General features: G+C 49.8%; 29 protein-coding genes, 1 pseudogene and 1 riboswitch. Of the genes and pseudogenes, 28 read left to right on the top strand and 2 right to left on the bottom strand.

All coding sequences use genetic code 11. The annotated features are described in order from the left end of the window. The 25 genes and pseudogenes from BLT02_RS17590 to BLT02_RS14300 all read left to right on the top strand — a co-directional run. Positions 1–230 (top strand): annotated as a pseudogene (locus BLT02_RS17590) (RNA-guided endonuclease TnpB family protein); the annotation flags it as partial. Positions 231–603: 373 nt separating this feature from the next. Beyond that, the gene (locus BLT02_RS14415; protein WP_242869831.1) at positions 604–1,206 is read left to right on the top strand and encodes an HD domain-containing protein; all 603 of its coding nucleotides are present in this window, start codon (positions 604–606) and stop codon (positions 1,204–1,206) included. Positions 1,207–1,424: 218 nt separating this feature from the next. Further along, complete coding sequence (locus tag BLT02_RS14410) at positions 1,425–4,019, top strand: LuxR family transcriptional regulator (protein ID WP_092997040.1); 2,595 nt, start codon at positions 1,425–1,427, stop codon at positions 4,017–4,019. A 583-nt stretch (positions 4,020–4,602) separates the two neighbouring features. Further along, entirely contained in the window at positions 4,603–4,884 is a 282-nt protein-coding gene (locus tag BLT02_RS14405; RefSeq protein ID WP_092997038.1) for a DNA repair protein, read from the top strand. A 217-nt stretch (positions 4,885–5,101) separates the two neighbouring features. Continuing rightward, on the top strand, positions 5,102–6,178 hold the full coding sequence (gene lepB, locus BLT02_RS17960) for a signal peptidase I (protein ID WP_242869830.1): 1,077 nt from the start codon (positions 5,102–5,104) through the stop codon (positions 6,176–6,178). Positions 6,179–6,317: 139 nt separating this feature from the next. Further along, positions 6,318–12,692, top strand: coding sequence for a SpaA isopeptide-forming pilin-related protein (locus BLT02_RS14395; RefSeq protein WP_092997036.1), 6,375 nt, complete (start codon positions 6,318–6,320; stop codon positions 12,690–12,692). Between the two features lie 250 nt (positions 12,693–12,942). Continuing rightward, positions 12,943–14,607 carry a SpaA isopeptide-forming pilin-related protein gene (locus BLT02_RS14390; protein ID WP_092997034.1) on the top strand — a complete coding sequence of 555 codons (1,665 nt, stop codon included), beginning with the start codon at positions 12,943–12,945 and terminating at the stop codon, positions 14,605–14,607. A 342-nt stretch (positions 14,608–14,949) separates the two neighbouring features. Beyond that, positions 14,950–15,885, top strand: coding sequence for a class C sortase (locus BLT02_RS14385; protein ID WP_092997030.1), 936 nt, complete (start codon positions 14,950–14,952; stop codon positions 15,883–15,885). Positions 15,886–16,571: 686 nt separating this feature from the next. Further along, entirely contained in the window at positions 16,572–17,510 is a 939-nt protein-coding gene (locus BLT02_RS14380) for a class C sortase (protein WP_092997027.1), read from the top strand. A gap of 204 nt (positions 17,511–17,714) precedes the next feature. Then, positions 17,715–19,001, top strand: a complete 1,287-nt coding sequence (locus BLT02_RS14375) for a hypothetical protein (protein ID WP_092997024.1) — start codon at positions 17,715–17,717, stop codon at positions 18,999–19,001. A gap of 18 nt (positions 19,002–19,019) precedes the next feature. Further along, entirely contained in the window at positions 19,020–19,658 is a 639-nt protein-coding gene (locus BLT02_RS14370; protein ID WP_092997021.1) for a hypothetical protein, read from the top strand. Beyond that, positions 19,658–20,551 (top strand): hypothetical protein, encoded by an 894-nt coding sequence (locus BLT02_RS14365; protein WP_092997018.1) that lies wholly within the window; start codon positions 19,658–19,660, stop codon positions 20,549–20,551. Before BLT02_RS14370 ends, BLT02_RS14365 begins: the two co-directional genes overlap by 1 nt. A 17-nt stretch (positions 20,552–20,568) precedes the next feature. Then, positions 20,569–21,456 (top strand): hypothetical protein, encoded by an 888-nt coding sequence (locus BLT02_RS14360; RefSeq protein ID WP_092997015.1) that lies wholly within the window; start codon positions 20,569–20,571, stop codon positions 21,454–21,456. Continuing rightward, positions 21,453–23,012 (top strand): hypothetical protein, encoded by a 1,560-nt coding sequence (locus BLT02_RS17320; RefSeq protein ID WP_175453862.1) that lies wholly within the window; start codon positions 21,453–21,455, stop codon positions 23,010–23,012. The genes BLT02_RS14360 and BLT02_RS17320 overlap by 4 nt, the downstream gene beginning before the upstream one ends. A gap of 119 nt (positions 23,013–23,131) precedes the next feature. Beyond that, the gene (locus tag BLT02_RS14350; protein ID WP_092997012.1) at positions 23,132–24,031 is read left to right on the top strand and encodes a signal peptidase I; all 900 of its coding nucleotides are present in this window, start codon (positions 23,132–23,134) and stop codon (positions 24,029–24,031) included. Between the two features lie 443 nt (positions 24,032–24,474). Next, on the top strand, positions 24,475–25,362 hold the full coding sequence (locus tag BLT02_RS14345; RefSeq protein ID WP_092997009.1) for a methionyl aminopeptidase: 888 nt from the start codon (positions 24,475–24,477) through the stop codon (positions 25,360–25,362). Positions 25,363–25,601: 239 nt separating this feature from the next. Next, entirely contained in the window at positions 25,602–27,692 is a 2,091-nt protein-coding gene (gene metG, locus BLT02_RS14340; RefSeq protein ID WP_092997006.1) for a methionine--tRNA ligase, read from the top strand. After that, positions 27,692–27,916 carry a hypothetical protein gene (locus BLT02_RS14335; RefSeq protein ID WP_092997003.1) on the top strand — a complete coding sequence of 75 codons (225 nt, stop codon included), beginning with the start codon at positions 27,692–27,694 and terminating at the stop codon, positions 27,914–27,916. The genes metG and BLT02_RS14335 overlap by 1 nt, the downstream gene beginning before the upstream one ends. After that, entirely contained in the window at positions 27,913–28,539 is a 627-nt protein-coding gene (locus BLT02_RS17585; RefSeq protein ID WP_092997000.1) for an antitoxin, read from the top strand. The genes BLT02_RS14335 and BLT02_RS17585 overlap by 4 nt, the downstream gene beginning before the upstream one ends. Further along, positions 28,539–29,243, top strand: a complete 705-nt coding sequence (locus BLT02_RS14325) for a YesL family protein (protein WP_092996997.1) — start codon at positions 28,539–28,541, stop codon at positions 29,241–29,243. The genes BLT02_RS17585 and BLT02_RS14325 overlap by 1 nt, the downstream gene beginning before the upstream one ends. 211 nt (positions 29,244–29,454) lie before the next feature. Beyond that, on the top strand, positions 29,455–30,168 hold the full coding sequence (locus BLT02_RS14320; protein WP_092996994.1) for a hypothetical protein: 714 nt from the start codon (positions 29,455–29,457) through the stop codon (positions 30,166–30,168). Positions 30,169–30,380: 212 nt separating this feature from the next. Further along, on the top strand, positions 30,381–31,094 hold the full coding sequence (locus tag BLT02_RS14315; protein WP_092996992.1) for a hypothetical protein: 714 nt from the start codon (positions 30,381–30,383) through the stop codon (positions 31,092–31,094). Between the two features lie 449 nt (positions 31,095–31,543). Further along, entirely contained in the window at positions 31,544–32,653 is a 1,110-nt protein-coding gene (gene ugpC, locus BLT02_RS14310) for an ABC transporter ATP-binding protein (RefSeq protein ID WP_092996989.1), read from the top strand. A 427-nt stretch (positions 32,654–33,080) separates the two neighbouring features. Then, complete coding sequence (locus BLT02_RS14305) at positions 33,081–34,184, top strand: PucR family transcriptional regulator (RefSeq protein ID WP_092996986.1); 1,104 nt, start codon at positions 33,081–33,083, stop codon at positions 34,182–34,184. 427 nt (positions 34,185–34,611) lie between these two features. Beyond that, complete coding sequence (locus BLT02_RS14300) at positions 34,612–36,372, top strand: L,D-transpeptidase (RefSeq protein ID WP_092996984.1); 1,761 nt, start codon at positions 34,612–34,614, stop codon at positions 36,370–36,372. A gap of 3 nt (positions 36,373–36,375) precedes the next feature. Here BLT02_RS14300 and BLT02_RS14295 read toward each other — a convergent pair whose 3' ends face one another. After that, the gene (locus BLT02_RS14295; RefSeq protein ID WP_092996981.1) at positions 36,376–37,512 is read right to left on the bottom strand and encodes a DUF4317 domain-containing protein; all 1,137 of its coding nucleotides are present in this window, start codon (positions 37,510–37,512) and stop codon (positions 36,376–36,378) included. Positions 37,513–38,011: 499 nt separating this feature from the next. Beyond that, a riboswitch (TPP riboswitch) is annotated at positions 38,012–38,120 on the top strand. 166 nt (positions 38,121–38,286) lie between these two features. On the opposite strand from BLT02_RS14295, the gene tenA reads away from it, so the two are divergent. Genes tenA through BLT02_RS14280 form a run of 3 tightly spaced genes read left to right on the top strand, consistent with a single transcriptional unit; the run spans position 38,287 to position 40,616 of the window. Further along, complete coding sequence (gene tenA, locus BLT02_RS14290) at positions 38,287–38,961, top strand: thiaminase II (protein ID WP_092996978.1); 675 nt, start codon at positions 38,287–38,289, stop codon at positions 38,959–38,961. A gap of 6 nt (positions 38,962–38,967) precedes the next feature. Beyond that, a complete protein-coding gene (locus BLT02_RS14285; RefSeq protein WP_092996976.1) occupies positions 38,968–39,807 on the top strand; it encodes an ABC transporter ATP-binding protein in 840 nt (279 codons plus the stop codon). 50 nt (positions 39,808–39,857) lie between these two features. Further along, positions 39,858–40,616, top strand: a complete 759-nt coding sequence (locus tag BLT02_RS14280; RefSeq protein ID WP_092996973.1) for an ABC transporter permease — start codon at positions 39,858–39,860, stop codon at positions 40,614–40,616. A gap of 207 nt (positions 40,617–40,823) precedes the next feature. Here the strand turns inward: BLT02_RS14280 and tnpA are convergent. After that, positions 40,824–41,041 (bottom strand): IS200/IS605 family transposase (gene tnpA, locus BLT02_RS14275; protein WP_139187653.1); only part of this gene is annotated, 218 nt, incomplete at its 5' end.

The raw sequence follows: 41,041 nt of genomic DNA, 5'->3' as shown, positions 1-41,041 counted from the left end.
TTCTGACCGAAGAAAGCTATACGAGCGGTACGAGCTTCATCGATAATGAAGAGCCTGTCAGGGAGTACTACAACAGGGCAAGACGCGTCTGCCGCGGGATGTTTATATCGGAAAACGGGACAAAGATAAACGCTGACCTGAATGGAGCCTATCAGATCATGAAAAAAGTATTCCCAGTACAATGGGATAGAGGGTGCGCGTTACACCCGGCTGTGGTAAATGTGGTGTGATCTCCATTGAACAGTGAAGGATACATATTATATTAAAATATTTGTATATAGTTTAATGATTTATATGTATTTCATGACGTTACACGCGATAATATGATTAAGAGTTACTTTTCAGACCGGCGCGAAATTCGAGGCGTTTTTCGCGTGTTTTTCGCGAAAAACCCGAGTTTTACGACGAAAATCCCATCGCGCAGCGATTTGGAATGGGATTTTCGCACGTTACTATACACGCCCTCGATAGGGCGTGTATAGTAACGATTAAGAACCTTGCTTGGAGTACTTCTTTGTAAATACTTGAAATCATTCCTCAAAAGATTTAGGATTTGTGACATGTAATTGTCTGGGAAGCAGTCCGGAAAAGAGACGGCAGAGAATGGTTCAAGTATTGGACAAGGAAGGAGACGCGAATATGCTCACTCTGGAAAGGGCAAAGGAAATCAATGCGCAGATGGTCACGGAGGAACACCTGATCCGCCACAGCACAAATGTCATGGCAGCTATGGGGGCTATGGCCAGGCATTTCGGTGAGGATGAGGAACACTGGAAAGCAATAGGCTATCTCCATGATTATGATTATGAGAAATATCCTGAGGAACATCTGCAGCACACAGAACAGCCGCTGCTGGAAGCGGGACTCACGCAAGAGGAAGTGCGGGCGATCCTCAGCCACGGCTATTTGATTTTGAATGATATTGAGCCGAAGACAAATATGGAAAAGAGCCTGTTCGCGGTTGATGAGCTGACCGGAATCATTGAGGCGGCAGCAAGGATGCGCCCCCATGGTATCACTGATCTGAACACAAAGAGTTTTATGAAAAAGTTCAAAGACAAGCGTTTCGCTGCCAAGTGCGACCGCGAACTGATCAAAAAAGGCTGTGAAATGCTCGGCATGGAGGTTAAAGAGGTCGCTGAGATCTGCATCGAGGGCATGAGACCTTATGCGGAGGAAATCGGTCTGCTGGGAACGGAAAGCTGACTGCATGAAGGGATCCTATAAAGGGATCTTATAAAGAGACCTTATAAAGAGACTATGTAAAGAGACCACATGCACAGGAACTTTTGCAGGTACCCTTTGTGTAAGTTTTGCCCGGTTGCCCTTTACCCGGACTATGCGTTGCCCTTTCGGGCAATATCTTTCAACAGAACACATGGTATACTGTCGTTATATGAACGATATTGCGATGGAGGAATACAATGGGACGGGCACATGTGATCGGCAGAACGGAGAAGGTAAAACAGCTGCGGGATCTTCTGAAAGAAACACAGATTGTTTATATTTCCTCCTTTTTTTATAGTGGAAAAACAATGCTGCTGAATCAGCTGGCCCAGAGCCAGAACGGACCGGTGCTGTTTTTTTCAGCCGGACAGGATGACTGGCCGGCTTTTGTGCGTGCGGCGAAGGAACATCCCGACGCGCTGCTGATCGTGGATGATCTGCAGTATCTGAGCCTTTCGGAGAAGCAGGGAAGGAGCGCGGCCGCGATCACAGAGAAGCAGAGTGGATCTGCCGGGAATGTGGTGGACAGTAAGGATATGAATACTGCAGCCGGGGCCGCGGAGGAGCGGAGCGGATGTGCCTGGAATATGCGGGACAGGCAGGATGCCGATAACTGTTTTTTTCCAGAAAATCGGAGTAGAGCCGGAGGGCAAACGCAGAGAAGATCGGATACGGATACAATTACACTGCGGGCGTTTCTGGCGACTCTTCCAAGAAAGCAGCGGATCGTGATGGCCGGCAGGGGGAAGAGTCCGATGGAGCTGCGGGCCCTGATTATGACAGGCGCGGCAGAGATCCTTGATAAGGATTTCGTAATGTTTACAGAGGAAGAGACGGAGCAGCTGTTTCTGGAATATGGAGTGGAACTGATACCTCAGGACATCGCCTGGCTGGTGGAGGTGACATGGGGCACTCCCTTTGTACTACAGGCAATAGCCAGAAAAAAGGAGAAGTGTCCGGAGCGCTCTGTGCAGGCGATCGTACCGGAGGTTTTTGACAATATTGAAAAACTTCTGATCAGTGACATATTGCCGGCTTTTTCCGAAGAAGAGAAAGAGTTGTTGTTCAAGCTGTCTCCTTTTGACAGCTTTGAGGATGAAATGGCGCGCGATGTGACCGGGCTTTTCAATGCTCCTGGCCTGATCCGCGGTATCAACGAGAGGTCTTATCTGATCTTTCAGCAGAGCAGGGACGGATATAGATTTGTCCCAATCGTGCAGAGAGCTCTGTTCAAAGAGATGAAAAATCTGTATCCCGGAGAGTTTATCGACGGACTGTATGAGCGCGCTGCCCGGTATTATGAGCAGAACGGCCTGATTTCCAGGGCGATTTATTTCTATAAAGAACTGAAGAATATCCAAAAGATCCGGGAACTTCTGCTCGAGGACACGTATATGCGCCCTGCCGATGGAGATTCCGTGGAGCTGCGGGAGGCCTATGCGATGCTCCCGGAGGAAATGATCAAGGCTTCGCCGGAATTGATGAAGGGGATGTGCATGATCGAGTCCCTGCTGGGACGGCCTGAAGAAAGCGAACGGTGGTATAGGGAGATCTCGCAGTTTATAAAAAACACACCGTCCGAAGATCCTCGCCGGCAGGCCGCGTGGGAGGCAGCAGCCTACCTGGATATTGCTCTGCCGCACAGAGGAACTGAAAATATCCTGAGATGCCTTAACAATTATGCCGGTCTCTGCGACTCCGGACAGTATAGAAACAGGGACAGAGGTTTTAATACGGCGGGAAACAGTGTTTCCTTCCTGAACGGCGGCAAAGATTTCAGCCACTGGGTCCCGTTGGGACAGAAGATTACCGGCATTGTCGGACCGCCCCTGGAAAAGGCGCTGGGCAGCGTCGGGAAAGGTGTCTGCGATATTCTGACCGGGGAATGTGATCTGGAGAGCAGTTTGAATGGGGATTACAGAGATCCGTTGGAAAAAGTGACAGCGGGCCTGTCCCGTGTCCCGGGGGATCTGGAAGTGAGATGTGCGGGAATCGGTATCCAGAGCAGGATCCTGATGGCGGAAGGGGAAGCTGACGAGGGAATCCGCCTGATGAACAGCCTCATGGAAGACCTGCCTCTGAACGCTCCTGTCAGACTCAGGGAAAACCTGCGGGTCCACCGGATGACTCTCCAACTGATGAAGGGAGAAACGCGGGAGCCTCTGAACTGGCTGGAGATGGAAGCCCCTGACGAGACCCGTGACCTGATCGTCCTGGACAGATATAAACAGCTCCTGAAGCTCAGACTTTACATTATTACTGCTCAGTGGGAAAAGACGAGACTTCTGACCATAAAATTCGCAAACTACTGTAATCAGTATAACCGGCCCTATATGCGGATCAAGCTTCATCTTCTTCAGGCGATCATCGACCGCCGGACTGGAACAGGCAGTTGGAAACAGGAAATGGAAACTGCTGTTTCCATGGCGAGACGCTTCAGCCTGGTGCGGGTGATCGCGGATGAAGGAATCGGCGTACTGGATATGCTCAGGGAGATGGAACTTCCCGACGCTCCGTGGGAGAAAAGCGTCCTGCGTCTGACTCGTCTGCATGCCGCTAATTACCCGACCTATATGCGGTCTGCTGTTTCCAGGCCCGCATTTACCGGGCGGGAACAGGAAGTCTATGCTCTTCTTGTGGCGGGCTACAAAAACGCCCAGATCGCTTCCATTCTGGCCCTGTCCGAGCGCACAGTGAAGCATTATGCCACTAAAGTATATCAGAAGCTGGGCGTGCGGACCCGCGCGGAGGCGATCAGCCGCGCGGCTGAACTGGGGGATGTAAGCAGGTGAAACTGCCTTCCCGCGAAAGGAGGCAGACCTGCCTCAGCTCCTGGATAAAAATTGCCCGGTTATTGCCCTTTCGTACAATAGCTTTACCGATAATTACTGGTAAAATGACAATCGCAGAGACCCCAGAATTGACCTGTTTCTTTTGTATGAGTTTAAGCAATTGTACATTGATTGGCGCGGAACGAAGAGACAAGGCCTGACGTTAGACATAAAACCGTATTCTATCAGCTGATTTGACATTTTGTCTGGCGGCTGATATGGTTTCTCATTTTGCTGATTTTGCAAGGTCAAAGAAAACGGAGAAAATAACGGTGTTCATACCAAGGGTCGTAAAACACGATTGGACGCAGGCACAATTTACACCAAGTCAGTCAAAGACTCCTGCTGCGTGTAAATTGTGCTTCTTTTTATGAACTTATAAGCTTTGAAAAATACCGGTTTTATGAAAAGGGTTTGTGAATAATCAGTTTCATGAACCTGGCGGATTTATGAAACGATCAGACAGACGTTTTGGGCAAGTGTATAATGCGGCTTTACGGCCGGTCCGGACAGGCACAGGCCGGGGAAACGGGAGAGATAGCAGATGACAGAAAAAGAATTACATAAGCTGAAACGAGGAGAACTGCTGGAGATGATGCTCGCCCAGAGCCGTGAGATCGATACCCTGCGCGCAAAAGTCCGTGAACTGGAAGAAAAGCTTGCCGACAGAGAGATCCGCATTCAGGAGTCCGGGTCGATCGCGGAAGCGGCGCTCAGGCTGAACGGTATATTTGAAGCTGCCCAGGCCGCAGCCGACCAGTATCTGGAAAATGTCAAAAACCAATCTCAGGATAATGATAAAAACCAGCCTCAGGAGCGTATTTAAAACCAGTCTCAGGAGATTATTTATAATCAGTCCCGGGATAATGTCAAAACCAGTCCCTGGGATAATGTCAAAACCAGTCCCTGGGATAATGTTAAAACCAGTCCCGGGAGACTGCTTAAAAAGCAGACCGGGATCCCGGAGAATGTTGAAATATCAGAAGACATAATAGTTGAGATCACAGAAGACATAATAGACATAATTTTCGAGGAAGATCGATTTGGCAGATAAAAATTGGAAAATGGGAGAGGGGCAGATGCCTGCGGAGAACATCGCGGACAAAACCCTTTCCGATACCGCGCAGGAGTCCCCAGGCGATATTATTGAAGACTTGCTGCCGGAATCCGCAGGTGATCATGCCGATAATAAGGAAGATGCCCTGCCGGAATCTGCAGGCAGTCATGTCGATAATAAGGAAGATATGCTGTCGGAATCCGCAGGTGATCATGTCGACAATAAGGAAGACGCCCTGCAGAGCGCCGCGGATAATGATGCGGAAGCCGCGCCAGTGAAACCCGCAGGAAAAAAGAAAAAGAATACGCCCTGGAAAGCTGCGCGAAAAAAGATCAGGAGATCCCTGTCAAAAGGCGCAGACAGAAAAAACAAGAATGTCCCGCCTAAAGCAGCGGGCGAAAAGAGCGGGGATATCCTGCAGAAAGCCGCAGGGGGAAAGGATGGGGATGTCCTGCTGAAAAACGCAGGGGATAACGCAGGGCCCTCCCCGGAAATGGAGCTTCCTTCCAGCGAGCTGCTGGAAAATGAACTGAAAAAGGAAAAATACCGCAACCGCTTTTTCACGACCATGCGCAGCACGGTGTTTGGACTGATCACGGTCGCGGCCATGGCGGTCCTGGTGGCGATTCTGTTCCTGCCCGTCCTGCATATCTACGGGCAGTCCATGAACGGAACCCTGGACAACGGGGATATCGTCCTCTCCCTCAAGAACAGCTCGATGGGCACGGGAGAGGTCATCGCTTTTTACTACAACAACAACATACTGGTCAAGCGCGTGATCGCCAACAGCGGCGAATGGGTCGACATCGACCAGGACGGAAACGTCTATGTCAACCAGAAGCGTATCGAGGAGCCCTACCTTCATGAGCCCAAGGCCTATGGCGAGACCGATATCGAGCTCCCCTACCAGGTGCCGGAGGGCAAGGTTTTTGTGATGGGGGACAACCGTGAGGTCTCTATCGACTCGCGCAACACCGCCGTCGGCTGTGTTGATCAGGAACAGGTCGTCGGACACATCGTCTTCAGGGTGTGGCCATTTAGCAAGATCGGATTCGTCAATTAAGCATCGTCGGTACGGTCCGGTCAGACAGAAACTGACAAACCGGAAACTGACAAAAGATACAACGGAGCACTGCTTCTATCAAAGCAGGTACGGAATATCGTTTTTAGACATTCAAAACCGTGTCTATAGGAGAAATAACATGGATTTTATCATCCGCCTGGCAGAGGAATTTTTCAAAAAGCATAAACGTCTGGCCCGCTACCGCAGGATCTTCGCTTTCCTCGCGGCGGTCGTGGTTTTCGCGACCACCTATGAGCTCATCCTGCCCGCAATTACCATGGACAGGCAGCGCGCGGTCCAATCCCCCGGCGTCGAAGTGGGCGTCGCGAAGGATCAGCGTAAAGGCATTGACTTCATGGAAGACGATTCTCTTGCCGTAGACACGGCTGGAGAGGACTCCTTCGATGCGGGATTCCCGGAGGACGGGGGCTATTACGAGGACAATGCTGATTCTGCGGGAGACGGCTATGTGGAGGACTATTCCTCTGAAGAGACCGGCTCTGCGGATGACTGGATTCAGCCCGAGGATCCTGCCACAGGAGATACCTGGAATAATGCAAGTGAAATCGTGCCCGGTGTGGAGAACACAGGGGACGATTATTCGGGTCCTGATGGTTCCGGCACCTGGACGGATGAAAATGAAATCGGCACCGACGCTGCGGATAATACCGGGGCTTCCGGAGATGAGATCGCTGACGGAAGTTCTTCGGAAGCGGGTGAAGGCGTAACCGGAACAGACACCTCCGGCACGGAGAACGGCGAAGCCGATCCTGAAGTGCCCGATGCCGCGGACGGAACAGGTCTTGACGGAACAGGTTTTGACGGAACAGGTCTTGAAGAGGGTGAAGACGGGGAGAATGGACTGGAGGATTCCGGTTCAGCTCCTGATGCGGACGGACAGGACCCGGAGACTGTGGACGGAGAAGGTCTCGAAGGCACCCCGGATGCATCTGTTGATTCTACTGATTCTACTGAGAAAAACTCCGGGGATGCTCTCGGCAATAATACACAGAATGCCTCCGCAGGTATTTCTGCCTCCGGAGATAAGTCCGGCAAAGGGAGCACCGCTTCTGCCGGCACCGCAGAAAACAGCGGTGAAGCTGTCATTGAAGGCAGCACCGCGGAGACAGCAGTAGAATTCGCCGCCGGCGGAGCAGCTGTCGGAGCAACAGACCTGACCGCCCTCGGCGCGACCGGCGACCAGGCTGCCGCCGCAGTCACTTATCCCGCCACCATCATTTATGAAGGAAAGGACTACACCATTACCGCGACCTTCGATGAGAAGGCGAAACTCCCGGCGGAAGTGACCCTCTCTGCCGTGGAGATCCTCCCGAACAAGGTGTACAAGGACGAGAACGGGAACCCTCTCTACGCGGATTACGAGGAATACTACGAGAAGACCCTCGAAGCTCTTGAAAAAGAAAGCCGCCTGGAAAACGATCAGGCCGTCAAGAGCGCCCGCTTCTTCGACATCACCTTCCTGGACAAGGACGGTAATACTGTCGAGCCCGCGGCTTCCGTGAGCATCGCCGTCAAATATAAGGATGCCCTTTCCGCAGCCGACACTGCCGACACCATGGCTGTCCACTTTGAGGATACGGTCAAAGCGGATAATACGGAAAAAGCAGAGAAAAAGGACAACGATCCGGTTGAAATCGCCATCCCGGAAATCGCAGTCCCCGAGATCCTCGACACAAAGACCGAAGTCAAAAAGAAAGCGATCCAGGAGATCTCCTTCGAAGCGGAGAACTTCTCGGTTTATGGCGTCATCGGGACTGAGGTGATCGAAAAAACAGTTCTTGCTTCTGACGGGCACAACTATAAGATCACTGTGACATACGGACCTGAAGCCGACATTCCTCAGGGAGCTGAACTGGAGGTAAAGGAGATCTCCGGTGAATCCGAAGAGTTCAAAAAGTATGTTACTGGTACAGAAGAAGTTCTGGCCGAAGACGAGAAGGTCTCTTTTGCAAGGTTCTTTGACATCAGTATTGTAAGTGGGGGTGACAGGATCCAGCCGAAAGAACCTGTGAACGTCAGGATTGAACTGGCGGACGAATTGACCAAAGACGTCAAAGCCGTGCATTTTGAGCATCAGAAAGATGCAGGGAATGAAACAGAGAACACCGGCAAGGCTGTTTTTCTGGATTCGAAGTTGGTAGCTGCGGAAGAACTGAAGAACGCGGTCAGCTTTGACGCAGATGGATTCTCTGTTTACGGCGTGGTCGAGACGATCACGACCTCGTTACTCACTGCAGATGGAAAGACATTAAAGGTTACTGTCAATTATGACGAGAGCGCGCAGATCCCTAAAGGCGCAACCCTTGAGGTGAAAGAGATCCAGGAAGGTGATGAGGACTGGTTCGAACGTTCCGTGCGCCTTGCTGATGTGCTGAGCAAGAATTACGGCAATGTAACTTTGAGCGATGCCCGTTTCCTTAACATCAGTATTCTGGTTGAAGGGAAAGAGTTCGAGCCCAAAGCTCCTGTTCAGGTCAGGATTGAATATGTTGAACCGCTTTGCACAGAAGACACCGTAGACTATGGGTATCATGCAATTACAGGGGAAAAAGTCGTTCCGAAGGAAAAAGAGAATAGATTTGTTGCAATACATTATACTGATGATGGGGCTGACCTGATCGATTCGGAAAATACCTCTGGAAAAGAGGGCTTTACTGAGACTATATACGATGTTGACGGGTTCTCAGAATATGACCTCGTATACATGTATGATTATGACAGCTATGAAGCTGGTGAAAAAAATTATAATCCGTCAGCAGGAATTCATACTGCAGCAGATATAGTCAATGCAACAAAGGCTGTCAGAGCAAAAACAGGTGGGGGTGTTTTAAGAAATGCCGGCGATATACCTGCGCACAGCAAATCTTTGATAGATAATAAGGATGGAACCTATACAATAGGTTTAAATGTCACAGGTGATGCCGATACCGAGAACAACGTTGCTTCAAATGCAAATGTAATCATCATTTATGATACATCGACATCGATGGAGGCTCCTGGGTTAACTCCTTATGGAACATGGGATGATCAGCGTAATAACTATGTTCCCATGCAATATGGCGGGCGGGGCATAGACTCAAGCGGCAGCAATGCGACCTCCTATTCAGACGGTGTTTATTTCCAGTTATACAGAAGTAATGGGACCAACAGTTACACTGCTCTGACAGACGACACCTATACCGGTACCGTTTATCGCCGTACAGGCAACAGCCCCCGGTATACCTACACGAAGTATACCGATCAGCGTTACAGCTATAGCATAGACCGCGCGGACGCAAGTGAAAAAGTAGTATATGATTTTACAAATGCGCTGTTCAGCTATCAGAATCCCGAAAATCCGGATACACCGGAAAAAGAATCTGAGAATATTCAGGCGGCTTTTATTACATTTGATACGTCTGCTAATAATGGCAACAACAACCCCCCTTTAGGTCGTTGGACTTCAAACAAGAATGATATTTTGAATAGGGTTGACAGTTCGGGGACAAGCCATAAACTGAATTACCACAATTATACAAACTGGACCTCTGCATTAGACGCTGCTGAAGATTTGGTTGACAGTGCAGATGATGATCCCACTTATGTTGTGTTCATCACGGACGGACGTCCACAGACTCAGAATGAATCTGCAGCACGTCCGAACTACAATACATCCAAAGTTATAGCCCAACGAATTCAAAATAAGTGCCATGAAAAGGGCGGAGCGTTATACGGTGTTTTCGCTTTTGCGAATGATGATGACTGGCTGTCGGCTTTGATGTATTACGCATACAACAGCCTGGATCCGGCTAACGCAGGAACAAGCTTTGAAACCGAAGGTTATTACAAGGCAAGTGATACTACCGCATTAACTCAGGCCATCAATGAAATTTTCCAGAAAATCGTCAATACTTTGGGCGTTACTGCTGTTTCAATAAGTGATGGTACTACCAGTGCTGTTCAAACAACTTCCGGCGATGTTGCTAATTTGCTTGTTGTTGAGGATTCCTATCAGTATTGGCTCACTTTACCTGTAACGGCTGGAACTGGAAATACCTATTCATTTATCATGCCGGACAAGATATCCGGAGAGAATGTAACGTATACGGCTGCTGAGTCCGATGGTACTGTCACGATTACCTGGCCTGGAGGAAGTGCTTCCTATCCGGGGAAGGTAGAAGCAGGAAACAAGCTTACTCTGGAGTGGACAAGTGCGACAGACTTTTATAGGTTTGCGCCTCCTCCAGCAACCCACAATACGACTACTTCGACCATTGACGGACAAGAAGTGACGAGTAGTGCAGTGGACTGGGATTTGAACAGCCTTGGTACTCTGCTTGATGGTGTCACCTATACAGTAACCTTTGACTGCTATCCGAGCCAGTTTACGCTTGATACGATTGCGGATCTAAAAAATGCGGAAGATCCCGATGCCGCATACAATGCTCTTGATGAGAACATTCGTAAGTATCTAATCAAAGATGAGAATGAAGCAAATGAGTATATCCTTAGTACAAATACGGAAGCCAGCCTGACTTACACAGACACCCGGACAGGAAATGATTCTCAGACAAAACCCTATGATAATCCCGACCCGGTCAAAACCAGCGCCGTGGAAGAGATGGCGATCGCAAAAGAATGGGAGAATCAGCTGGATGATCGAAGCAGAGAACCAATCGAGCTGGAAGTTACCAGGGATGCTGAAAACCACTATGAGATTGAACTTAATGACGGCAATGAATGGAACAACAAAGCCTTCATATCGATCGGCATTATGACAACACACAATGATATCGTATCCATTAAGGCACCCGGGCATGATTTCTCCTTCGCTGAACCGACTGATCTGGCATATTATTGGGAGCTTGACGTTCCTACAGTCCATCCAATGAAGATTGATGGTGTGGATACTATGCTTGTGGAGGTGACTGGAGAGGCTATTCCGGATGCAATGAAGTCTTTGGATTCACCGGCAAAGTATATCTCCGGTGATGAAACTTACTATAAAATGAATTATCTGGGAACAGATAAGTACTATAAGGTAGATGACGCGCTTGCTTCTCTTACAGCAACAAACGAGCGCCGAAGTTCATTGAATGTCACAAAAGCAGTTGAAGGAAATAACACACCGGAAGATGCTCTGTTTGATTTCACGATTAAGGTAGATGATAAAAATGACGAAGATGTGTGGTTTTCTATTCTGGATGAGAGTGGCAACTATGTGATAAACACGGATGATCTCCAGTATATCAGAGGGACAAATGTGCTGCCGGAAATTAAGAACGATCAACCCACAGGTTTTTATTACGCTCCAAACAAAACAACAATCTTTTTCAAACTGAAAAAAAGCTGGAACCTGAGGTTTATGAACCTCCCGAAAGGTACATCCTACGAAGTGGAGGAATCCTCTACAATGCCGGAGGAATGCTTCAGCTTTGTAAACGTTTCAGGAGAAAGAGAATATTATGAATATAAAGCAGTCGAGGAAGGAGGAGAACAAGGAGAAGAAGGTTCTGATGCGGGTGAGCAGGGAACAGTTATTACACACACAGAAGATACAGGAACTGTGGACGGACGTAAGATCAGCGGAACAATTGCCGAAACGAACTCTGTGTATACTATGACCTATACAAACCGCTACGATGCCGTTAATGTTTCGGTAACGAAAAACGTTTCAGGTTATGATGATGGGTCAACGTTTGAGATTCTTGCTGCGGTAACGAAAAACGGAACGGCTGTTGCAAAACTGCCTTCTCAGTCAGATCCTCACATATTGGCTGTAGATGGACATCCGGATCAACTGAAAATATCCCTGAAAAAGGACGAAACAGCTTCGATAAGACTCCCTGCCGGCGTGACTTTGAGTATTGACGAAACGGTAAACAATAATTATACAGTCACTTATAGTTACAAGCTGACAACAAGCGGTGAGGTACAGACAGGCAATACTATCTCAAGTGTATCTGACGGCAATGCCATGACGGTGACCAACACAAGAAAGGCGGCAGATATAAATCTCAAAAAGGTTGCCAAAGGAGGTACGGAACCTCTGACAGGTGCCATCTTTAAGCTTTATCGTAAAAATAGCGAAGGGGTTTATGCTTCTGATGAGCAGATCGACGCTACGAAAGAAGAAGCGACCCTTACACTGACGGATGGAACTCTGAAAATTGAGGGCCTCCCCTCAGGTGATTATAAGCTCACAGAAATAAAACCTCCGAATGGCTATATTATTCAGACCAGAGATATTTACTTCACGGTTAATGCTGATGGAACCGGAGATGTCATAACAACGACAACTGGCCAGACGGCATTTGACTCAGATACTATTGGAGCCCGCACCGAAGGTACAAACAAAGATACACTGGTTATTCCAAATACCCCGGGAGAAACGCTCCCGTACACCGGCGGCTCCGGAACATTCATTTATACATTAAGCGGAATCACCCTTCTTATGGCAGCCGCTTTGATGTACATCTTCAGGATGAGGCGACGGGAAAGGAGGGTAAGATAAAAGCCTCTGATCTCGACGAATAACAGACGCCGAATCTGAAGATGTGATAGACGCATAAACGGGATTTGAGGCTGTACAGATGAACGCACTGTCGAGAGAGCCACAGAAAGTACAGCCAAAAGACCAACAAAACACTGTTTTCGGACAGACGTATGAATTGACGTTCATAATTCAACGGAAACACTGCCCTTTGGGGGCGGAAAATACAGGACATTGCTCCTGAAGGGACTAAAAAGAAAGGAAAACGATCATGAAAAAAATGAAAAAGTTTCTTGCCCTGCTGATCGCCTTGGCCATGGTGCTGAGTATGGGAATGACGGTGTTTGCTAATGGAGAAACGGGTGGCGAATCTGACAGTTTCAAAATCACTATGAATGGTGCGATTAAAGATGCGAAGTATGAGGCATATAAAGTATTTAATGTGACATACGATGCTGCTGATCCCAGTAAGGTAAACTATTCTCTTATTCCCGACCATGAAGTTACAATAATTGGAGACTTCAACACTGTTTTTAAGATAGTTGAAGCGGGAACGCTGTCAGGAGGAACATGGTCAGGATCAAATACCGTATATGTTGAGAGAGCCAGCGCGTCTGTGACAGATGCAGCTATTATTAAATGGCTTAAAGATCATGAAGAAGACATAAAACTCGTCTGTGAAAAAGTTGATGAGAAAACCGGTGATGGCTCAGATTCTATTACGTTAAATGTACGTTCTGCAGGTTACTATTTCATTTCTTCATCACTTGGTGAAAAAACAGGTGTCACTGTGGACACTGCTCATCCGAATGCAACTGTAAACAGTAAAATTGAAGATGGACCTTCTACAGATGACGATGCAAAGAAAATTGTAATCGATGGAAAAAAAGTTGATGTCGCAGACCTTGAGCCTGGTACGGATGTACCCTTCCAAGTTGAGTTTTATGCTACTAATTATGCGGTCGATGACGAAGGGGAGCAGACTATCATATATAACTACGTTGTAGAAGACGCCCCGAGTGGATTTGATATTGATGTTAGTACTGTAGCAGTTGCACTCGATCAGGATCAGACACTTTCCGCCACTATAACAAAGAATGTTACCAACGGTAAATTGACCGTTACAATTCCATGGGGAAGTAAAACAACCACTGGTGAAGGAAATGATGCAGTAACGACCGTTACTCCTGCAACCTATAAGAATCCAACAAAAGTCACGGTTACCTATACAGCAAAACTGACAGCAGTTACCAAGGCAACTAACAAAGCTACGATCAAGTATAACGACGATACCAATGTTGACGACGATGAAACTGAAGTTTATAACCACATTGTTGAGGTTGAAAAGGTAGATGCCGATAGCACGACGAAAAAACTTCCTGGCGCACAGTTTGCAGTAAAGAATGAAGATGGTAAGTATTATAAGCTCACTGAGACTACGAGTGGCAGCGGAGCTCAGACCGGAGAAGGAACTGAACCCGGAGAAGGAACCGAACCCGGAGAAGGAACCGAACCCGGAGAAGGAACTGAGGCCGGCGAAGGCGGAAGTGCAGAGACTAAATATGCTGTAACATGGGTTGATTCTCTTGATGACGCAACAACCTATTGGACCAGCACGGATGGAACTAATGAGGGCACAGAGTATCAGCAGATCCAGTTCAAGGGCCTTGAACCTGGAACATATACACTGGTTGAGGTTACAGCTCCTAAGGGATATAATCTTGCTGATAATGAAGATTTTACTATCAAAGCTCAGACCGAGAAAGTTACAGACACAAGTAAGCTGACAATTTCAGTGACAGCTAAGGACAGAGTTGGTTCTGTCCTTCCTTCCACCGGCGGTATAGGCACAACAATCTTCTACATTATTGGTGGAATCCTTGTAGTCGGTGCAGGCGTTGTCCTCATTACCCGCCGCCGTATGGATGTACAGTAATCAGAAGCTCAGCAATTATTATTCTCATCTATAATGGCTTTTTTGTAGCTTTTATATCTGACATACAGAGTCAATATATCTGACTATGAGCAGCAAAGCTATCCATGCAAAAGGGAGCCTTGGCCAGAGGCCGGGGCTCCCGTGTGGATAAACAGAAAATACCCTCTAGTGATAAGTGTCTACATTGTGGTGGCTGTAGTTGTCATATGGAATGCCTCCTTTCGATACGTACATTATGGTGTATATATAAAACCAATACACCCTGAATATCAATTGTGATAATAGTACATTTTTACTTTTAATGAATTTGGAAAATATTCCGTCAGACGGACAAATATATAAATGCATTCAATTTTTAGCTGGTTAAAAAGAAATATCGTCAATGTGATCCTGACCATGATCCTCCTGACAGGTGTGGGGCTGATTGCGTACCCTACTGTCAGCGACTGGTACAATTCCTATAACCAGTCTGTTATCATGATAGAGTACGCAGAGGCGATTGCTTCTATGGATCCGGAAGTGGTACGACAGGAATGGGAGAGAGCAGAGAGATACAATAAGGAAATCGTACAGCGATATGGAAATAACTGGGCTCCTGATGAGAAATGGATCGCAGCCTACATGCAGGAGTTGAGTCTGGATGAAAAAGGCGTCATGGGCTATATCCAGATTCCCAAGTTTGACCTCAAGATCCCCGTTTACCACACGACCAATGAAAAAGTCCTCCAGAAGGGCATCGGCCATATGTCTGGGACGAGCCTGCCGATCGGGGGTGAGGGGACACATGCTGTTCTTTCCGGTCACCGCGGACTGCCTACAGCCAGGCTGTTTACAGACCTTGATCAGCTGGTCGTAGGGGACAAGTTCCAGCTCAATATTCTGGACAAAACGCTGGCGTATGAAGTGGATCAGATCCGCATCGTTGAACCGGACGACTTTTCCGATCTGATTATTCAGGAAGATAAGGATCTGTGCACTCTTTTTACCTGCACGCCCTACGGCATCAACACCCATCGCCTGCTGGTGCGCGGCCACAGGATTAAAACAGCCAATGGAAGCGTCAATGTCCCCTCTGATGCCATGCAGTATGAACCAGTGCTGATCGCCCCCTTCTTTGCCTCCCCTGTCCTGCTCCTGGGCCTGATCTGGCTGATGGTCACGACCTCCAACAGGAGGAGATTGCGCCGCAGCAGGGAGAAAGCTCTCAGTGAGGTGATGAAAGGAACCGGAACAGTAGTGTCCGGACCAAAGGGCAAAGGGAAAAACAAGAAGAAGTGAAGCCGGCTTTACTGATGATCGTTAGATCCAGCTGAGTGGGTGTTGGATTCAAGCATAGTGTCAAAAGGGCTCTCTGCTTTATTAGACGGGCATTATTTATGGGAACTACTTGAAATCATACCTCAAAAGACTTAGGATTTGAGGTATGTGATTGCCTGGTAAGCAGCCCCAGGCAGGTAACGATCCGGCTTGGATGAGAAATGAATGGTTTATAAAGCAAGCCTGTAACCCCTATATTATTAATAAAGAAGATACTTTTCCCGGTCGGACATCGGCTATAGTCTGTCGCTTAAGAGTCACTTAAGAATAGAAACAGGCCGGGTTCAAAATAGAATCTGTAAGCTGGTTAAATGTTGTTAACAAACTCCGGCTTTCCGGAAGCAAATCCTCAGGAGGGCCGCAATGGCTTATTTCATCGTGAAAAAAATAGAGCCGACAATTTACATAAAATCATTGACGGAATTAATGACGCTGGATATGCTTTAATTATGTTGATATAATAACATAACAAGGCTGTCTGAACTGTTTGTACATCCTGGGGCATTTGTTGGATTTTAAAGGAGCCGGATGATACAGACGGGAGAATGTGTACTGGGTTCCTGAACGGGGTTCTCCATAGGAACAGACGAGCACAGGCGGCCTGTTCGATATATCTATCATATTTTTGGCAATATCACAGGAAAAGAATGAGAAAAAAATTTGGCAATTTAATCCTGGTCCTGATAATGCTGATCGGTGTCGGCCTGCTGGTCTATCCCACCTTCAGTGACTGGTGGAACTCTTTTCACCAGACACGCGCCATCGCCGGATATACGGCTGCGGTCGCGAACATGGACAGAGAGGAATTTGACCGCATGTGGGCGGAAGCAGAGGCGTTCAACACGTATCTCAGCCAGAAGTCCGGACGGTTTAATCTTTCGGAGCAGGAATTAGAGACATATAATAGTATACTGGATGTCACGGGAACGGGGATCATGGGATATATCGATATTCCGAGCATTAAAATCTCACTTCCTGTGTATCACGGAACAGATGAAGCGATCCTGCAGATCGCGATCGGGCACATCATAGGTACTTCCTTCCCAATAGGCGGCGAGGGAAGCCACTGTGCGGTATCCGGTCACCGCGGGCTTCCGTCCGCCAAGCTTTTCACGGATATTGACAAGCTCCAGGCGGGTGACAAATTTCTGCTGCAGGTCCTTGACCGTACGCTTACTTATGAGGTAGACCAGATCAGAATCGTCCTGCCGCAGGAACTGCAGGATCTGGAAATCGATCCTTATTCGGATTATTGCACGCTGATCACCTGCACGCCCTACGGTGTCAACACCCACCGGCTGCTCGTCCGCGGGCACCGTGTTGACAATGACAACACGGATGCGACACGTGTCACTGCTGACGCCATGCGGTTTGAGCCGGTCATCGTAGCACCCCTGGTCGCGGCTCCGATCCTCTTTATCCTGTTGATCTATGTTCTGATCTCCACCAGCAGATGGAACAAACGCCGCACGGCAAAGAGATCAAAAGCGGATATCCGCAGGTCGATAGGAAAGATCGCATCAAAGGACAGTCGTAAGAACGATAGTAAGAACGATAGTAAGAACGATACAGAAGATACAGAGTGAGATCCTGGCGGCGGTTTTTATACCGGTACAGGGTGTGGACATTAAAATGGATCCGGCTGGATTAGGCACAGGATCGATGAAAAATACAGACAGAAACTTTAAACCCGGTTATAATTACTATATTTAATGTTATTTCTCTAATAAAATTACTATAATAATTATACGGAAAACAAAAACGCAGTCGACAGAGGAGGGATTATATCCATGAAGGAAAGAAACAGCGTCCGGCGGGGCCGGACTGCAGGCGGCAGATGGCGGCCTGCAGCATTCATACTGGCGGCAGTGTTCATGGTCTTCTCCCTGTCGTTGTTCGGGGAAAAGGTCTTCGCGTCATCGATTGACCTGGACCGTGACTGCAGCCTCACCATCAGCGCGGGCAGCATGATGCTCGAGGAACTTCCGGATGCAAATGTGGAGATTGACCTGTACCGCGTCGCGGATGCAATTCCAGTCCAGGGATTTGATACCTATGACTGGCAGGTGAATGAGCCTTTTGCTTACCGGGGCATCACGATCGACAAGAATATTGATAATGCCGGCTGGAGAGAACTGGCCAATAAGGCAGCAAATATCGTGCTCGGAGAAGCTCCCGAGGGCAAGACAGAGTGGGATCCTTCGGACAGTATAAATGCTATTCCGGATGAGATTAAGAAGATGGGACAGCTCCCGGACACAAAGATCGAACCTCTTGAGCCCGGTCTCTACCTGATCCTTGCCCACGGATCGGACATCGCAGAATACGCTACGACAGATACCAGCGCGGCTCCCGCTGCAGGTTCGACCGGCAGCACTGCGGAGACTGCGGCGGCTGTCGGGGGCACGGCTACGATCGCCCACTCCAGACATTATCTCTTCAAGTTTTCTCCGGAGCTGATTTCCATTCCCGCCAGGACAATGGACAGTACACAGCCGTCCAATACGGCGGACAGAGAAGGCTGGTATTATGACGCAGCTGCCATGCTGAAGCCTTCACAGTCCCCCAGACTGGGAAATCTCAAGATTGAGAAAGACCTTCTGGATTACGCGCAGCGTGAGAAGACCACGGATGGAAAGACCAGGCTGATCAAGGATCCGGCAACAGTCGTCTTCGATGTTTCGGTCTATTCCAGTGAAGAGGAATATGATCCCGCAAAGCCGGGAGAAAACCGGATCTATCACAATAATGTTTCAGTCGTCTTTGACGCTTATGGCAAAAAGTCAGTCCTGATCGAGAACCTTCCCGCCTACAGCTATGCGGTAGTCAAAGAGGTCTATGCGGGACAGGCCTATACAATAGATGATACGGTCAGGACAGAGACGATCCTGGCCAATGAGACCGTAACCATACCGTTCGAAGATGAATATGATGATACCCATGGCGGCGGCGGCAGCGTCACCAACAAGTTTACTTACAAAGCCGGACAGTCGAAATGGGGCTGGGAGCAGATGACCGACAGCAGTCAGAACGGCACTGTGATCCAGTCGGACGCCACAACTAATAAGGAAGATTAACCGGGAGGGCAGTGACATATGGATAAACATATGGAAAAAAAGAGAAAATGGGAAGCCCTCCGCACAGGCCTTCTGACGGCAGCTGCCGTTATGCTGGTCATGAGTGCCCTGATGGGAACCGCGTGGGCTTATTTCAGTACTTATGCATCCGCCAAAGGCGGTTATACATTACATATGGGACATGAAGAAAAGGTCGAAGAGGATTTCAACAGCTGGCAGAAAGTAATCAATATCAAGAGTACTGCGAACCCTAAGGATTCAAGGCCGGTATATATCCGGGCCAGAGGCTTCTGCCCTGATTATGAGATTACCTATGAATGCGAAAAGTGGGCGCAGCCCGAGGGCGACGACTGGGTCTATTATCAGGATGTCCTTCCGCCCGGAGAGACAGCGGATCCCCTGAAGGTCCAGATCAAGGATGTCCCCAGCGGAGAAAACTCCGGCATACAGGATGCGGATTCCTTTAACGTGATCATTGTTTATGAAACCGTAGAAATCCAGTACGATGAGAGCGGCAACTTGATTCCTCCTGAAAAAGCAGACTGGAACCGCAAGCTTCAGACCTATAGGACCGGGAGCGGCACAACAGCTACTGAGACATCGGGCTCCGATGAGGATGCCGCTGAAAATACAGAAGGCGCAGGAGGTGAGAACTGATGAAGAACCTTAAGAAGCTGATTACCTCCCCTGCAGTGACCATAGCCTTGTTTATTTTGGCTTCTGTGCTTCTGCTGGTTTCAACCATCGGCGGCATTCGGGCAGCCTTCCAGGCAATTTCCGAGATTTATTCCGGGCAGATGCAGATGCACTGTATCGGAGTGACACTTCAGGAGAAGTGCGCCGGCGATGAGAAACCAAGAGCTGTCGCACATCGAGACCATTTAGAAAACACTGCTGATAAATGGGATGAAGAATCTCTACAGCTATTAGCAGGTGCAGATCTAGAAACTAAAAAAACAGACAACTCGTTATTTCTTGGCAGTGATACCGAATTCAAACCCGGCAAGGCTTATACAGAGGAACTGAGCGTTGCGAATACCGGCAATATCGAAGAATATGTCCGCGTGACGATCTACAAATACTGGGTGGATCCCGATGGAAACAAGGTTTTCCTGAATGAGACGGATGATGAAGGCAATGAGATCGTCAAAGAGAAGGATAAGAAGGGCATTTCCACTCAGGGTCTTTCCCCGGCGCTGATCAAGCTTAATCTGACCAACAGCAATGTATGGCTGCTGGATGAAAAAGCATCTACAGAAGAACGAATCGTTGTCTATTACAACAGTGTTCTGGCTCCCGGCGAGGACACATCCAAGACACCGCTCAGTGACAAGCTGACGATCGACAGGATGGTCGGGGACAAGGTCACGAAGACAGTGTCCGATGATGGAAAGACCATCACGACAAAATATGACTATGACGGATGGCAGTTCTGCCTCGAAGCGGTTGTGGACGCGGTCCAGAACCACAATGCCAAAGACGCGATCAAGAGCGTCTGGGGGCGTGATGTGAATGTCGATAACAAAGGCATGATCACGCTGGCTGACTGAGAAAGGAGGGGGAAGAAATGATGAAAAAGATCATGAAAAAACTTGTTTCTCCGGCTCTCCTTGCAGCGGTTCTGATTTGTGCCTTATCCGTGACAGCCTTTGCAGAGCTGATCCCCACAGAAAAAAGCTGGAGTGTTTCTTTTACAGAAAAGAAAGTAATGGTCAGTGATTTCAAGACAAAGGAAATGGACGACCAGGTCTACGGTCTGCAGCCGGGCGATTATACTGACATCGTGCTCAATCTGAAAAATGATTATGACGAGACCGTTGACTGGTACATGACCAACAAGGTACTGAAATCTCTTGAGGATACCAGGGCTGAAGACACCGGTCTGCAGGGAGGCGCCTATTCCTACATCCTGACCTTCAAAAACACATCGACAGGGAAGGAAACGGTCCTGTTTTCCAGTGACAGAGTCGGCGGCGAGGGTGAGAGCAAATCCGGTGTAGGCCTTCATCAGGCGACCGGAGCCCTTCAGGACTGGTTCTATCTTGACACCTTCAAAAAAGGTGAGGGCGGTACCCTGACCCTCAGGGTCGCGCTCGAAGGCGAGACACAGGGCAATGATTATCAGGATACCCTGGCACAGCTTCAGATGCAGTTCGCGGTTGAACTCAGACCTGCTTACGATGAGCCTGACACAACTACGACGACGACAACGACAACGAGAACGACAACAGCGACGTCGACGACAACGACAAGAACAACGACCAAGGACTCATCCTCTTCTTCGTCCAAACATACTACGCACACCTCTACTACACATCGTGAGATCGTTAAAACCGGTGATTACACGGATACTATCCCGTATATCATCGCCGCAGGTGTCAGCGGACTGGTCTTCCTGCTTCTGGCATTTTACAGCCTGAAGGAGAGACGTAAACAGAAAGGAGGCCAGGCATGAAGAGAAATATTGCCTCGATAACCTCCGGAAAAGGGCGCAGGTCATTATTTGTCAAAGCGGCAGCCATATTCATAGCTCTGTGCATGATCGCTGCGCTTGCGCTGCCTGCTTTTGCCAGTGATACCTATACCTATACGGTAAGGATCTTTACCGGAAATATAGGGGAATTTACAGACGGCAGCAGTGTATATGTAGAGACAGGGATCAAGCCCGGGACCCGCTGGTCCTATGACTGGCAGAAGAATATTAAGGTTAAGGACGGCGATCAGTATAAAAAGTATTATATTAAAGGCCTGAGAGAGAGCGGCAGAGACAATAATACGGTCAGTGGAAGTAAGGAAATCAAACCGTATTATGGCAGCTTTATCGTCGACCGGGATACTGATCTTGTCGTAGCTTACGGCATTAAAAATAATCAGGTCGCTTACAAAGTGCAGTATGTGGATGCTGCCAGCGGAAAGACTCTTCATAAAGAAGAGACTTACTACGGCAACGTCGGAGACAAGCCGGTCACAGCTTTCCTGTACGTAGAAGGTTACACACCGCAGTACTACAATATAACAGCAACACTGGGATCAAAGGAATCGGACAATTCCTGGACCTTTAAGTACAACAAGCTTGAGCCTGTCAAATCTACAAAGACCACAACGAAAGCTGGAACTACGTCCAAAACCTCTACGAAAAGCAGTACGACGACTACCCGTACTACTGTCAGGGCGATGAGCCGTAGTACAACGACGACCACCACCAGAAGAACTACAACTACAACAAGGCGTACGACCACTACCACCAGAAGAACAACTACCCGTACAACAACGCGTACGACGACCACGACAAGGGCTGCGGTGGCGGCGAACCGTACAACAAGTACGTCCTCCAATAATACGACCAGCAGCACGACGAACAACACAACCAATAACACGACTACGACTACGTCCGGCGGGACTCAGGGATCGACCGGGACTGCAGGTACCACAGGTAACCAGTCCGGAACCACCGGAACGACCGGTACAACTCCCGGGACAAACGGAACTACCACCGGAACGACCGGGACAACTCCCGGGGCAAACGGAACTACCACCGGAACGACCGGTACAACTCCCGGAACCACAGGATCTACTTCCGGAACGACCGGAACTACCCCTGGAACCACAGGGACAACAGCAGCAAATGGAACAGCAGGTACCGGGTCCGGCAGCAATACAGCCAACGGCACAGGAACTTCCAATCTGAATGGAAGTGTGCAGCCGCAGACGCAGAACTCCCAGCCTCAGGAGACGCTGGATCTCGATACCAACCCGCAGACATCTCTGGCACAGGCAAATACAGCTCCGACAGCCAATACAGAGACAACGACTACAACAACTGTCGTGAATACTGAGACAGAAGGAGTTGTACGTGCCCACGGCATGTCTACACCTATGAAGGTAGCGGCTGGCATTATTGTCGTCCTCCTGCTGGCAGGCGGCGGATGGTTCTTCTTTAGACGTTTCGCCGATGATGACGATGACGACGATGATGATGACGATGACGATGACGACGATGATGATTATTGAGGCGGAGCAGGAGGGAGATCCTGACCTGCAGATATGAATCGAGACCCCCGCAGCCACGCGGTCTGCGGGGGTTTTTATCGAAGCTGCTGCCTTTTATCTGACAGCATGGGGAAGCTGGCATGGCAAAAAAGAAAGCAAAAAACAATAAAAAAAGGGCAGCGGGCAGTAACGAATATTCCGCGCCAAAAAGACGGCGCGGTTTGTTGGTTTATATGCCTGCTTTTTGCAGTCTGGTCGGAACGCTCATGCTCCTGACCGTCATCGCGGCGGCTCTGCCGCTGACGGTACCGCAGTATATGGGCTATCAGATCTATGATGTTGTCAGTGGATCCATGGAACCAACGGTTCCGGTCGGCAGTATCATCTATGTTAAAGAAGCAGAACCTTCAAGTATCAAAAAGGGAGATATCATAGCCTTCCAGAGCGGCGAGAGTATTGTTATGCACCGCGTTGTCGACAATAAGATCGTTGAAGGTACTTTTACGACCAAGGGAGACGCGAACCCGTCAGAAGACATGAATGAAGTGCCTTACGCTAATCTGATTGGTATCGTGGTCCGCCATATCCCGATCCTGGGACAGCTTATGATCCTGTTTGGAAGTACTTTGGGCCGTCTCTGCATGATCTGCTTTGCCGCCTGCGGAGCTATCCTCAATATTCTTTCCTCTAGGTTCAGCGACGCGATCGAGGATGAAGCCATTGAAGAAAGCATCCGTGAAAAGGAGCTCGCCGAGATCCAGAACCGGATCGCACAGTCCGGAAAACAGCCGGATCCAGAACCTGTAAACAAGAAGGATAAAGAACCGGAACAACACCCGGATAAAAAGTCTGGAGACCAGCCGGAAGAACAGTCCGGAGACCAGCCGGCCAAAGAGCCTGGCCCGCAGTCGGAAGAACAGTCCGGAGACCAGACGGCCAAAGAGCCTGGCCCGCAGTCGGAAGAACAGTCCGGAGACCAGACGGCCAAAGAGCCTGGCCAGCAGCTGGAAGAAGATTCCGTAAAGAAAGAGACTGAATAGGAGCGAGACAAAGAAAAACGACGGCAGGGAGATTGTACCCGTGATGAAGTATGTTTCCCTTTTTTGCGCGCGTACCCCATGACTGGAGTCACGGGTATAGCGCGATGAAGAATAAAAAGACCGTCAGATTTCTGCTATGCCGGTCTACGTTCACATTTTGCCCGGAAAAGCCAGGACAGAGGCGTTTCCGGGCTGTTGCTTTGCAGACCAGCCGCATATATTTTTATACTGTTTTCAGATTGTACTCAGGCCGTGGTCTCAGAGCCTTTTGATAACACGTTTTGTGAAGTTTGTGAAAACGTTTATGAAACCGTTTGTGAAACCGTTTTGTGAACTTACGCTTCATAAGGTAGACGGTTTGGCAGGAAAATGGTATTCTATAACTTACTGTAAAGTTCAACCGGAGATTATACGGGTATTTACATAGAGAGGACTGTAGGCACATGTTACATTTAGGAAAGCACAAAATAGAGCGAAATGATCCCTGCTGGTGCGGGAGCGGCCGTAAGTACAAGACTTGTCATATGCGATTCGATGAAAGACTGCGGAAAATGCAGATAGCGGGCGCAATCGTACCGGACAGGAGTCTGATCAAAAACAGAGAGATGATCGATGGGATCAAGAGGAGCGCGGAGATCAATATGGCCTGCCTGGACGCCGTCGCCAAAGAGATTGGCGCGGATATGCCGACAGAAGACATTGACCGAATTGTGTACGATACGACCGTACGAATGGGAGGCATTCCTGCTCCGCTTCACTACGAGGGCTTTCCCAAAAGTGTCTGCACTTCAATTAATGAGGAAGTCTGCCACGGGATTCCGGACAATAAGCATATCCTCAAAAACGGCGATATCATCAATGTAGACTGTTCGACTATCCTGGACGGGTATTTTTCAGACTCTTCCCGAATGTACTGTATTGGCGATGTCTCCGATGAGAAGCGCCGGCTGGTAGAGGTCACTAAGGAATGCGTTCAGATCGGCCTGGATGCTGTCATTCCCTGGACTTTTCTCGGAGACATGGGCAGCAAGGTCCATGAGCACGCAGTCAAAAACGGCTACTCCGTTGTCCGCGAGATCGGAGGGCACGGCATCGGTCTGGAGTTCCACGAGGATCCTTTTGTGAGCTACGTCTCCGAACCCGGCACCGAGATGCTGATGGTACCCGGAATGGTGTTTACCATAGAGCCCATGGTAAATATGGGGACAGACAGGATCTATCAGGATGAGAAAAACGGATGGACCATCTATACGCAGGACCACAAACCCTCCGCACAGTGGGAGATCCAGGTCTTGGTAACAGATTCCGGGCACGAGGTATTGTGCTGGTAGACACAGCCTTCGCCAGTGCGGAGTGTTCACCCTCCGCACAGTGGGAGATCCAGTTGCTTGTTACTGAGACAGGCCATGAGGTGCTGTGCTGGTAAAACAGTATATTTAATTGTATATATAAGTTATATATAAGTATAGAAGTACCGTGTCTTGTGACACTTCAGATAAAACAGGATAATTGCTGGCTGTCCGGAGGATGAGAGGATCTGTCCGGCGGCTGGAAAGGGAGGAAACAGGTTATGCAAAATAAAGGAAAGTATTACATTACTACAGCGATCGCCTACACATCCGGCAAGCCCCATATCGGGAACAGCTATGAGATCGTCCTCGCGGACTGCATCGCGCGATACAAAAGGGCGGATGGCTTCGATGTGCGTTTTATGACAGGTTCGGATGAACACGGGCAGAAGATCGAGTCCAGGGCTGCCCGCGCGGGTAAGAGTCCCAAGGAGTTTGTAGATGAGGTCGCGGCTGAGATAAAGAGGCTCTGGGATCTCATGGATACGTCTTATGACCGTTTTATCCGCACGACGGATCCCGACCACGAGCGTCAGATCCAGAAGATCTTTAAAAAGCTCTATGATCAGGGTGACATTTATCTCGGCCACTACAGCGGTATGTACTGCCAGGAGTGTGAGGCTTTTTATACTCCTTCTCAGATCGAGGAAGAGGGTAAGTGTCCCGTCTGCGGCAATCCTGTCCACCAGGCTCAGGAGGACGCCTATTTCTTCCGTATGAAAAAATATGCGGACCGCCTGATCGAGCATATCAATACGCATCCCGAGTTCATTCAGCCCGTTTCCCGCAAGAATGAGATGATGAACAACTTCCTGTTGCCCGGTCTGCAGGACCTGTGCGTCTCCCGCTCCTCCTTCTCCTGGGGCATCCCGGTCGATTTTGCGCCCGGGCACGTCGTCTATGTGTGGCTCGATGCGCTGAGCAACTATATCACCGGCCTGGGCTACGATGCCGACGGCAACAGTGATCCGCTCTTTGATAAGTACTGGCCCGCCGACCTTCATCTGATCGGCAAGGACATCGTCCGTTTCCACACCATCTACTGGCCTATCTTCCTGATGGCTCTGGGCGTGCCGCTTCCCAAACAGGTCTTCGGCCACCCCTGGCTGCTGCAGGGCGGTGAAAAGATGTCCAAGACCAAGGGCAATGTCATCTACGCGGACGATCTCGTGGACATCTTCGGCGTTGACGCTGTCCGCTATTTCGTCGTGCACGAGATGCCTTATGAGAATGACGGCGTGATCACCTGGGAGCTTGTTGCGGAGAGGATCAACTCCGATCTGGCCAACACCCTCGGCAACCTTGTCAACCGCACGATCGCCATGTCCAACAAGTACCTGGGCGGCACTGTGAAGGATTGCGGGACAGTTCCGGCATCAGTCGCGGGGCTTCTTACTCCCGAAGAGATCGAAAAGGCGCAGACTGTCGATGCCGACCTCAAGGCTGTTGTCACCTCCGCCTATGAAAAAGTCGAAAAGAAGATGGATGAGCTGCGCGCGGCGGATGCCCTGACAGAGATCTTCTCCATCTTTAAGCGTCTCAACAAATATATCGATGAGACAGAGCCGTGGATCCTGGGCCGCGATGAGGCCAAAAAGGACCGTCTGTCCACAGTCCTCTACAACCTGGTGGAAGGAATCACCATGGGAGTCTCCCTGCTGGCGCCCTTCATGCCCACGACTGCGGAAAAGACTGTAAAGATGCTGGGCACTCATATCCGCGATTTCGAGACTCTCGGCTCCTTTGGCACTGCTGAAGGTGACACTTTCACCGTCACGGATAAGCCGGAGATCCTCTTTGCCCGCCTTGACCAGAAAGAGGTCATGAAGAAGGTTGAAGTCATCATGGAAAAACAGCGCGCCGCAGCCCTTGCTGAAGCCGCTGCTGATGCCGCCGAAAACGGGACTGCCGCAAAAGACGCCCAGGCTTCCTCTGAAGCTGAGAAAGAAGCAGAGGCAGTGCCTGAGATCGAGAAAAAGCCCGAGATTACGATCGATGACTTTGCCAAATGCCAGTTCCAGGTCGGAGAGGTCATTGCCTGCGAAGCAGTCAAAAAGTCCAAAAAACTCCTCTGCTCTCAGGTGAAGATCGGCGCGGAGGTCCGCCAGATCGTCTCCGGCATCCGTAAATACTACACTCCTGAAGAAATGGTAGGCAAAAAGGTCATGGTCATCACCAACCTCAAGCCCGCCAAGCTCGCAGGCCTCATGTCTGAAGGCATGCTCCTCTGTGCCGAAGCACCCGACGGAAGCCTTGCCCTCATGACTCCCGAAGCGGGAAAAGATATTCCCGCCGGCGCCGAGATCGGCTGATGGGAAAAGATATTCCTGCCGGGGCAGAGATTGGCTGGCGGGAAAAGATATTCCCGCCGGCGCCGAGATCGGCTGAGAGAGAAGATTTTCTGTCAATGCTGAAATCAACACCCGGATTAGAACAGAAATCAGGTGTCAGGACAAGTCGGACAGACACGGAAACAAAAAAGAAAGAATATTTCATAATATCTTTTCATAAAAAATCAGAGAGAATAAGCGCATGAAAAAAAGCTATCGGCTGAAAGGCCGTCTGTCATTAACAGTGCTCTGCTTGTTTGTCATGATGATTCCCGCAAGGATTTATGCAGCACCTTCCGCCTCTGCGGCGGAGGGTGTTGTTTCCCATACCCGGTTTATGAAACCGGAATCCAATGCGCCTCAACGTTCGATTGAAAAGCCAGTTAATGACATCCCCGATGCTCCGTCTGTACATCCGGAATATGCCGCCCCCCGTCTTCCCGATATTCGTTTGCCGAAGATTCCGGAAAACATAAAAATTCCGGATATCCATATCGAGCCGGAGGCGGAGAAGGAAAAGCTTCGGGAGGCTTTAAAGACTATGGATGAGCTGGGAATCTCACCGGAAAAGCTCTTGCAGCGTTTCCGGGATTTTGTCGGCAGAAACAGGAAACGGGGCGAAACGAAGGACACAGCAGAGAACAGCGCCCGAGGCGGCACCGGGGAAATCGACAGGATCAGGAATAAGCTCGAGGAGGAGGCTGAGAAGCAGATTGATAAAGCCGCTGACCAGGCAAAGAAAAAACTCGGGGAAGCAGCCCAGGAACAGATCGACCGGGCTGTGGATGATGCCAGGGAAAATATCACACAGGAGATTGATCAAAAATAATGAAACTATTTAATCCTGAAAGCCGTTTTATGGAAGCTCTTTCCACGATTTCGGATCTGATGATTCTGAATCTGGTGACCCTGGTCTGCTGTCTGCCGGTGATCACGATCGGAGCTGCCTTGACAGGTATGCACTATGTCCTTCTCAAGATGGTAAGACGCGAAGAAGGCTACATAGTGAAAAGCTATTTCAAATCCTTTAAAGAAAATTTCCTGCAGGCAACAATAATCTGGATCCTGTTTCTTTTGTTTCTGGGAATCTTCTTTTTGGATATTTATCTGACAGGGGGCGGCGGGAGCTCCACCCTGCAGCTTCCCTTTGTTGTCCGGGCTCTGCTGATCGCCGGAGGCGGATATGCTTTTTTGATGTATCTGCATGTCTTTCCGCTGCTGTCGAGATTCCATAATACGGTGGCCGGTACGATAGCCAACAGCGCTAAGATCGCAGCTGCCTATTTTCCGCGGACGCTGGCCATGGCAGTGGTGACAGTTTTGTTTCCGTTTATGGTATATCTCTTCACACCTCTGCTGCCGCTGCTCATATTGTTTGGACTGACCGGCCCTGGGTGGCTGTGCGCCATGGTTTATAATGGCATTTTTAAAAGACTTGAGTGTGACGTGGCAGGGGAAGCCCCGGATTTCCCGGATTCTGCGCCAGATTTCTCTGAGACCTCTCCGGGACATAAGCATTGGAATCAGAATTAAATCCGCAGACAGGGGAATGTTTTCAACGGGGCATCAGGATATCTTTTTAACATATTTTTTAACATTTTTTGTTAACGGATTATTTTAATCGATGACCGGTGACGGCTGATTTGCTTAATGCAGTAACTTGAACAATGGAATGATATAGTGTTACAATATATGCAATGGATCCGTTTGTTTTCAGAATACATTAAATTTAGGAGGGGATTTTATGAAAAACAGAAGATTCGGATTCTTGTTCCGCTTGGTTGCCGCTGCGATTGCAGCGATGCTTTTTGTGGGCACATTTTCTGTAACAAATGCGGAAGCGGCGAGCAGAATTCCCGCCAACTGCAGGTTTGTCCGCTGGGGCTCATCCGATTTTTCATCCTTTGACATTCGATGGAATCCTGTAAAAGACTGTGATGGATATCAGACATGCCTGAGCCTGACGAACGGAACAAAGGCTCAGTATTCTTCCTTCAATTATGATGTTGTCGGTGCGCGTTTCAAGTTACCAGCCAGAGACCATGTCTACATGATCAAGGTCAGATCATTTCTTTGGCTCGCCGGCGGAAAGGTCTACAGCTCATGGTCCAACCTTGCCTTTATCACTCCTTCACCGGTTTCGATCAAGGTAGGAATTGTGAGCGCGACGGCTAAACATCCTGAAGCGAGACTGAAATGGAACACAATTTACGGAAGTGACGGATATAACATTTTCGTGACGACCAATCCCCATGGGACATGGAGATGGAATCAGTCCACAGCGGCAAAGGCGACTGCAAATTCAGCAGTGATCAGTAAATATTCCGGAGGCAGGCTGAAACTCTATACCAGGTATTACTTCAAAATCGTCACCAGACGCCGCCGCAACGGTGTTTTCTGCACTGTGCCGATGCCCAGCAACAGCTATTATTCTGGATGGTTCAATTTCTATAAATAATGATACGAATTCACTAATTTAATTATATCAGCCATTATGATCGGATCCATTTTCCCGCATCAGATTCTGATATGATACGGAAAGAACAGAAACGGGCGGCATTTCTGCAGAGAGTTTCCCGCCCGTTTACATTCTAACTTGAATATGATGACCGGAATGTGTAATAATATACGCGATAATTGTTCTACTCAACATTTTTAAAGGGGGAAACCATGAAGAAAAACAGGTCAGGTTTTATTGCACGTTTTGTCGCGGCTGCGATCGCAGCGATGCTTCTTGCAGGCACTTTCTCTGTCACAAATGCGGAAGCAGCTATCGGCACCCCGCGCAACTGCAGATTTGTCAGCTGGGGTACGAGCTTCACAAACTGCTATATCTATTGGAACCAGGTATCCGGTGCCGATGGATATCAGACAGTCTGGAGCTGGACTGACGGAAGTCATGCGAAATATTCTTATCACGCTTCTAATTCCTATGGCGTATATGTCTCTAATGCTCCCAACAACCATGTTTCCATGGTAAAGGTCAGGGCATTCAGATGGGTAAGGGGCAAGAGGTCCTATGGCCCCTGGTCCAATATCGCGTTTATCACGCCTTCGCCGTCCTCCATCAGCGGAAGCCTTGTGAGCTCAACAGCCTCGAGTCCCAAAGAGCGCCTGAGATGGAATGTCATCTACGGCAGTGACGGATACAATGTTTTCCTTACGACAAATCCCAGGTCATCCTGGAGATGGAATCAGTCCACAGCGGCAAAGGCGACTGCAAACACGGCAGTGATCAGCAAATATGCGGGCGGAAAGCTGAAGACCTATACAAATTATTATTTCAGGCTTGTCACCAGGCGTAAACGCAACGGCGTCTTCTGCACTGTTCCGATGCCCAGCAGCACCTACTATTCCGGTTATTTCTGGTTCTACAGGTATTGAGAATCTGAAGATTTATTCTTCATCGCCCAATACCCGCGACTTCAGTCGTGGGATACTCGCGCAAAAAGGGAAGCTTGCTTGAAATTCCCGGGATCAGGGACTTTTCATTTGTCATCATTATTCTGCAGTTTTTCGGATCCATCCCTCGTATACGTTTCGTATGCAGGAGTTTGACAGAATGACGAAAATTAAATAAAAAGCTATGCAAAATGACGGTCCTGACAGACCGTCATTTTGTTCTGTCTACAGGAGAGCCGGAAATCGCTCTTTTTTTTTGTGGAGACGTGCCATGGCGGGAGAGCCTTTGTTCCTTTATACTTTTTTATACATACATTACACATGACCGGCAGAGGGTTCAGACCGGGAGAAGCGTCTGAGACCGTGCCGGAAGGGAAGCAAAGATAAAAAAAATAACACCAGAAACAGGAGTATGAAAGAGGAGGAACAGAATGGCCAGCTTATCGCTTAAGAATGTAAACAAGAAATATCCCAATGGTTTCCATGCAGTCAAGGATTTCAATATGGAAATCGCTGACAAAGAATTCATCATCTTCGTCGGTCCTTCCGGCTGCGGCAAATCCACAACGCTTCGTATGATCGCAGGTCTTGAAGATATCTCTTCCGGCGATTTCCTGATCGATGGCAAACGCATGAATGATGTAGAGCCCAAAGACAGAGATATCGCCATGGTTTTCCAGAACTATGCTCTGTATCCCCATATGTCTGTCTATGACAACATGGCATTCGGTCTGAAGCTCCGCAAGGTTCCGAAGGATGAGATCGACAAGGCAGTCAGGGAAGCAGCCAAGATCCTCGACCTGTCCCATCTGCTTGACCGTAAGCCGAAGGCACTTTCCGGCGGTCAGAGACAGCGTGTCGCCATGGGCCGTGCCATCGTCAGAAGCCCCAAGGTCTTCCTCATGGACGAGCCTCTGTCCAACCTGGATGCCAAGCTCCGTGTCCAGATGAGAACCGAGATCGCCAAACTCCACCAGAGACTGGGCACCACGATCATCTACGTCACCCATGACCAGACAGAAGCCATGACACTGGGCACCAGGATCGTCGTCATGAAGGACGGCGTTGTCCAGCAGATCGACTCCCCGCAGAACCTCTATGACAATCCCTGCAACCTCTTCGTCGCAGGATTCATGGGATCACCTCAGATGAACTTCCTGGATGCGAGCGCGAAGGTTGCCGGCGGCAAGGCTTACCTTGAACTCGACGGCCAGAGCATTGAGCTTCCCGCCGACAAGGCAAAACCGGTCATCGACGGCAATTACAACGGCAAGACTGTCATCCTGGGCATCCGTCCCGAGGATATCCTGGCATCCCCCGAGGCTCTGGAGAAGGCTGCGTACAAGTTCAACGCGACCTGCAACGTCTACGAACTTCTCGGCGCAGAAGTCTTCCTGTATTTCGATGTTGTCGGCAATGCCGTGACCGCACGTGTTGAGCCTGAAACAAAGATCCGTCCCGGCAAGGATATGACATTTACCTTTGATACCAAGAAGATCCATATCTTTGATAAAGAGACCGAGCTGGTCATCGCAAACTGATAACTGCTTTCTACTCACTTAAAGAATTACCGCAGGACCAATATCTTTTTTGCAGTTGCACTGTAAAGGATTCAAACTTGCGCCAGGAGCATTAAAAATGTACTATTAGGCAGTGCGGGCCGGTCGGCTCTGCACTGCCTTTAATTTTCATCGCGTAGTGACCGTGACTTCAGTCGCGGAATACGCGCGCAAAAAGGGAGACTTGCTTCATCGCGTAGTGACCGTGACTTCAGTCGCGGAATACACGCGCAAAAAGGGAGACTTGCTTCATCGCGTAGTGACCGTGACTTCAGTCGCGGAATACACGCTCAAAAGGGGAACTCGCTTCATCGTGGCTGCAATCCCGTGATGAAGAATAAACGTTCCGCGAGGATGCGCACGGATGCGGTACTGAACGCAAGGGAACAGGGACAGGATTTAGAATATTATGATCACCTCGCAGATAATCAAAAAGTGCCTGGAGGACATGGGCGCGATCACACATATGGAGTTCAGTGTACAGGACCTGAACGGAAACACTATTGCCGCGACAGCCGGCATGGAGGTGCCTGACGCGGAGATCGTGTCTGTATTTGCGCGATCCGCAGCAGACAGTCAGATCATGGGGACGAGTTATCTGCTCAAAGTCCTGGATGATTCAGATCCTTTTTATATTCTGACAGCGTCAGGCAGCAGAGACTATGCTCTTATGGCGGCCAAAATGGTCGCTTCGCAGCTCCAGAGCATGATCGCTCTTTATAAGGATCGTCTTGACAGGGGGAATTTCTTCCAGAACCTCCTGCTCGACAACCTGTTGAAGGTGGATATCTACAATCGGGCGAGAAAACTGCACATAACAAATCTGGAGCCCAGGGCTATCATTGTTTTTGACATCGATCCGGGTAAGAGCGGGGGAAATGAGGCGGAAACCGCTGCAGCTCAGCTTTTGACGGGGCTTTTTGTTTCGCAGGGAGGCAGCTATCTGACCCAGGTGGAGGAGAACAGTGTGATCCTCATCAAATCTCTGACTTCGGAGGACGACTACGAAGCTCTCGAGCAGTGTGCGGTCACAGCGGTCGATATGCTGGAGACCGAAGCCATGGTCCGCGCCTCTGCCGCCTATGGCACGATCGTCACAGAGCTGAAGGATCTCTCAAAGTCGTATAAGGAAGCCCGTATGGCGATGGATGTCGGCAGGATTTTTTATGCCGGCAGAAAGATCCTGTCCTACAATGAGCTGGGGATCGGCAGGCTGATCTATCAGCTCCCCGTCAATCTGTGCAGTATGTTCCTTCACGAGATCTTCGGGGAGTACGATCCGTCATTAATCGACCAGGAAACACTCGCCACGATCCAGACTTTTTTTGAAAATAATCTGAATGTGTCCGAGACCTCCCGCAAATTGTTTGTCCATCGCAATACCCTTGTGTACCGCATGGAAAAACTGCAGAGGGAGACAGGCCTCGACATCCGGACCTTTGACGACGCAATGACTTTCCGCATTGCGATCATGGTCAGCGAATATATGAAATTCCTGGAAAGAAAAGGCTGACCGGGTGTGCTGCTGAGCGGTTACTGATCACGCCTGCCCGAGAGGCATATGATGGACCGAATGGCTTACTGATCACGCCCGCCCGAGAGGGCATATGATGGACCCAATGGTTTACTGATCACGCCTCCCGAGAGGCATATGACGGGCCAAATCGGTTACTGGCACTCCTCTCGAAGGCATGCCGGTAATCTTGCGGATTCTCCTGTTACAAATCGTATAAAAGATCCAAAACATTCCAAATGTCTGCTTATCCATTGTCCATGATCATTGGGAGGTGCTATAATCATTGGTATGCCAAGGGGGGCTTTGGGGTGCACCATGAGGTGCGCCGGGGGGCCCGGGTGTGTCAGAGGGGATTCCCTCTGGCACATCTTCACATTAAGGGAGAATTTGATTTTGCAGTACCTGACAGAGGAATGGACAGTTTATGAGCATTAAAATGCGCGAGCAGACACCGGGCACCGGGGGTAAAAACGGTGTACTTCGTGCTCTGAAGATTCTCATTGGATGTATATTGATCACTTTGCTGGCTCTCGCCGCCGCAGTGGGCGGATCGGGCTTTTTGTTTATGCGCTCAAAACAGGACAGCGTGGGCTTTTTGGAAAAGACGCGTGTGAACGGCAGGAGTGTGGCGGGGAAAACCCCTGCCGAAGTGACAGACAGCCTTGTAAAGACCTTTCTCAACGGCGAAGTCGTCCTGATGGAGGAGGGCAAAGTGGTCCTGAGCCTTCCCATCGCAGATCTGGGCTATCAACCGGATCGAGAGACAATAGAGGCCAGCCTGACCAGGGATATGGAGAAAGAGAAGTCCGATTTCCGGAGTGTGGTCACAGAGATGATGTACGGGAATTCTTTTACCCAGAATATTCCCTTTACAGTAGATGAGACCGTTTTTAAAAACGCGGTCGGGAAGAATGCGCTCTCTGAACCCAGAAAGGAAAACAAAAACGCAAAGATTCTCTATTATGAGGAAGAGGAGAAATGCAGGATCGTGCCCGAAGTACAGGGCACGAGATTCCATGACAGGGATCTCAGGAACTGGATGCGCGGTGAGATCGATGCCCTCCTGACGGGAGAAGAACAGGCGGAGGAAAAGGAAGACAAGCAAGACAAAGCAGATAATAAAGGTAAAGAAGACAATAAAGGTAAAGAAGATAAAAAAGGTAAAGAAGGCAAAGAAGATACAGGAGACAGTAAAGACAAGACTGTCGAACCTGCAGCAGTACCGGCTCTGATCGAAGCCCTTCCCCGCGCTGAAAAAGATGACAAAAAAGGCAGTTTAAAAAGCGCTGATAAAAACGCCCAAAAAACTGCCAAAAAAACCGGGCCCTACAGGATCACACTCACGATCCCGGCTTCGATCTATATCCCGCCTGATAAGACGGTTGAGAACGCGGATTTCAAAACAAAGTGCAAGGTTCTCAATCAGCTGGCAGGAGAAAGTGTCACTTATCTGTTCGGGGGAGAGTCGGAGACGGTCGACTTCAAGACGATCATGAACTGGATCAGGGTAAAGGACGGTGAGGCTGTCGTCCGCGAGGATGAAGTGCGGGCCTATGTAGAGGACCTGGCGCAGAGATACTCCACACGCTACAGGGACCGGGTTTTTTACACGACCTGGGGCGGAGCTGTCACATTTACACCCGGCATGAATGAGTACGGCTATACTATTCTCGAGGACGCGGAGTTTGAGCAGCTCAAGGCGGACATCCTCTCCGGCCAGAAGGTGCAGAGAGAGCCGGTATACATGTACTACAATGACTGGGGATGCCCTTTGTTCCTGAGCAGAAACGGCATGGACGACCTGAACGGCACTTATGTCGAGGTCAGTATCTACTCCCAGCATATGTGGTATTACCGCAACTGGCAGCTGATCGTGGAGAGCGATGTTGTCACCGGGGATGTCACCAAAAACCTCGGGACAGCCAGCGGAGTCTTTCCCCTGGCGTTCAAGGAAAGCCCTTCCATTCTCCGCGGCGGTACAGGCAAGGACAAGTACGAGACCGAAGTCAAATACTGGATGCCTTTCTATGAGGGCCAGGGCCTGCATGACGCCTGGTGGAAGACCGTTTTTGGAGGAGATGAGTACAAAGGAGACGGCTCCCACGGCTGTGTCAATCTCCCTCCTGACGTCGCAGAGACCCTCTATAACAATATTGTCCCCGGGACCGCCATTGTGATTTACTGACGCTTATTTGTCCTTCCGGGACTGAAGGATCCGGATCCCGTTCACCTCGATATCGTTCGCAACGGGGATGGTGAGATATTCTACTCCATCTATGAAGCGTGTCTGGATCATGTCCGCCATATCGGCTTTGACGGTGATGCGCAGGCTCCCTGCCTTGATCTCCAGTCTGGAGGTGTCAGCGGCGTTCTCCGCTGCCAGGGTGCCGCCATTGCCGACGGCAGAATCAAAGGCATCGTCAAAGGTGTCCAGAGACTCCTGCGATGCCCCGTTTTCATACAGAATGCGGCGCAGCTGTACCTTTTCAATCTGAACAGGCTCGCCGCTGTCTTTTTGTTCCTCCACGAGCTGCCCGATAGCTTCGTGGATATTTTTTACATTTTCAAAATCGCAATCCCTTCCGAGGGCAGTCTCCACGACGTTTTTAAAGGCATCGCGTTGGTCTTCCTCGGCGAGCGGCATGGGGCATCCCAAAATCTGAGCAGGGATCTCTTCGTGGAGCTCGTCAGGCCGGCGGGCAAAAAAGAGTGCCTGATGAATGTCAGGGCAGCGGTCGTTGAAGGAAGGAAACAGGAAGCCGGCGTCGGGCCGCTGAACAGACCAGTCGCTCCGCCGGTCAAGAAAGCTTTTTTTCTCGGAATCGTAGCAGAGCCCCTCTTTCAGGAGGATGACCGGACAGAGACTGCACAGGATAAAGGAGTATACATAATCGGAAGCATCGTCCATTTCGAGCCCGTCCGATGTGCGCCCTGGAATGTCATACACTCCGTGTGCAAGAAGGATGAGATATTTGTCCGGAAACTGCGTGGTCTCGATCACCTGGTCATAAAATGCCCGGAGCAGGGTGGTGTCCTCCAGCTCAGACTGCTGCAGGCGGTACAGCATGTCCTGCTTTCCTCCGGGAGCCTCTTCCTCCAGCGGGAATTCCAGATTGAACAGGTTCCTTCCCGGTTTCCCGCCCAGTGTCTGACGGAAGATCTCACAGTATTTTTCTACAGTCTCCTCCTCAAGAGCGAGAAAAGTCTCTCTCAGTTCTGTTACGATCTCCCGGTTTTCATTGACATAACAGCCCCTGATCTTGTCGATCCGGCAGTTTTTCAGTGTCATCAGTCTGCGGATTTCCGCAATCGCTTTCTTGTCCAAATATATGCCTCCTGGTGTGTGGATTATTACGGATGATCTATTTTTTCTTCGGCTTTCCGATGATAGCAGAATCTTTCCAAGGGTGCAAGGGGAGGGGGTGACGACTCCGGGAAAGCCCCGGAACAGTACGGAGAACAGTCCCCGGAACAGCACTCGGAAACTGCGCTTCAACACCCTGAACGGGCTCCGGGAAGAGGGTTACAGCCTGCCTGAAGGGAGCCAGGGGGGCCAGGGAAACAAGCGCCGGAAGGTTACTGTACACGCCCCCTCGAGGGGCGGAATCATTGCTTCGCAATGCAGTAACTTGCGTTCGCCCATGCTGAATTCGCTTCGCGAATGGGGCGAACGCCGTTCTACTCGGTTTTTTCGCGAAAAACCCGCGAAAAACGCCTCGAATTTCGAGGGGATCTGTACGGTAACCCGGAAGAGCTTATAGAGTTGATAGATCGCCTTTTGAGGTTGACAGTTTGCTGGTCAGGGATTAATATTTGTATATTCGTTTATCGTTTTTGGGGGCTGGGTCATCCCGGCTGAGACAGAGTAATTGATCTCTGATACCATGGAACCTGATCCGGATAATGCCGGCGTAGGAATCGAGAGAGCGCAGCCTGATGCAGATTCATCTTTTAACAGGCGGTACACAGGCAGTGCAAAAATACGTTCAGCACAAAGCGGTTCAGAAACAGCAGGTTCCTTCGGATGAAGGGACCTGTTTTTTACATGAAACGGAAAAATTCAGGCAGGGAGCTGAAAAATACAGGAGGGGAGCAGGAAATGAGTGATCAAAGAAAAGTGACGCAGCGTCTGCTGGATGGCAGCAGGGATCTCTGGGATGCCTATCTGGAGCACCCTTTTGTGCAGGGAATTGCGGACGGCACCCTCGACCGGGAGAAATTCCGCTTCTATATGATACAGGATTATCTGTATCTGATCGAATACGCAAAGGTGTTCGCCCTCGGCGTGGCCAAAGCGAAGGACCTGGAGAGTATGCGTCTGTTTGCGGGATATGTAAAGCAAATCCTGGACGGGGAGATGGATATCCACCGCGGGTATATGGCCCGCCTGGGGATCAGCCTTGCCGATGCGGAGAAAGCGCAGACAGCTCTGGACAACCGTTCTTATACAGCCTACATGCTGCAGGTGGGCTATGAGGAGGGTGCGGCCCAGATCGCGGTTTCTATCCTTTCCTGCGCCCTGAGCTATGAGCATATTGCCCGCAGGATGCTGGAGAAATATCCGGAGGCGGACAGGCATCCCTTCTATGGAGAGTGGGTCAAAGGCTATGCCTGTGAGGAGTATCATGAAGCAAATGAGGAGCTGATCGCACTGACTGAACGTTTGTGTGAAAATATGAATGAGCCACAGCTCAGGCATCTGGAGGAGATCTTCCATATATGTTCCCGCTATGAGATGTCTTTCTGGGATATGGCATGGGAAATCCGGGGGTGATCGTAAATGCTGGACTTTAAAGATGTGGTCTTCCAGTTTCCCGTGGAAGAAAAGCCGATCATCGATCACCTGAGCTTCCATGTGGACAGGGGCGAATTCATCTCCATCATCGGTGCTTCCGGCTGCGGCAAGAGTACGATCTTCAGACTGATCAACCGCCTTCTGGTGCCGGAAAAGGGAGAGATCCTGGTGGCAGGGAGGAGGGTCGCCGGGAAGCCTGCGGCAGATTCCGGAAAAGAGAAAAGCCCGGAGAAGCCCCGGGATAAGACCCGGGGAAACATCCCTGTCTGTGGATACATGCCGCAGCAGGACCTCCTTTTTCCCTGGAGAACAGTGGAGGAGAACATCTGTCTGCCCATGGAACTTCAGGGGGGTATTTCCAGAGAGGAACAGCACAGGAGAGCGCAGAAAGCCCTTAAGGATGTGGGACTTGCCGGAAAAGGAGACAAGCGTCCCTCCGAACTGTCCGGAGGCATGCGCCAGCGCGCGGCCTTTGCCAGGACACTCCTGACCGGCGCGGAACTGCTGCTCCTGGATGAGCCCTTTTCGGCGCTGGATTATCTGACCCGTATCGAGATGCGGGAATGGCTTCTGGAGCAGTGGGAGAGAGAGCGGAAAACAGTCCTTTTTATCACCCACGATGTAGAAGAAGCGATCTTTCTGTCAGGCCGTGTACTTGTCGCGGAGAGGAGTCCTATTACTTCCCTGACTTCCGTGGAGATTCCGCTCGGTGTGCCCCGGTCGATCGAAGACCTGAAAAAACCTGAAATACAGGACATGAAGGAACAGCTGATCGGGAAACTCAGGAACACGGAGATCGACCTGCCCCTCAAGGCCGGGGTATAGAGACTGGTTAAAAACAGGGATAAAACTGGGGGATAGATAGAGGAGGAGAAATGTCTTCTGGAAATACAAACCGGGCAAATCTGCCTGCAGCAATGCTGGTCTTTGCGCTTCTGATGTTCTGGCAGATAGCCGCGATGGGGATGAATGCGGCTTACATCATGCCATCGCCGGCTCAGGTCGTGCAGAGGCTGTGGGATCTGCGCGGACCGATTTTTACGGCGCATCTGCCCGCCACAATGTCCGTGGTGGTCATCGGGCTCATGATATCTATAGTGCTGGGAATGGCGCTGGCGATCCTGATGGACGCGAGCCCCATTGCGGAAAAAGCTCTGTATCCCGTTGTGATCGCTTCCCAGACGATCCCTACGACAGCGCTCGCCCCTCTTTTTGTACTCTGGTTCGGTTATACGATCTGGAGTAAAGTGCTGGTCACCGTGCTGATGACTTTTTTTCCGGTCACGATCACTGTATTTGACGGCTTCCGCTCCGTCAGGACAGAGATGAAAGACCTGATGTTCTGCATGGGGGCGGATACCCGGCAGATGTTTTTTAAACTCAAACTCCCCGCTGTTCTTCCGTGTTTTTTCTCAGCGCTCAAAATGGCTGTCCCGCTCTCCGTCATCGGCGCGGCGATCGGGGAGTGGCTGGGCGCCCAGAGCGGTCTGGGGTATTTCAGCCGCCGCATGATGACCCAGCTGGATGGAGCAGGTGTTTTTGCACCGATCCTGCTGCTTTCCATCGCGGCCATGCTGCTGGTGGCAGTTGTCTCTGCCATTGAGAAGCGGGTCATCACCTGGAGGAATGAGTAGGTACCATATAATAGGTACCATACCCGGTAAACTCGAAAAATAAAAGTTACAGCCTGGGGAGTACGTGAGGTTTTGTCCGTACATATTTGCAAACGGATATTTGCGGATTTGCAACAGGTTCATGCATATCTATAAAGCGAAGCAGCAGAGTACCACATCCATAGGAGCTGCTGCACCGCATGGTTGTGGGTGAATGCCAGAAGAAACTTACTGGTTCCGGATGTAATCCCGGACCACTGCGAGAGAATTCTCGCTGACCGTCGTGACAAAATAACTGTCCGACCAGAAGAAAGGCTTCCAGTAATACTTCCTGAGGATAGTCTCACCGTATTCCCTCCTCGCGAACCGGGATGTCTTCGTCTTGACTATGTTGGCGAGACTCCCGGGAGCGGTAAAGGGGTCAGCTTCAAACAGGATATGGACAT

It is taken from the genome of Sarcina sp. DSM 11001 (assembly GCF_900101015.1).
Taxonomy (GTDB): domain Bacteria; phylum Bacillota; class Clostridia; order Lachnospirales; family Lachnospiraceae; genus CAG-791.
This window is presented reverse-complemented; position numbering and strand designations above follow the sequence as displayed.

Coding starts and splice junctions, on each gene's coding strand:
- BLT02_RS14415 (WP_242869831.1), top strand. CDS start 604: ATGGTTCAAGTATTGGACAAGGAAGGAGACGCGAATATGCTCACTCTG.
- BLT02_RS14410 (WP_092997040.1), top strand. CDS start 1,425: ATGGGACGGGCACATGTGATCGGCAGAACGGAGAAGGTAAAACAGCTG.
- BLT02_RS14405 (WP_092997038.1), top strand. CDS start 4,603: ATGACAGAAAAAGAATTACATAAGCTGAAACGAGGAGAACTGCTGGAG.
- BLT02_RS14395 (WP_092997036.1), top strand. CDS start 6,318: ATGGATTTTATCATCCGCCTGGCAGAGGAATTTTTCAAAAAGCATAAA.
- BLT02_RS14390 (WP_092997034.1), top strand. CDS start 12,943: ATGAAAAAAATGAAAAAGTTTCTTGCCCTGCTGATCGCCTTGGCCATG.
- BLT02_RS14385 (WP_092997030.1), top strand. CDS start 14,950: ATGCATTCAATTTTTAGCTGGTTAAAAAGAAATATCGTCAATGTGATC.
- BLT02_RS14380 (WP_092997027.1), top strand. CDS start 16,572: ATGAGAAAAAAATTTGGCAATTTAATCCTGGTCCTGATAATGCTGATC.
- BLT02_RS14375 (WP_092997024.1), top strand. CDS start 17,715: ATGAAGGAAAGAAACAGCGTCCGGCGGGGCCGGACTGCAGGCGGCAGA.
- BLT02_RS14370 (WP_092997021.1), top strand. CDS start 19,020: ATGGATAAACATATGGAAAAAAAGAGAAAATGGGAAGCCCTCCGCACA.
- BLT02_RS14365 (WP_092997018.1), top strand. CDS start 19,658: ATGAAGAACCTTAAGAAGCTGATTACCTCCCCTGCAGTGACCATAGCC.
- BLT02_RS14360 (WP_092997015.1), top strand. CDS start 20,569: ATGATGAAAAAGATCATGAAAAAACTTGTTTCTCCGGCTCTCCTTGCA.
- BLT02_RS17320 (WP_175453862.1), top strand. CDS start 21,453: ATGAAGAGAAATATTGCCTCGATAACCTCCGGAAAAGGGCGCAGGTCA.
- BLT02_RS14350 (WP_092997012.1), top strand. CDS start 23,132: ATGGCAAAAAAGAAAGCAAAAAACAATAAAAAAAGGGCAGCGGGCAGT.
- BLT02_RS14345 (WP_092997009.1), top strand. CDS start 24,475: ATGTTACATTTAGGAAAGCACAAAATAGAGCGAAATGATCCCTGCTGG.
- metG (WP_092997006.1), top strand. CDS start 25,602: ATGCAAAATAAAGGAAAGTATTACATTACTACAGCGATCGCCTACACA.
- BLT02_RS14335 (WP_092997003.1), top strand. CDS start 27,692: ATGGGAAAAGATATTCCTGCCGGGGCAGAGATTGGCTGGCGGGAAAAG.
- BLT02_RS17585 (WP_092997000.1), top strand. CDS start 27,913: ATGAAAAAAAGCTATCGGCTGAAAGGCCGTCTGTCATTAACAGTGCTC.
- BLT02_RS14325 (WP_092996997.1), top strand. CDS start 28,539: ATGAAACTATTTAATCCTGAAAGCCGTTTTATGGAAGCTCTTTCCACG.
- BLT02_RS14320 (WP_092996994.1), top strand. CDS start 29,455: ATGAAAAACAGAAGATTCGGATTCTTGTTCCGCTTGGTTGCCGCTGCG.
- BLT02_RS14315 (WP_092996992.1), top strand. CDS start 30,381: ATGAAGAAAAACAGGTCAGGTTTTATTGCACGTTTTGTCGCGGCTGCG.
- ugpC (WP_092996989.1), top strand. CDS start 31,544: ATGGCCAGCTTATCGCTTAAGAATGTAAACAAGAAATATCCCAATGGT.
- BLT02_RS14305 (WP_092996986.1), top strand. CDS start 33,081: ATGATCACCTCGCAGATAATCAAAAAGTGCCTGGAGGACATGGGCGCG.
- BLT02_RS14300 (WP_092996984.1), top strand. CDS start 34,612: ATGAGCATTAAAATGCGCGAGCAGACACCGGGCACCGGGGGTAAAAAC.
- tenA (WP_092996978.1), top strand. CDS start 38,287: ATGAGTGATCAAAGAAAAGTGACGCAGCGTCTGCTGGATGGCAGCAGG.
- BLT02_RS14285 (WP_092996976.1), top strand. CDS start 38,968: ATGCTGGACTTTAAAGATGTGGTCTTCCAGTTTCCCGTGGAAGAAAAG.
- BLT02_RS14280 (WP_092996973.1), top strand. CDS start 39,858: ATGTCTTCTGGAAATACAAACCGGGCAAATCTGCCTGCAGCAATGCTG.